The 57,671-nt window shown below is 44.8% G+C and carries 53 protein-coding genes, 1 tRNA gene and 1 other RNA gene (2 of these 55 running past the window's edge); 36 read left to right on the top strand and 19 right to left on the bottom strand.

Annotated elements, in window-relative coordinates:
- Positions 1-161, top strand: partial view of a hypothetical protein gene (locus HY811_04165; GenBank protein ID MBI4834000.1) — the end only. Its footprint begins 667 nt before the window's first position; 161 of the gene's 828 nt are visible here — the last part of the coding sequence; the start codon falls outside the window, past its left edge; its stop codon occupies positions 159-161.
- Between the two features lie 895 nt (positions 162-1,056).
- Here HY811_04165 and HY811_04170 read toward each other — a convergent pair.
- Positions 1,057-1,923, bottom strand: a complete 867-nt coding sequence (locus tag HY811_04170; protein ID MBI4834001.1) for a protein kinase — start codon at positions 1,921-1,923, stop codon at positions 1,057-1,059.
- 339 nt (positions 1,924-2,262) lie between these two features.
- Here HY811_04170 and HY811_04175 point away from each other — a divergent pair.
- The 8 genes from HY811_04175 to HY811_04210 all read left to right on the top strand — a co-directional run bounded on the left by HY811_04175 (position 2,263) and on the right by HY811_04210 (position 9,688).
- A tRNA-Phe gene (locus HY811_04175) sits at positions 2,263-2,334 on the top strand.
- An 88-nt stretch (positions 2,335-2,422) separates the two neighbouring features.
- A complete protein-coding gene (locus HY811_04180; GenBank protein MBI4834002.1) occupies positions 2,423-3,274 on the top strand; it encodes a transketolase in 852 nt (283 codons plus the stop codon).
- Positions 3,275-3,311: 37 nt separating this feature from the next.
- Positions 3,312-3,896 (top strand): HAD family phosphatase, encoded by a 585-nt coding sequence (locus HY811_04185; GenBank protein MBI4834003.1) that lies wholly within the window; start codon positions 3,312-3,314, stop codon positions 3,894-3,896.
- A complete protein-coding gene (locus HY811_04190; GenBank protein MBI4834004.1) occupies positions 3,893-4,432 on the top strand; it encodes an epoxyqueuosine reductase QueH in 540 nt (179 codons plus the stop codon). Before HY811_04185 ends, HY811_04190 begins: the two co-directional genes overlap by 4 nt.
- Before the next feature lie 2 nt (positions 4,433-4,434).
- Positions 4,435-5,673 (top strand): SpoIID/LytB domain-containing protein, encoded by a 1,239-nt coding sequence (locus HY811_04195; GenBank protein MBI4834005.1) that lies wholly within the window; start codon positions 4,435-4,437, stop codon positions 5,671-5,673.
- 48 nt (positions 5,674-5,721) lie between these two features.
- Positions 5,722-7,665 (top strand): glycosyltransferase, encoded by a 1,944-nt coding sequence (locus HY811_04200; GenBank protein MBI4834006.1) that lies wholly within the window; start codon positions 5,722-5,724, stop codon positions 7,663-7,665.
- Positions 7,662-8,840 carry a glycosyltransferase family 4 protein gene (locus HY811_04205; GenBank protein ID MBI4834007.1) on the top strand — a complete coding sequence of 393 codons (1,179 nt, stop codon included), beginning with the start codon at positions 7,662-7,664 and terminating at the stop codon, positions 8,838-8,840. Before HY811_04200 ends, HY811_04205 begins: the two co-directional genes overlap by 4 nt.
- On the top strand, positions 8,837-9,688 hold the full coding sequence (locus HY811_04210; protein ID MBI4834008.1) for a hypothetical protein: 852 nt from the start codon (positions 8,837-8,839) through the stop codon (positions 9,686-9,688). Before HY811_04205 ends, HY811_04210 begins: the two co-directional genes overlap by 4 nt.
- A 33-nt stretch (positions 9,689-9,721) precedes the next feature.
- Here HY811_04210 and HY811_04215 read toward each other — a convergent pair whose 3' ends face one another.
- The 5 genes from HY811_04215 to HY811_04235 are packed head-to-tail and all read right to left on the bottom strand — an operon-like array spanning position 9,722 to position 14,484.
- Complete coding sequence (locus HY811_04215) at positions 9,722-10,576, bottom strand: AAA family ATPase (GenBank protein ID MBI4834009.1); 855 nt, start codon at positions 10,574-10,576, stop codon at positions 9,722-9,724.
- Positions 10,577-10,579: 3 nt separating this feature from the next.
- Positions 10,580-11,350 carry a methyltransferase domain-containing protein gene (locus HY811_04220; protein ID MBI4834010.1) on the bottom strand — a complete coding sequence of 257 codons (771 nt, stop codon included), beginning with the start codon at positions 11,348-11,350 and terminating at the stop codon, positions 10,580-10,582.
- Positions 11,347-12,408, bottom strand: a complete 1,062-nt coding sequence (locus HY811_04225) for an undecaprenyl/decaprenyl-phosphate alpha-N-acetylglucosaminyl 1-phosphate transferase (GenBank protein MBI4834011.1) — start codon at positions 12,406-12,408, stop codon at positions 11,347-11,349. The genes HY811_04220 and HY811_04225 overlap by 4 nt, the downstream gene beginning before the upstream one ends.
- Positions 12,409-12,444: 36 nt before the next feature.
- On the bottom strand, positions 12,445-13,149 hold the full coding sequence (locus HY811_04230) for a WbqC family protein (protein MBI4834012.1): 705 nt from the start codon (positions 13,147-13,149) through the stop codon (positions 12,445-12,447).
- Positions 13,150-13,152: 3 nt separating this feature from the next.
- Positions 13,153-14,484: an excinuclease ABC subunit UvrC gene (locus tag HY811_04235; GenBank protein ID MBI4834013.1), complete on the bottom strand. Its 1,332-nt coding sequence runs from the start codon at positions 14,482-14,484 to the stop codon at positions 13,153-13,155.
- A gap of 77 nt (positions 14,485-14,561) precedes the next feature.
- Here HY811_04235 and HY811_04240 point away from each other — a divergent pair, with 77 nt between their 5' ends.
- The 3 genes from HY811_04240 to HY811_04250 are packed head-to-tail and all read left to right on the top strand — an operon-like array spanning position 14,562 to position 17,756.
- On the top strand, positions 14,562-15,203 hold the full coding sequence (locus HY811_04240) for a lysophospholipid acyltransferase family protein (GenBank protein ID MBI4834014.1): 642 nt from the start codon (positions 14,562-14,564) through the stop codon (positions 15,201-15,203).
- Positions 15,193-16,902 carry a hypothetical protein gene (locus HY811_04245; protein MBI4834015.1) on the top strand — a complete coding sequence of 570 codons (1,710 nt, stop codon included), beginning with the start codon at positions 15,193-15,195 and terminating at the stop codon, positions 16,900-16,902. Before HY811_04240 ends, HY811_04245 begins: the two co-directional genes overlap by 11 nt.
- 35 nt (positions 16,903-16,937) lie before the next feature.
- Complete coding sequence (locus HY811_04250; GenBank protein MBI4834016.1) at positions 16,938-17,756, top strand: hypothetical protein; 819 nt, start codon at positions 16,938-16,940, stop codon at positions 17,754-17,756.
- Positions 17,757-17,827: 71 nt separating this feature from the next.
- On the opposite strand, the gene HY811_04255 is transcribed toward HY811_04250, so the two are convergent.
- Together HY811_04255 and HY811_04260 are read right to left on the bottom strand one after the other, a co-directional pair.
- A complete protein-coding gene (locus HY811_04255; GenBank protein MBI4834017.1) occupies positions 17,828-18,856 on the bottom strand; it encodes a glycosyltransferase family 9 protein in 1,029 nt (342 codons plus the stop codon).
- Between the two features lie 149 nt (positions 18,857-19,005).
- The gene (locus HY811_04260) at positions 19,006-21,315 is read right to left on the bottom strand and encodes a radical SAM protein (GenBank protein MBI4834018.1); all 2,310 of its coding nucleotides are present in this window, start codon (positions 21,313-21,315) and stop codon (positions 19,006-19,008) included.
- Between the two features lie 159 nt (positions 21,316-21,474).
- Between HY811_04260 and HY811_04265 the strand changes: the two genes are divergently transcribed.
- Positions 21,475-22,155, top strand: a complete 681-nt coding sequence (locus HY811_04265) for a ubiquinone/menaquinone biosynthesis methyltransferase (protein ID MBI4834019.1) — start codon at positions 21,475-21,477, stop codon at positions 22,153-22,155.
- A 594-nt stretch (positions 22,156-22,749) separates the two neighbouring features.
- Here the strand turns inward: HY811_04265 and HY811_04270 are convergent.
- The 8 genes from HY811_04270 to HY811_04305 all read right to left on the bottom strand — a co-directional run bounded on the left by HY811_04270 (position 22,750) and on the right by HY811_04305 (position 28,836).
- Positions 22,750-23,418, bottom strand: a complete 669-nt coding sequence (locus tag HY811_04270; GenBank protein MBI4834020.1) for a DUF2950 family protein — start codon at positions 23,416-23,418, stop codon at positions 22,750-22,752.
- A 34-nt stretch (positions 23,419-23,452) separates the two neighbouring features.
- Positions 23,453-23,734: a hypothetical protein gene (locus tag HY811_04275; protein MBI4834021.1), complete on the bottom strand. Its 282-nt coding sequence runs from the start codon at positions 23,732-23,734 to the stop codon at positions 23,453-23,455.
- A 67-nt stretch (positions 23,735-23,801) separates the two neighbouring features.
- Positions 23,802-24,689 carry a type II secretion system protein GspG gene (locus HY811_04280; protein ID MBI4834022.1) on the bottom strand — a complete coding sequence of 296 codons (888 nt, stop codon included), beginning with the start codon at positions 24,687-24,689 and terminating at the stop codon, positions 23,802-23,804.
- 52 nt (positions 24,690-24,741) lie between these two features.
- On the bottom strand, positions 24,742-25,560 hold the full coding sequence (locus HY811_04285; protein MBI4834023.1) for a hypothetical protein: 819 nt from the start codon (positions 25,558-25,560) through the stop codon (positions 24,742-24,744).
- 33 nt (positions 25,561-25,593) lie between these two features.
- Positions 25,594-26,379, bottom strand: a complete 786-nt coding sequence (locus HY811_04290; protein MBI4834024.1) for a DUF2950 family protein — start codon at positions 26,377-26,379, stop codon at positions 25,594-25,596.
- Positions 26,380-26,395: 16 nt separating this feature from the next.
- The gene (locus tag HY811_04295) at positions 26,396-27,655 is read right to left on the bottom strand and encodes a hypothetical protein (GenBank protein MBI4834025.1); all 1,260 of its coding nucleotides are present in this window, start codon (positions 27,653-27,655) and stop codon (positions 26,396-26,398) included.
- Positions 27,656-27,728: 73 nt separating this feature from the next.
- Positions 27,729-28,283 carry a type II secretion system protein gene (locus HY811_04300; protein ID MBI4834026.1) on the bottom strand — a complete coding sequence of 185 codons (555 nt, stop codon included), beginning with the start codon at positions 28,281-28,283 and terminating at the stop codon, positions 27,729-27,731.
- Positions 28,284-28,395: 112 nt separating this feature from the next.
- Positions 28,396-28,836, bottom strand: coding sequence for a helix-turn-helix domain-containing protein (locus tag HY811_04305; GenBank protein ID MBI4834027.1), 441 nt, complete (start codon positions 28,834-28,836; stop codon positions 28,396-28,398).
- 287 nt (positions 28,837-29,123) lie between these two features.
- Between HY811_04305 and HY811_04310 the strand changes: the two genes are divergently transcribed.
- The 17 genes from HY811_04310 to HY811_04390 all read left to right on the top strand — a co-directional run bounded on the left by HY811_04310 (position 29,124) and on the right by HY811_04390 (position 45,378).
- Positions 29,124-29,900 (top strand): hypothetical protein, encoded by a 777-nt coding sequence (locus HY811_04310; GenBank protein ID MBI4834028.1) that lies wholly within the window; start codon positions 29,124-29,126, stop codon positions 29,898-29,900.
- A gap of 44 nt (positions 29,901-29,944) precedes the next feature.
- Positions 29,945-31,063, top strand: a complete 1,119-nt coding sequence (locus tag HY811_04315) for an aspartate-semialdehyde dehydrogenase (protein MBI4834029.1) — start codon at positions 29,945-29,947, stop codon at positions 31,061-31,063.
- A 59-nt stretch (positions 31,064-31,122) separates the two neighbouring features.
- Positions 31,123-31,575 (top strand): ribonuclease HI family protein, encoded by a 453-nt coding sequence (locus HY811_04320; GenBank protein MBI4834030.1) that lies wholly within the window; start codon positions 31,123-31,125, stop codon positions 31,573-31,575.
- A gap of 44 nt (positions 31,576-31,619) precedes the next feature.
- Positions 31,620-32,077, top strand: an RNA gene (rnpB, locus tag HY811_04325) — RNase P RNA component class A.
- Between the two features lie 149 nt (positions 32,078-32,226).
- Positions 32,227-32,769, top strand: coding sequence for a sigma-70 family RNA polymerase sigma factor (locus HY811_04330; GenBank protein ID MBI4834031.1), 543 nt, complete (start codon positions 32,227-32,229; stop codon positions 32,767-32,769).
- Positions 32,753-33,442: a zf-HC2 domain-containing protein gene (locus HY811_04335; protein ID MBI4834032.1), complete on the top strand. Its 690-nt coding sequence runs from the start codon at positions 32,753-32,755 to the stop codon at positions 33,440-33,442. Before HY811_04330 ends, HY811_04335 begins: the two co-directional genes overlap by 17 nt.
- Positions 33,443-33,444: 2 nt before the next feature.
- Positions 33,445-34,524 (top strand): PDZ domain-containing protein, encoded by a 1,080-nt coding sequence (locus tag HY811_04340; protein ID MBI4834033.1) that lies wholly within the window; start codon positions 33,445-33,447, stop codon positions 34,522-34,524.
- Positions 34,525-34,680: 156 nt separating this feature from the next.
- Entirely contained in the window at positions 34,681-35,847 is a 1,167-nt protein-coding gene (locus tag HY811_04345; GenBank protein MBI4834034.1) for a trypsin-like peptidase domain-containing protein, read from the top strand.
- A gap of 1,400 nt (positions 35,848-37,247) precedes the next feature.
- Positions 37,248-37,778, top strand: coding sequence for a tetratricopeptide repeat protein (locus HY811_04350; protein MBI4834035.1), 531 nt, complete (start codon positions 37,248-37,250; stop codon positions 37,776-37,778).
- 74 nt (positions 37,779-37,852) lie between these two features.
- Positions 37,853-38,917 (top strand): phosphoribosylformylglycinamidine cyclo-ligase, encoded by a 1,065-nt coding sequence (locus HY811_04355; GenBank protein MBI4834036.1) that lies wholly within the window; start codon positions 37,853-37,855, stop codon positions 38,915-38,917.
- 12 nt (positions 38,918-38,929) lie between these two features.
- The gene (locus HY811_04360; GenBank protein ID MBI4834037.1) at positions 38,930-39,763 is read left to right on the top strand and encodes a HEAT repeat domain-containing protein; all 834 of its coding nucleotides are present in this window, start codon (positions 38,930-38,932) and stop codon (positions 39,761-39,763) included.
- A gap of 8 nt (positions 39,764-39,771) precedes the next feature.
- Complete coding sequence (locus HY811_04365; GenBank protein ID MBI4834038.1) at positions 39,772-40,407, top strand: bifunctional 4-hydroxy-2-oxoglutarate aldolase/2-dehydro-3-deoxy-phosphogluconate aldolase; 636 nt, start codon at positions 39,772-39,774, stop codon at positions 40,405-40,407.
- Positions 40,408-40,567: 160 nt separating this feature from the next.
- Entirely contained in the window at positions 40,568-40,855 is a 288-nt protein-coding gene (gene groES, locus HY811_04370) for a co-chaperone GroES (GenBank protein MBI4834039.1), read from the top strand.
- 29 nt (positions 40,856-40,884) lie between these two features.
- Entirely contained in the window at positions 40,885-42,525 is a 1,641-nt protein-coding gene (gene groL / locus HY811_04375) for a chaperonin GroEL (protein ID MBI4834040.1), read from the top strand.
- A 151-nt stretch (positions 42,526-42,676) separates the two neighbouring features.
- Complete coding sequence (locus tag HY811_04380; protein MBI4834041.1) at positions 42,677-43,222, top strand: arginine decarboxylase, pyruvoyl-dependent; 546 nt, start codon at positions 42,677-42,679, stop codon at positions 43,220-43,222.
- Positions 43,223-43,227: 5 nt separating this feature from the next.
- Positions 43,228-44,097: an agmatinase gene (gene speB, locus HY811_04385; GenBank protein ID MBI4834042.1), complete on the top strand. Its 870-nt coding sequence runs from the start codon at positions 43,228-43,230 to the stop codon at positions 44,095-44,097.
- Positions 44,098-44,100: 3 nt separating this feature from the next.
- Entirely contained in the window at positions 44,101-45,378 is a 1,278-nt protein-coding gene (locus tag HY811_04390; protein MBI4834043.1) for a HEAT repeat domain-containing protein, read from the top strand.
- An 80-nt stretch (positions 45,379-45,458) separates the two neighbouring features.
- On the opposite strand, the gene HY811_04395 is transcribed toward HY811_04390, so the two are convergent.
- Positions 45,459-45,716, bottom strand: coding sequence for a hypothetical protein (locus HY811_04395; protein ID MBI4834044.1), 258 nt, complete (start codon positions 45,714-45,716; stop codon positions 45,459-45,461).
- Between the two features lie 136 nt (positions 45,717-45,852).
- Here HY811_04395 and uvrA point away from each other — a divergent pair, with 136 nt between their 5' ends.
- Genes uvrA through ybeY form a run of 3 tightly spaced genes read left to right on the top strand, consistent with a single transcriptional unit; the run spans position 45,853 to position 50,698 of the window.
- Positions 45,853-48,672 (top strand): excinuclease ABC subunit UvrA, encoded by a 2,820-nt coding sequence (gene uvrA, locus HY811_04400; protein ID MBI4834045.1) that lies wholly within the window; start codon positions 45,853-45,855, stop codon positions 48,670-48,672.
- 51 nt (positions 48,673-48,723) lie between these two features.
- Positions 48,724-50,259 carry an HDIG domain-containing protein gene (locus tag HY811_04405; GenBank protein MBI4834046.1) on the top strand — a complete coding sequence of 512 codons (1,536 nt, stop codon included), beginning with the start codon at positions 48,724-48,726 and terminating at the stop codon, positions 50,257-50,259.
- 7 nt (positions 50,260-50,266) lie between these two features.
- Complete coding sequence (ybeY, locus tag HY811_04410; GenBank protein MBI4834047.1) at positions 50,267-50,698, top strand: rRNA maturation RNase YbeY; 432 nt, start codon at positions 50,267-50,269, stop codon at positions 50,696-50,698.
- Here the strand turns inward: ybeY and HY811_04415 are convergent.
- Both HY811_04415 and mnmG read right to left on the bottom strand, forming a co-directional pair.
- A complete protein-coding gene (locus HY811_04415) occupies positions 50,682-51,194 on the bottom strand; it encodes a type II secretion system protein (GenBank protein MBI4834048.1) in 513 nt (170 codons plus the stop codon). The genes ybeY and HY811_04415 overlap by 17 nt on opposite strands.
- A gap of 73 nt (positions 51,195-51,267) precedes the next feature.
- The gene (gene mnmG / locus HY811_04420) at positions 51,268-53,079 is read right to left on the bottom strand and encodes a tRNA uridine-5-carboxymethylaminomethyl(34) synthesis enzyme MnmG (GenBank protein MBI4834049.1); all 1,812 of its coding nucleotides are present in this window, start codon (positions 53,077-53,079) and stop codon (positions 51,268-51,270) included.
- 113 nt (positions 53,080-53,192) lie between these two features.
- Between mnmG and HY811_04425 the strand changes: the two genes are divergently transcribed.
- The 3 genes from HY811_04425 to HY811_04435 all read left to right on the top strand — a co-directional run.
- Positions 53,193-55,460 carry a protein kinase gene (locus HY811_04425; GenBank protein MBI4834050.1) on the top strand — a complete coding sequence of 756 codons (2,268 nt, stop codon included), beginning with the start codon at positions 53,193-53,195 and terminating at the stop codon, positions 55,458-55,460.
- Between the two features lie 239 nt (positions 55,461-55,699).
- Positions 55,700-57,382, top strand: a complete 1,683-nt coding sequence (locus tag HY811_04430) for a carbohydrate binding domain-containing protein (GenBank protein MBI4834051.1) — start codon at positions 55,700-55,702, stop codon at positions 57,380-57,382.
- A gap of 121 nt (positions 57,383-57,503) precedes the next feature.
- Positions 57,504-57,671: the beginning of a protein kinase gene (locus HY811_04435; GenBank protein ID MBI4834052.1), read on the top strand. Its footprint extends 2,076 nt past the window's final position; the window shows 168 of its 2,244 coding nt (coding positions 1-168); its start codon is at positions 57,504-57,506; its stop codon lies off the right edge, out of view.

Below are 57,671 nucleotides of genomic sequence, written 5' to 3' on the forward strand. Positions count from 1 at the left end.
ATGCTTCGGATGGCTTGTATTTGAAGACTACTTATAAATATGATGTGTTCGGGAACCTTACGGAAGAAATCAATTACACCATAATCAATGAATCCGGGATAACCAAGGAAGTTCCTTTCCATAAATATGTCAACGAATACGAATACCTTGAAAAAGAATAAGAGGTGGGCGTGAAAGGGCGGTGACTATCACCGATTATGTCGGAATCCCGCTATAAACGGGGTAAGCTTGTCACCTGAGGCGACCCTGAATCTTAACCACAGACCCATCCTCTGGCGTGACAAATCAAATTAAATAGAGAATTAGTTCTCAATATATTAGAGATGATACCGCGATATATTCGATTTGTCAGGATTGGAAAAGTGAATTATGAGGGAAATCAAGCAGTTAGAGCAATGAATTATCAGGGGGGCTACCCCTACACCCTTGTACCAGTATTACTACACATAGCTAGCCTTACCCCTACACCTTGATAGCCTTGCCACTACACCTTGATAGCCTTACCCCTGCACCTTGATAACCTTACCCCTGCACCTCGATAGCCTTAGGGCTATACCCCTTAACCAATAGGGCCTCATACCGGTAGCCATACTCCTACACTTAGCTAGCCATATCCCTACACCTTGATAGCCATACTCCTACACCTTGATAACCTTACCACTACACCTCGATAGCCTTACCTCTGCACCTTGATAGCCTTACCTATACACCCCTGTCAAAAAATAAAAAGTGGAAATTTCAAACGGGTTTGAGGATAGATTTAGGATAATATTTCATCGGTGCAAAGCCTTCCGACCGAAGCGTCGGGACAGAGACGCACCCGCCTGCCGGCGAGGCAGGGAGGGATGGAGTTAGGAGGGTAATTCTTCACCGCCGAGACGCGAAGGACGCAGAGATTTGGTTTTAGGAAACGACTTGCTTGTAGTGAGGAACGAACTGTAGTGAGGTTTGTGATGAGGAACGAATCTAAACGAATTTGGGATTTGGAAACAGCTACTTCTATCCGATTTAAAATTGTTCTTTCTTATAATTAATATTTTTATTGTAAAGCTGAAACTATATTAATCGTAAAGCATTCCAAGCCTCAAGGGCTGTTTTAAACCTATATTCATTATGACGTCTTAGTAAAACAGAAATAAAATTGCCTAAAGGAGTCCCCGTTTTTTCAGCCTCAATTCTAGGAGCACCATCAATAATCATTTTATTTATTTGCTCGGGATTCATTGTTTCTTTAAGTGGTAAATCTCCCGTTAGTGAATATAATAAAACAAGTCCTAAGTGATATAAATCTGATTGTTCATTTGAATAGCCATATTGAGAAAGTAAAAGCTCCGGGGGAATAAAACATGGATGAGCTATTTGCGTTCTAGCAATTTGTGGAGACCATGGATCCGTAAATTCTTTGCTAATACCAAAGTCTGATATCTTAAAAATTGCTCCTCGTGATTTAGTTCCTTCAAACACAAGAGTATTGTATATAGTAATATCTCTATGTAATACCTTTTCCTTATGGATAAAATAGATGGCAAAAAGCAATTGCCTTGCGATTTCTCTTACTGTCACTTCATTAGCTTTTCCGCCAACAATTCTAATCCAATCGCATAAATTACCCCAAGCGCGTTCTAGTACGATATAAAAAAGATTATCACAAATAAAAGCGTCATATATTGTCACTACATTAGAGTGACGTAATTTGATAAACAATTTGGTTTCTTGTGCCCATTGAAGATGTACTTCTTCGAATTTCCGATTGGCTGGTTTAAACACCTTTAAAACCACGGAATTTCCAAATAGATCAGCACCCTCAAATACTAAGGCATAGCCACCTGAGTTAATAGGTTGTCCAATAGTATAAATCATGCCAGAACTGGTTGTGATTGTATTGCCTGGCGTTGGCCAAATAACTTTTTTTGTTTCGGTCATAAGTTACTTTCTTGTAATTTTGGGGGATACCTTCCTTGTATCCGTATAATCCGTCCAATTTGCGGTTAATTATATCTTGTTCCCGGTACTTGTCAAGAGATTAATCCGGAGAGGCAGGGCAGTGGCGGGAAGTGAAACGGTGCAGGGGCACATAAGGAGATGCCCTTCTTTCACCCGCATATAATTTTCTTGTGGTGTAGGGCTTAATCCTAACCACTGAAAATCACATTAAAGTTATCATGTAATGATTTTCTTGATTAGTTTTTATGGATTTGATAGTCTTTACCTTTAACTTTGAACCTTTAAACTTTTAAACTCTTAAACAACGATGTTTGACATGGGTAGGTAGCTCAGCGGTAGAGCAGTGGACTGAAAATCCACGTGTCGGCGGTTCGATCCCGCCCCTGCCCAAATTTGCTTAAAGATTACACCGCAAAGACGCAAAGATTATTAGGATTTTTACTCTGTGTGCTCTGTGGTGAAATTAAAGAAATCATAAATGTCTTCCATATCAGACGTTAAGATAAAAGAACTGGAATCGCGCGCCAAGGTCATCCGGCGCCATATCATCAATATGCTTTTCAAATCCGGCTCGGGACATCCGGGCGGCTCGCTTTCCGCGGTAGAGATAATGCTCAGCCTCTATTTCCATAAGATGAAGCATAATCCCAAAGAGCCTTCCTGGCCGGAACGCGACCGGTTCCTTATGTCCAAAGGCCATGGCGCTCCGGTTTGGTACGCGACACTTGCCGAAGCCGGTTATTTCCCGGTAAGCGAATTGGATTCTTTGCGCAAGCTCGGCAATATCCTTCAGGGGCATCCGGATATGAAGCGCACTCCCGGCGTGGAATGTTCCAGCGGCTCGCTGGGGCAGGGCTTATCAATCGCTTCCGGTTTTGCCATGGCCGGCAAGATGGACCTGTCTGCCGTAGCACAGGCAGGTAAGAAATCTTACAAGGTTTACGCGCTGGTCGGCGACGGCGAGGTGCAGGAAGGCCAGATATGGGAAGCGGCCATGTCTTCGGCTCATTATAAACTTGATAATCTTTGCGCCATCCAGGATTATAACGGTCTCCAGATAGACGGCGCCATCAAGGATGTGATGTCTCCTCTGCCACTGGCGGATAAATGGCTCGCTTTCGGATGGAACGTGCTGGAAATTGACGGCCATAATTTCCGGGAAATCATTGATGCCCTGGATAAAGCCGATACCGTAAAAGGAAAGCCGACAATTATCATTGCCCGGACCGTCAAGGGCAAGGGAGTTTCCTTCATGGAAAATAAATCCGAATGGCATGGCAAAACCCCGAGCAAAGAGCAGACGGAAAAAGCCCTGCAGGAACTTCAATAAACATATTCCCCCTTTGCTAAAGAGGGGATAATCTTCAATGATACAAGCGGTCATATTTGATTTCGACGGGACAATCACCAAGCCCTATCTTAACTTCCGTAATATAAAAAAAGATTTAGGCATGCCGGAGGATGAGATATATCTCCTTGAAAAGATGTATGAACTGCCTGAGCCGGAGAAAACGCGGGCATTCGGGATACTGGCAAGGCATGAGGCGGAAGCGGTTGCCAATTCGGAATTGAATGAGGGTGTCCATGAATTGCTGGATTTCCTTGCCAAGCGCAATATCAAGGCGGCTCTCTTGACCAGGAATTCAGCCAAGTCAATGAAAGAATCCTGCCAAAAGCACGGCATTTGTTTCGATTTGATTGTTACGCGGGAAGATGCCTCTGCCAAGCCAAAGCCGGACGGCATACTCCTGGCAAGCCGTAAGATGAAAATAGGGCTGGATAAAATAATCATGGTGGGGGACTACCTTTTTGATATCATGGCTGGCAAGAATGCCGGGGTTAAGACGGTCTTGATAACCAACGGGCATAAATATGACTGGGAAGTGAAGAGCGATTTTACCATAAAGAGTTTAATCGAGTTGAAAGATTTAATAGAAACGGGTTTAATATGAAACTGCTTTTGCATATCTGTTGCGTGGTGTGCGCCTGCGCCCTGGCGGATAAATTCAGGAAAGAGGGGACAGAGGTCACCGGATATTTTTATAATCCGAACATACATCCTTTCCAGGAATTCCTGAAGCGACTGAAAGCGGTTAAGACCTTTGCGGAACAGGAAAAGATAAAGGTATATTACGATGAAACCTACGGGCTGGATAGTTTTATGGGCGCGATAGGAACTTCGGCAAAGACGCATGATAAGGAAAGGTGCCCGAAATGCTACCGGATGAGATTGGAAGAAGCTGCACGAAAGGCGCATGAATTGGGGTGCGATGAATTTACTTCCACGCTTATCGTAAGTCCCCAGCAGAACCAGGAGATTATCAGGAAAACCGGGGAAGAAATGGCTAACCGGCATAATGTAAAATTCCGATATGAAGAGTTAACAGGGCATTATCTTTTAGGCAAGGAAACGGCTAAGAAACGGATGCTTTACCGCCAGCAGTATTGCGGCTGTATCTTCAGCGAGGCGGAAAGGTATTTGGGATAAAGATGAAACAGATTTACGCTTTACTAATAACTGTTTACTGCTTACTTTATATCTCTTGCGTGTCCGCCACGCCTTATTACCGTTATCAAACCAAAGCAATTACGATAAAAGGGCCGCCTGATATCCAGGTGCTATTGACAGCGACGGAAGGCGAGGGCAAGGTGTCCATTAGCACGACATCCGATTACAAGGTGTATCAATATACTTTTGAAAGGCAAAAGCATTTTTTGGGGGCGGTTATTGATGATAGGCGCGAGGTTACTAATGGCGCGGTGTATTCTAAAAACGGCAGTATCTATTTTGATAATCATGGTTTGAAATCAGACGATATTGTAATCAAGCCATATTCAGGATTGGTTACGATAGGCATCGGGAAAGAGAAGCGCTCGTATCGCGGGATGCTCAGGATTAAGGCGCTTGGTAACAGCAAGGTTTTGGTCGGCAACATACTGGATTTGGAATCTTACCTTTACGGCGTTATCGGGAGCGAGATGGATACGAGCTACCCGTCATTTGCGCTGGCCGCCCAGGCGATTGCCTCAAGGACGTTTGCCTTGTTTAAGATTAAAGAAACTTATTACCGCCTTGGCATGGGTAACAACAAGCCCGAGGCTGATTTTGATGTCACGGCTAATATTTATTCCCAGGTTTACCGGGGCGAGGAGCGCGCTGATTCCAGGGCGATAGAGGCGGTGAACACCACCCGCGGGGTGTACCTGGAATATAACGGCAAGATAATATATTCCATTTTCCACGATACCTGTGGCGGCGCCACCGAGCCGGGCGATGTGGTTTTTGGGTTAACCTTGATTCCACCATTGCATGGGGTGACCTGCGGATTTTGCTACCATTCCAAATTCAGCAATTGGAAAGCGTCATTCAGCGAACGGGAGATTATTGAAAAACTTAAAGCGGATGATGTCAAGCGGATAGATGAAATCATGGCTGCCAGGTCCGCGCCGGGAGGGCATATTACGTCTATTGGGCTTAAGGTGTCAAATGACTATACCAAGATAATGGACGCGCAGAAGTTCCGCATCGCGCTCGACCCGAATAGATTAAGAAGCACCAAGTTAAAGGTCGTCAAAGACGGTGACATGTTCGAGTTCACCGGCGAGGGCTGGGGGCACGCGGTCGGTTTATGCCAGGAAGGCGCCAACGGCATGGCGTTAAAAGATTTTAATACACTTCAAATATTAGAATATTATTACCCTGAATGCAGGGTGGTAAAGATATATTAAGCATTTCCTGTAATATTTTAATAACATTACGTTAAAATACAACAAGATATGATAACCGTTTCCGTCGTTTCCGGGAGAAGCCCAGATTATCTGAAAAGGTGTTTGCGCTCCCTGTCCGAAAACGGCCAGGGGCTGATTTCCGAAGTGGCAGTGATTGATAATATCGCTTCCTATGACGTTGCCGCTATCGTCAAGAAAAGTTATCCTTCCGCGCGTATTATCAGTAATGACAAACTTAAAGGGTTTGCGGAAAACCATAATCAGGTTTTAAGGAAACTCAATACGCCTTACGCGCTGGTGATTAATGATGATATAGAATTCGGGGCGGATTGCGTTAAGCGTCTGTATGATTTTATGGAAAGCCATCCTGATGCTGGTTTAGCCGGGCCGCTGTTACACGCCGGTTCATGGGATGGGAAAAGGCAAACTGCTGGCGGGTCGGTTAAGCCGATAGTTCCTGTCCATATCAAAACGATTGTTTGGAATTTGATGAAATTATTAAGGGTTGATGATTTGTTTGATAAATGGCGCGGGTATCAGCGTGGGCTGGATAAATCCGGTGCGTTTAACTTGGGATATATCAGCGGCGCGTGCTGCCTGATGCGTAAAAAAGCCCTGGATGAGGTTGGCACATATGATGATAAATTTTACATGTATCTGGAAGATGCTGATTTGGGTAAACGGATGATTGGAAAGGGATGGAAATGCTATCAGGTTCCTGATGCTGAAGTCGCGCATTACGAAGGGAAGTCGTTTTCGTTTAAAACATATAAATGGATTATCCAAAGTGCTGTTTATTATGCGGGTAAATATTATGGGATAATCAATCAGGTTACTACCTGGATTTTGGCAATAACATTGCGGATTGTTGCGTCTTTTATGCTGCCGCAGGATGTTTCAAAGTCGGATTTCTCAAGGAAGGTGTTAAATCCGAAACGCATTCTGGTATTAAAATTAGGCGGAATCGGAGATGTTTTATTGATCAGCCCAGCTCTGCGAAGCTTGAAACAGAGGTTTCCTGATGCCTCAATCAGTTTAATCGCCGAGCGGCATTCAGCGGAAATCATCAAGGGTTCGCCGTATATCGATGATTATATCCTGATGCCGCCGTTATACGATACGCCTTTGCGGATTGCCAGAGAATTATTCGGGCTGTTGGGATTGGCCTGGTATTTGGCATTTAATAAATATGATGTTTACATCGAATTCCAGAATCTTTATTCCAAGCGGGGGATTATTAAGCCATTGCTGATAGGTTATCTAAGCGGCGCCCATCGAAGGTTCGGGCTGGATGCGCATCATCGGGGTTTTTTCCTGACTGATAAAATCCATGACGATGAATTCCAGAACAGGCACAATATCCAAAAATATTTAGATGTGGTGAAAACGCTTGGCGCGGATGATACATACCAAACGCCGGAGATTGCTGTTTCCAGGAGTGACACGGGGTTTGCCGCTGAGTTTGCCAAGAAGCATGGAATTACGGAAAATGATTTCCTTATCGGCATTCACACGGGAGGTAATCCGTCTTATCCTGTGAGAACGAGCTGGCTGCCGGAGAGGTTTGCCGAGGTTGCTAATGTTCTTGCTGATAAATATCAAGCGAAGATATTGCTTACCTCCGGACCGTCTGATTTATCCATAGTCAGCCAAATAAAAGAGCGGCTGAATAAACTGCCGGTTATCCTTTCCGGAGCCTCAATAAAACAATTAGCTGCCGTTATTCAGCATTGTAAGATTTTTATAAGTAATGATGCCGGGCCAATGCATATTGCCGTGGCGATGAAGGTGCCGGCAATCGGAATATTCGGCCCAGGACATTGGCCGTCATACGGCTCGTATCCTCCGGAAGCAAAGTTTATAGCGCTATATAAAAAGATTGATTGCTGGCCGTGTAATGATTTAAAATGCATTTCCAGGGAGTGTATGAAGCTAATAACGGTTGATGATGTGCTTAACGCCGTTAATATGCTGATAAATAAAGTGAAATGATAGCTCGTAAGATAAAAGTTATTCAGGTGATAACGCGCCTGATTAAAGGCGGGGCGCAGAAGGTATGCCTTGACCTGGTTGAAGGCTTGCCCAAAGATATTTACGAGGTCTACCTGGTTTCAGGGAACGCCACCGGCAGTGAAGGTTCTTTGTGGGAGAGAGCCAAAGGCGTAAAGGATATAAAAATCAGGCTTGTCCCTGAAATGGAACGGGAGATTTCACCTTTGCATGATATAGTTGCCTTGCTAAAGTTATACCATCATTTTAAAGTAATTAAGCCTGATATTGTTCACAGCCATACTTCCAAAGCCGGTTTTATCGCCTGCCTGGCCGCGCGGATGGCTGATGTGCCGGTAATTATTTATTCCCCGCACGGCCATTTATTTGCCCCGCAGGCTAAGATACCAAGCGTTTCCGGAAGTTTCTGGCGGTTAAAATTATTTTATTCTTTAAGGAAATTTGCTTCTTCGCTGGCTACAAAGGTGATTGCCTTGAATCACGCGGATAAGGATGAACAGGTGAAATTAGGTTTAGCTGGCGAGGGAAAATATGAAGTTGTATATAACGGAGTTGATATACCCGATGATGGATTGCTGGTTAATGTTTCTAATCAACTAAGGGATGATAAACCTTATCCGGTGCTGGTTACAGTGGGGCGCTTGACCCCGGAAAAAGGGCAGGTGTATTTATTGGACGCGGTTAAAGAACTGAAGGTTGATTATCCGGATATAAGGCTGGTGATTATCGGAGATGGCTCGCTAAAGCGCCAATTAAAGAGGCATACTGAAATCCTGGGCATTGAGGGAAATGTCAGTTTTCCCGGGATTCAGGATGAAATCGGCCCGTATCTTAAAGATTCCGATATATTTGTTTTGCCGTCGCTTTATGAAGCATTTGGGATTGTCCTCTTAGAGGCAATGGCGAATATGAAGCCGGTTGTTGCCAGCCGGGTTAACGGGATTCCTGAAGTGGTGGAAGAGGGCGTTTCCGGCATTTTGGTGCCTCCTGCTAAAAGCACTGAATTAGCTGAAGCGATAAAAAAGCTTGCTTTTGATAATGAACTTGCGCAAAGAATAGGTGAAGAAGGTTATAAGAGGGTGAAGATGTTATTTACCAGGGAAAAGATGATAATAAAGTTTGATAAGCTTTATCAGCAATTATTGGAAAATTTATGAAGATAATGATTTTTACTCCTGATGAGCACTTTCACGCTCCTATTATCTTGCGGGAAATAGGGCTTAAAAATACCTGCCCGAACCCGTCCGAACGGCTCGTCCGGGCGGATGACCCGGTCAGGCGGGACGGCGATGAAATTATGGTCGTGACAACCCCAAAGCTGGGGAAAAAAGGGTTTCTTCTCGGCTTAGCGCACCTGGTAAAGCAGTCAGGCATTGATTATTTGGTTTCCATGGCCGTAATCAAGCTGTCTTATTTCTTTCTGGGGATAGCGGAGAAAATAATGATGACACCGTTTTCCGAAAGGAAGTTTATATCGGTTAAAGAGGCTATTAATAACAACAATTTAAAGAAAATCTGGTTTAAGAATATTAATAGCCGCAAGGCAGAGTCATTTATTAAGGACTATAATCCCGATATTATTCTTGTCATCTTTTTCAATCAGATAGTCGGTAAGCGGATAATGGAAATCCCGCGCTCTGGGATTATTAATATACATCCTTCGTATCTGCCTTCGTATCGCGGAATCAGCCCGTGTTTCTGGGTTTTGGCTAATAATGAACCGACAACGGGGATTACCGCGCATTATTTATCTTCAGGGATTGATGTTGGTAACATAACCTGGCAGGAGAAAATAGCGATAGAGCCGGACGATACTTTTTTCAGCCTTTACCGCCGGTGCGCCCGGAAAGGCGCGGAAAATATTTTTAAGGTGTTGGGAAAGGTTAAAAGCGGGGAAAAAGGAATCGTTCAGGATGAAAGGAACGCAACTTATTTTTCCGATATCACTTCGAATGCCGTGCGCCGATTCCGCAGGAACAGGCGTAAATTTGGCTGGTTAATGTGACAAATTATATCAAGAAGAAAGTCGCAATGATACTTAGGACGAAATGCCTTCTGTTTCTTTTATCACATCCTGGATAATATCGGCATCTATCTGCGAAAGGTTTTTACCGTATGCGGCCAACAGCGCGATATTGCAGATATGGTTTATGCGTCTGGGGATGCCGCCTGAGCCTTCGAATATCAAATGAGATGCTTGTTCAGTGAAAAGTGATTCCGGCTTGCCGGGCGCACACCGGTTTATCTCGCAGCCGGCGACCTTTAAGCGGTGTTCGATGTATTTCTTGGTTTCCTCCTCATTCAGGCGCTCTAAATGGCATCGTATTGCAATCCTTTGCGCTAATTGCTTGATGTTATCCACATTGCGGGTCAATTCCGGCTGGCCGGCCAGTAACAGTGAAAGCAAGAACCTGTCATGCAGTTGGAAATTCAAAAGCAGCCGGATTGATTCCATGATGGTTTTATCCTCAATGATATGCGCTTCGTCTATGATTAACACCGTGCTTTTTCCGTCCGACCAGTTATTGCGCAGGGTTTCCTCTATCTTTTCCACCAGGAAATCAGCCATTATTTCCGATTTCTTTTCCGGTAGGTTGGGCACTCCCAGGTGATAAGCGATAGAGCGGAGTAGTTCAACATGCGATAATTGGGGGTTTGAGATATAGGCGATTTTATAATTGCCTGCCTGGGTAAGTTCCTTTATGAGCGTCTGGATGACCAGTGTTTTGCCGCACCCAAAGATGCCGCTCAACATCGCCGCGCCTAATTGTTCCTGCATCGCGTACATCAGGCGGTTGAGAGATTCTTCATGCTGCGCCGAATAATAGAAAAACCTTGGGTCAGGCGTATTCTGGAACGGCTTTTCTTTTAATCCCCAATATTTTTCGTACATATCTTATTTCCTGGCAATCAGGTAAAAGTGCGTATAAAAGCTTCTTAAAGGTATAACATAGGAAAATATTTTTAATAGGACAAGAAAAAAGCGGGATAACAATGATAACCCCTGGTTGGTCGTATGGCGGTAATGTATTTCCACTTCGTTTAACCCGGCAGCACGCAATTTATTTTTAATCAGTTCAGGATTTATTCCGCTGGTCTGGGTGTTATGGAATTCGGCAATCTCCTCTTGAGGCGTGCCGAATCCAGCCTTGCCATGGTACCGCAGGCGGTAATATAGATGGTAAAAGCGGTTGAAGAAATAATTTGGGTCGTGGTCCGTATATAAAAATCCGTTGGCTTTTAAAAGGGGAGTGGCTTTTCCCAATGTCATCACGGGGTCGAAAAGGTGATGCAGTGTTCCGTATAGCGTGACGCAATCAAAGGCATTCTTTTTAAACGGCAAATAATCGGCATCCGCCACGACCAGGTTTAATTCAGGATTTCGCTCTTTTACCTGTCGGAGAAGATTTATCGAAGAATCCATGCCTATTACGAACCGGAAATAGTCCTTGCCGAGTTTCAGCACATTGCCCGTGCCGCATCCGATATCCAGCAGTTTATCGCCTCCTGTTTTTCGGCTTATCCCCGCAAGTAGGGCTTTGATTTGTTCCTGGCGGCTGGGTTCAAAAATGCTGGGGTTTTGTTCGTATTCGCGGATATCTTTTTTATCGTAGACAAGGCGATTGGCTTTTCGGACTTCTTTGCATGATACGTTGCTGAATTTCATTTGGGTTCACGGGTCGGTGCAATCCGGCTTACGATTATAAAGACAATCAGGACGATTAAGACGAACTGGAATAGAAGCAGGATAGCTTCCCATTTGCGCGTATTGCGCAGGATGAATGCCCCGCAGGATACGCAGAATGATATCAGCCAGACGAGGATGACGGTTTGTTTGTGCGATAATCCCAATGCTTTTAAACGGTGGGAAAAATGGTCTTGGGCGGAGTATGTTATGATTTCTTTTATGCCATGGGTTATTCCCTGGCGGTAACGCCTGTAGATTACGTAAACCAGGTCAAGCAGGGGCAAGCCCAGAATGATAATGGGGACGAAAGAGGCTTTGAACGGATTAGTTGACCATCCGCCCATAATGCCGAGCGCGGCTAATGTGAAGCCGAGGAAAAAACTTCCGGAATCGCCCATAAAAATCTTGGCCGGATAAAAATTATGCCGTAGGAACCCAAGATTGGCGCCGATTAACCCTACGGATATTAAACCCCATGTCCACTGTCCGGTTTGGATTGCTATCGCCAGGTAAGCCATGCTTGCGATCAATGCCAGTCCGCTTGCCAGTCCGTCCATATTATCCATGGCGTTGAAAGCGCTTGTCACCCCGACCAGCCAGGTCATGGTGATTATGAGATTAATTAGGTATGGAAAAGGAAAATTTACCATGATACCCGCTTGTGACAGGATATAAGTGATGACAAACAATATTATCAATTTGATTGCGGCGGGGACTCCTCCGCGGCTTGCCGTTAAATCGTCCATCGCCCCGACAAACATGGTCATTAACGCCCCGATTATAATTGCCCATCTCTGGGGGCCGAGTGTTCCGAACGGCAAGATATACTGGCTTAAAAAAAGGCTTAATGAAAAACCCAGGAAAATTGCCAGCCCTCCCAGCCGCGGGGTGGGGGTCTGGTGCAGTTTGCCTTCGGCCGGATTATCGATTATCCCTAAAGATTTGGCAAACGATTTAATGATGAATCCGAATAAATAACTTATGATTGCGGCGGCGGCGAAAACAGCTAAGTAATTTAATATCCACTCTTTAATCATATTGTAGAATAGTTACAGGTGCGCCCTGAAGCAGAATTAACTGCCGAAGGGTTTCCCGTTTAGGATATTCAGGCTTTCCGGTCCGCAATTAAACAGGAGGTCAATTACGGATAGCTCCTCTATAAACGGCTCGTATACCTGTTTATATACCGGGTGCCGGAATTCCTGGTAAATACATTTGATGTTATTATCGGTAAACTTATCGGGGTCGATGTAGTCCTTTCCGTGCTTGCCGTGTATATAGGCGTCAGCCCCGATTCTTTTGCACATGTCGATAATTAAATCAGTTCCCTTACCCTGCGCACCGATAGATGAAGAGCGGGTAAACTCTGCTTTTATCCCAAGCGCGTTGACAAGGTATTTGATAATGGCCTCCGAAAGCTCAGGTAGCTTTTCCCACCTGGTTTCGTAAATTTTACGGAAGAATTCCTTGTGCTCCTTGAAATATGGTGCTTTTTGGTAAGCCAGTGAAATCGCCCGCCAGTGCTGGTGCTGCCACGGTTTGGAATTATCTATCATCGTATCCGTGATGTTCTGGGTGTATTTCCCTTTGGATAACACCGGAACGGTCAGCCACTGCCATCCTTCGCTGGTCCTGATTTTATTCCGGTTAATCCAGCCGAATGGCCCTCGCTTGACATATTGGACGTTGTCAACGATAACGAACTTATCACAAAGGCTTGCCTTATGGAAAAAGCCTATGTAGGGCAGGTAATTCGGCTGGTGTCCGCTGATAATCATAGTTTACTTATATGTTCTTTTCTCTCTCAAATAATGGTGGTATTTCTGCGCAAAACGATGCGCCTCATCGCGTATATATTGCAATAACTTAAATCCCGCCGCGTATTTAGTCAATAATTTAGGCGTTATTACTTTGGGCGCTTTATCATTCGTCACGATGTGGTCGCCTTTGTGTTTGGAAAGCCCGACAATCAATGGGGGTGATATCTTTTCCTCGGCGAATACTTTTTCCGTAATGCTTAGATGCCCCTTGCCGCCGTCAATCAGCAGGATATCCGGCAATTCATTTTCCGTGTCAAATAATCGCCGCCTGATGACTTCCCGCATCCGGGCGTAATCGTCGGCTTCGCCTTCGGCAACTGTTTTAATCTTGTATTTCCGATAGCCGTTCTTAAAGGGTTCGGCGTCGATAAAAGTCACCAACGCCCCGACCGCCTCGTTTCCCTTGATATCGGAAATATCTATCCCCTCTATCTTCCTGGGCGGCTTATCCAGCCCCAAAAGCGATTGCAGGTTCTTCAAGCGTTCGGAAGGGTTGATTGCCGCCAAAGCGCCTTCGTAAAATTCTCCCATTCTGCCTTCGGTGGTGATTCCTTTCAGGGCGTTTATCCGGTCACGGTATTCGGCGGCATGTTCGAAATCCCTTAGCGCGCTTGCCTCTTCCATCTTTTTGGACAGGCGGCGCAGGACTTTTTTCTTATTTCCGCTTAAGAATTCATCTAGAAGTGAAATGATGTCTTTGTAATCTTTCTTTGATATCTTCCCGATGCACGGCGCGACACACCGGTTGATGTGGTATAAAAGGCACGGCTTTTGTATCGGGTTTTTCTCTTTTATGGATAGTTTGCAGGTGCGGAATTTGAATATTTTCTGGAGAGAGTTTAAGCCGCTGCGCAAATCTCCCGTGCTGATAAACGGCCCGTAGTAATCGATATCCTTATTGCCGCGCTGGCGGGTGATGATTACCCTGGGGAAATCATCCGAGCGGCTTCGTCGTGAGCGCTCAGTCGAACGGCAGACGCCTATCAGCGGAAAGCTTTTATCATCCTTAAGCTGGATATTGTATTTCGGCTTGATATCGCGAACCAGATGCGCCTCTAAAAGCAGGGCGTCCACTTCGGAATCGGTTGCCAGGTAATCAATGGATTTCACCTGTCTCATCAGAGCGGCGGTTTTCGGGTCGCTCTGCGCCGCGGAGTGGTAGTAATTGCTTACCCGCTGCCTGATATTGCGCGCCTTGCCCACGTAAATCACGCGCTTGCGGCGGTCTTTCATGAGGTATACCCCCGGCTGTTCGGGCAGTTCGCCGGTTTTCTTTGCCGCTTTTGATTTCATAAAAATAGTATAACATTTTATTATCAGCGAGACAAGATAACTTGATTTTAATGCCAAAGTTTTATAGAATCAGTCACATGCGCGAAAGACTGATTTCTTTCCTGGCATTCTGGCTTATCCGGGGAATTTCCCTGACCATAAGTTTCAAGACTATCAATCGGTCTGTGCGTGAGCAATGCGACCGGGAAAATAAACCTTTCATCTATGCCTTCTGGCACGGCAGGCAGTTTTTGCTTCTCGGTTGGAATAAGGACAGGAACCTGATGGTCATGACCAGCCTTTCCAAAGACGGGCGCTTGCAGGATAATATCTTAACAAGCCTCGGTTTCCGGACGGTGGCCGGTTCATCTTCCCGCGGGGCGGTGCGCGGCTTGGTCGGCATGATACGCGGGATAAAGGCCAATCACAATGCCGTGGTCTCGGTGGATGGCCCGCGCGGCCCTTTGCACCGGGTGAAAGAAGGCGTGATTTATTTAGCCGCCAAGACGGGAAGCGTTATAATTCCCTTGACTTCACGCGCCAAATGCCGCCATATCTTCGAGCATGCCTGGGATAAATACGAATTGCCCTTGCCTTTTACCCCGGCTTTAGTTATAATGGGCGAGGCTATCAGGGTGCCGACTGATGCGGATGGCACCGTGATAGAAGCCAAGCGGCTGGAGTTGGAAAACGCGCTTAACGAGATAACAAAAAAAGCGGACAGCTATTATGAGATTTAAAATATACGTTCCGGGATTTCCGACGAAACTGTTCGAATGGTATGTCGCCTCCGACCAGTCGAGCTTATTCCTGCGCGCCGAGCTTAATAATCGCGAGGATAAAATCATCCGCACCGCCGACCTTAATTTCGAGCGTGACCGGAAAACCCGGACCATCTTCTATATGCCGCTCCCTTCGGAAAGCCGGCTCTTCGCCAAGCGGTATAAAATCCATAGTTTTGCCGAAAGGATAAAATCATTTTTCTCTACCTCCAAGGCGCAGTATGAATTCGAGATGTACCGCTACCTCAGGAACAAAGGACTGCCGGTCGCCCAGCCGGTGGCATACCTGGAAAAGCGCAAGTGGAACGTGCTTAAGGAATCTTATCTTTTCCTGACCGAGCTTCCTAGGGTGACCGACCTCAAGCAGTTTATACTGGATAAATATTCTCCGCCCCAGGGCGGATTGCAATTGGATGATGAATTGCGCCAGGAAAAGAAGCATATCCTTAAAAGGCTGGCGGAAATCGTGCGGAGCCTCCACGGGGCGAATTTCTGGCACCGGGATTTGCATGTAGGCAATGTCTTGGTTCAAACACCGGAAATGGAGCCTTTGAAATTATACCTCACAGATTTCCACCAAGGCCGTAGGACCTGGATGTATTCCAAGCGGAAGGTAGATAATGTCGCCCAGCTTTGTTATTCTTTAAGATTAATTCTTCCGATGAGCGATATCGTCCGCTTCATAAATTATTACCGCTCGCTCGATGTCAGGAAGGAAACCGTCAGGCCATTTATCAGGGAGGTTTTGGAGATTGTCGAGAAAATCCGTTTCCGCCACTGGCAGAGCCGCGCTAGGCGCTGCCTTAAGAATTCATCATTGTTTGCCGTGGAGTCCCAAAGCGGATACAAGGTTTACCACCGCCGTTCGTTCGCGCTTAACCGGATAGGTGAGCTGATTAAGGCGCATAAGGAGCTTTCCAAAACGCCCGATAAGCTTTTTAAATCCACGCCTAAGAGGAAAATTTCCTTTCTGCCGCTTCCGGCTACCCAGACAGAAGCCGAAAAATGCTATGTTAAGGAATATTCTTATTCGTTTTGGAATATGATAGCCAGTCTTTTCCGCCAGCACCCGGCGAAGGCCGACTGGTTTTCCCATCAAGGTTTTAACGTGCGTGGGATGTTTGTCCCGGAGGCGCTCGCCATGGTAGAGGAAAAGCTCGGCATATTCACCACGCGGGCGTTTATTATCACCAAGGAAGTCTGCAATTCGCTTCCTTCCGGCCAATATGCGACGGCGCGTTTTTCAGGCGGAGTGGAAAGGGATGATAAAAAGAGGTATCTCAAGGAGTTTGCCAATGAGGTTTGCCATCTCCACCAGCGCGGGATTTTTCACGCCGACCTTAAGGCGAATAATATCCTGGTGATTGACGAGCCATCCGGTGAAAGGGACGGGGCTTTCCGCAGATTTTGCTTCCTGGATTTGGACCGGGTTAAATTCAAGCTGGAGACAAGCCGTAAAGAACGGGTTAAGAATCTTGCCCAGTTGAATGCCGCCACGGCAAGCGTATTAACGAGAGCCGACCGACTGCGCTTTTTCCGGCATTACCTGGCGGGCTTCGAGCCGATTAACCCGATTAAACAGCGCGAGCTTATCAAAGATATTATGAAGGAAACGATTAAGCGGCATCACTTCTGGCCGGAAGCAGTGAAAATATAAAAACAGGAAGTATTCTAAATCACCCTGATTGAATTATGGATAAACCAGAAAGAGCAATAGAATTATTTAAATTGCATCAGAAAATAGTAAGTTTTGTTGATAATAATATTGTTAAGTTTCCTGATAATCCTGGATTGAAAGATGCTTGTTGCATTCTATTGTTTTCTAAAAGCACAAAAACATTTAGGGCAATTCAGTGTCTATGTAATCCTGTTGATATGGGATATGGGGAGGATGCAATAATCCTTGTCAGGAGCTTATTAGAGAACTTAATGAGTCTTGCTTATATTGTGAAGCCACAAAATGAAGAAGAACAAAACCGCAGAGCTGAGCTATTTAAAAACTGGTTAATATTAGATTTATATAATTTTAAGAAGGAATTAAAAGAATGCAGTTCTATGAAAACTCGACTAAATCAAGAAATAGAACAAATAGATCCAGCAGGTGATAGATATTGCGAAGCAGATAGATTATTTAATGAAGAGATAAAGAAACTAAAACAAAATGGTTATAAAACGAATAAATACTCATGGTCTGGGCTTAGCTTAAAATGGATGGCGGAGGAAGTTGGATTATTAGAACTTTATTATAAAATTGTCTATTGGCATTATAGCCAGTTAGTTCATCCGCATCCAGGGTGTATTGATTCTTATATAACACAATTACCGGATAGTAATATTAATATTTGCGATATGCCGGACTCTAGCTGGATAGAAGACGCCTTGTTTTCCAGCTTTGATTGCTACCGGCAAATAGCAAGATTGATTAATGACACTTTCAGTTTCAATCTTGGTGGTAAACTTGATGAAATAGAAAACGAATTCAAGAGTTTAGTTGAGAAGTTAATCTGTTAAAATTCTGGACGCGTCCTATTCATAAAGGAAGCTATCAAGCGCCAACACTTCTGACCGTAAAAAAATAAGTACTATAACACTTCAACGCATTTGTCAATGACTTCGCTTACCGTTATCTTGGTCATGCATTGCCGGTCCTCGCAGCCTTTAAGATAACACGGAACGCATTCTAGTTCCTTATGCTGGACGACGCGCGCCTGGGCATTCAAAGGTCCCACATAATATGTATCCGTCGGCCCGAAAAGTCCGACCAGCGGTTTATCCAATGCGGATGCAAGATGCATCAAACCCGAATCAACCCCGACAAATAACGATGCATCCCGCAACACATAACATAAATCATTCAGGCTGACTTTTCCCGTGATATCAAGAATCCGGTTTGCCTTATTGCCGCCTTTTTCCTTCACCAGCCTGATTATCCGTTCGTTTGCCTCGATATTCTCTTTCCCTCCGACTAAAACAGAATCAAGATTATACTTTTCCTTGAGTGTGATAATAAGCTGGGCGAATTTATCGTCCTCCCACGCCTTGACCGTGCGCCTTAAGGATGTGCCGGGCGAAATCACCGCGTATTTCCCGGCTAATGTGAATCCGGCGATGCTCTTTAAGTCTTTAGGCGGCAGTTTAAACAAACCCACGTAATCTTCTTTCTCAATCTTAAGCTCCAGATGTTTCATTATCTTGAGATTATTGCGCCAGCTGTGGTGTCCTTCTATTTTCTCTTTGATATCGAGCGATAAATCCCAGGGGAATGACTTAAACCCGGCTTTGTATCCGGACTTGCTGAATGCGGTCAGTATCATGCATTCGGATGACGCGGAAAGTGATATCAATAAATCATAGCGGTTGGTCCTAATTTCGCCCATTAGTTTAAAGAATCCGCTCGTGGTGAATCCCCTCGGTATGAATCCGCCCTGGCGCGGGATGACTTTATCGACATACGGAATAAAGGCGAATAGTTCTGCCAGATACGGCCGGATGACGGAGTGTATCTGGGCTTGCGGATAATTATCCCGCAGTGCCTTTAAAAGCGGCAGTGAAAACACCAGGTCACCTATCTGGTTAAGGTGGATTACGCATATCTTCTTCGCTTCTATCATAGTTAATAGTCATCCCACACTTTCGTTTTGGGACTCCCTATAAAATCGGGCATCCCCGAATCCCGCCCCAGCAGGATGAGCGGGGCTAAGGCACGAAGACACGAATTTAAACGATTCCTTAGTGCCTTAGAGTTTTAGTGGCAAATCTCTCATAAGAAAAAGTTATCGTTTTGGAGCGCTACTATCTCATCGGCATTTCTCGATGAGTTGATAAAATCTTCTATCCACCAGTTAACCTTATGGTAAAAACAGCCGACTTCCCTGCATTCGCTTTCCGCGTTAAAAGCCTCGATTGAATGGCCGAGCGTTTTCATCGTCCGCTTAAAAGCCGCCTCTGTGGAATACCCGTCGGCAGGGGCTATCCGGGCTTTTTTCACCCCGCGGAAGGCAGGGCAGTGGAAAACCCCGGATGGGGTAACGACTGTCCGGAAAAACTGCTGGTGGCACTTCGCCGGCTGTTGCTTTAAGGCGTCCGTTTCGTTATCCAGAATCGCCGTCAGGTTCACGCTTTCCAGCACTTTTAGCCTATTCCCGGCCGCTTTTCTCGCCTTCTCTAAACTATTCCTCAACCTTATCCTCAACCTATCTTCCTTTATCTTATTAACTTTGTGAAGCAAAGATTCCCTTTGCGTTCCCTTAAGCCTGACCAGGCACGGCTTAAAGGAGATATAGTCAAATAGATTCTCGCGGGCGAGTTTTGTCGCTTCGGCCATTTCATTGATATTAGGAGTAAGCTCTTTCCCGGCGCCTTCCCAGACAATCACAAAGGAATATCCGAGCGAGATAAGCGGATTGGCTCTTTTAAGCTCCTTTGCCTTGGCTAATATTTCTTTCAGCGTCACACTGATTCTTGGATTATGTGATGACTTAAAGGTGTTTTCGTTTGCTGCGTCTATGGAAAGCCTGACCCAATCCTTTTTCTTTAGGAGCCCGGAGGTTTTGATGACCTTATCCAACCGTGTCCCGTTGGTGACGATTCCCAGTTGCATCCCTTTACCTTTTATATAGCGGACGATAGCCTCAAAATCCCTGTGGAGCGTCGGTTCGCCTCCGCCCAGTAGTATCACGGATAAAAGCCCTTTGGATTTTAATCTATCAATGGTTTTCTTTATCGTATCAAAGGAAAGCATCTTGCCGCTGTTTATTATTCCTGAATCCACGCAAAACGGGCAGGCGAAGTTGCATGCCGAGGTCAGGTCGAGATTGATTGATATCGGGCCGGTTCCGGAAGGCATCTTGTTTTTATCCGGGTATTTGCGCCAGTTGATATAGCCCTTGAGCGATTTCACGGTGGATTCCTGCTTCAGCTTTGCGGCGAAGTCGTGTTCCTTGTTCTTCATGATTCTAGGCTTATCTGTCATTGCGAGCGACCCCGCCTTGACGGGGGAGCGTGGCAATCCCAAAAATTGAGATTGCGGAGCTTGTTCCGTCCCGATAGCTATCGGGATGAGATTGCTTCGTCCCGATAAAATCGGGACTCGCAATGACAGACGAGGAATCCCATTCCTCGCAATGACGCTTTTAGGTGTTTTGTGTTCCTTGTAGGCATCATAAATCTTTTTTAGTAACTGCATATTATTCAGAATATGTCCGTAACCGATAGCCGCTTCTGATTTATTCCTGAACGAACGGATAAAATCTTTAATGGATGTTTCCAATGGGTCTGTTATTTTAATCCTTTTATTATTATATTTGTAATAGATAGTGTAGCTTTTAGGTTCTATGGTGCGCTTTATCATCCGGCCGTTAAATCCGAAGGAAAGATCCCTTGGCTGTGTCTCCTTGGTCTTAAGGTTTACAATCGCCAGGCATTCGGTCGCAGAGGTTTTATATTTAAAGCTTACGGATATACTGCTCTTCGCGATTGTATCAAAAGATATCTGTGATATTTCACCTTTCCCCAGCGTGTAGTAAAGGATGCTTAAAGGATGGGGGAGCGATTCCGGAATCATACTCTCGCCCTTCATCGAAGGGTTCATGTTCATAAGGAACCGATGGGTTTCCTTTGGGATGATTTTCCCTGAGAGCTTTTCGTACAAGGCAATCGTAAAAGGCAGTTGTGAGTTCATGGCAAGCGTGAGCCTTTTACGGCGTGCTTGGTTTATGAGTGTTTCGGCTTTCCCGGAGATATCTCCGGCCGGCAGGTCCCAGATAAACGGCTTTTCGCAGAATACACTCAATCCCGAATCAATGGATTTCCTGAGGTATTCGTAATGCGTGTGGTAGGGCGAAGCGATGACTATGGCGTTCGGCGATGTCTCCTTGACCATCTTTGCAAAATCGGTAAAGGGAATCGCATTTATCTTGAATTGTTTCAGGTTTAAAGCGGCTTTTTGGGCGCTTTTGGTATTTGTTCCCAGGAGGGAGACAACCTGAACGCCGTTCTTATGGAAGTATTTGGCGATATATTCGCCTATGCCCGTATGATTCTTCCTCGCGCCGATGATTGATACTTTCATTTATTTTATTATATCGGAAACAGGCGATTAAGGCAAGAAGTGTATAATATAATAATTCTGACATTTCCCTGCCAATTATTTCCTCTGTGAACTCTGTGGTTTATATTGTATGCGTATTTTTTATTGGCTTATCTTTCCTTTTAAGTTAATAATAATCGTATGAACCTGTTACTGAAGAGCTTTTATGAAAGAATCAGCCGGAGATACGAACTGGTCAACCACGTCCTTACCTTAGGTGCTGATATCCTCTGGCGCAAGCGCGCGCTGAGATTCCTGGATGGGGGAGCGGTTATTTTGGACCTGTGCACCGGCACGGGTGATATGGCGAGACTGATTAAAAAGAAATTACCCGGGGCCAAAGTAATCGGAGCGGACTTCTCACTGCCCATGCTCCTAAAGGCTAAAGAAAAACGAGGAGATGGTGTTAATTGGGCCGGTTCATACGCGCAATATTTGCCATTTAGCGACAATACGTTTGATGCGGTTACGGTCACCTTTGCCGCGAGGAATCTCAAGGTCAACGAACAAGTTTTAATAGAATGTTTTAAGGAAATCCGGCGGGTCTTAAAGCCGGGCGGGGTGTTTATCAATCTGGAAACCTCTCAGCCAGCCAACCGTTTATTAAGATGGCTTTTTTCTATGTATATAAAGGTATTAATCAAGCCGGTAGGGGGCGTTATTTCCGGCTATTCTCCGGCATATCAATATCTGGCAAGCACGATATCAAGGTTCTATTCCGCGCCGGAGCTGGCAGAAGTGATGAGGCATGCCGGTTTTAAGGAAGTGGATTATCAGCCTGTCTGGGGAGGTATCGCCGCAATCCATCAGGCGAGGAAATAAGGGATTTTACCACAGAGTACACAGAGAATATTAATAAGATAATTTAGGACGAAAAAAGCCACAGAAAACCCTGAAACGCAATATAGGGCACTTCCAGCCGGTTTTAACGGAGACTGAATTTTAAGATTCCCCCTTATAAATCATTGAGTTATGACCAAACAGGGGGGGACTACCCTAGTCCCCCTGGGGGTAGTCGGTATAATCTATGCATCTAAGCGGTAAAATCTGTGTGGTTAAACGGCATGGATAGTGGGGTAAAATGATATAGATGGTGGTGTAAATCGGTATAGATGGTGGGGTAAAACGGTATAGAATATATACCTAAATGGCAATCTTTGTACGGGTAAAAGATATGGATGGTGTGGTAAAAGGGTATAAATGGTGGGGTAAAAGGGTATTCTCTGTGTATCCAGATGATTAGGATAGTGGGGTAAATCGGCAGAGAGTGGGGTGTAAACGGGGTGAATACATTTTAAACAGTGACTTGTACGAGACTAATTATTATTTTTATCTCGTCAAAGTCTCCCGCCTACTGGCGAGGCTCGTCTCGATTCATCGGGGCGGCGTCCAGTCCCTGTTAATCATCATCCTTGGTTAATTCCCTGTTGGCATCCAATATTTCCCTCCCGGCCCTTTGACCGTAGTCGGGTCTTTGCCGGGCCATTTGAGGACTATCTTAGCATCATCACTCCCGCAATCCGTGGCATAAATAATACCTTTTTCATTAATGATAAATATTGAATAACAATATGGGGTTCCGTATTTCTCAGGATAAGCGGTAAAAGCAAACTTGGAGCTATTGGCTGCTTTAATCTTATTGTCTCCGACCTGATTCTGATTGTATAGATTTCCTTCTTCATCAAAAAGCATTGCTTGATAATAATATCCATAGAGCGGTTTAGGTTTAATTGCGGCTTGTGCCCAGTTTTCCAAGATGGGGTAGTTGCCGAATACAGCATCAAAGGCAGGCTTATAATCTGCCTCGGCTAAATAAAGAGTAATGAAAGCGGCAGGTTCATTTCTCCTTAATATCCTGTATAACCCAGAAATATCATAAGTCCAGTAATCATTTAAGCCGTTATTTTCCGGGTCAACCTGTCTCCAAGTGGCTTCTGCGGCATAAATTGATTTCAGCATTCCCGGTACTGTTAGTTCACCGGCAATAATACAATGGCGGCGTGGAGTGATAATAACAATTATAGCGGCAGTGATTATAAGTAGCATAATGGTTAATAACAAAATAACAATTCCTTTTTTGTTCATCTCTGCGTCCTCTGTGCCTCTACCTCAACGCACTTTATTTATATAGTAAAATTGCAATAAAGTAAAACAGTATAAAAGCAGGCAAAAACATTAAACCGCCAAAGAGGATAAAATCAATATCTGATGGTTTAATTAAACCTCGTTTACGAATAATAATAAACACACTTATTGATAAATGAAATGCTACGGTGATGATGCTAAAGAAAAGAATAACTCTTCCATCTAAAATAAGAGAGGAACAAAACAATAGAAATAAATCTATAAGTAAGCCTAAAATAATTGCATCTTTTAGCGTTACTTTTTTATCTTTTCCCATATAGATTAATCTGTGTAATCAGTCCCGCCTCCGCTAACGCTTCGGGGACGTCGCTACTGCTCCGTGGCTACTTTCGCTCCACCACCTTATCCACTTCCTCCATCGCCTTTTTGACCTTGTCATAAGTCGCCTGGTTAATCACGCCTTTCTGGTAATATTTTTCCAGCAGTTTATTGTATTCCGCTATCATCTCCGGCCGGCGGTATAATCCGAAAGAACCCATGACATAACAGGTGACCACATTTATCTGGCTGACACCCAGTGATAATAAAATCAAGAGGATTCCTCCGGCGGCTTTTACCGCGGCTTTGGCTCCTTTTATCGGCGTTTTCGAAAGGGACTTGTTGTCCGGCCCTTTGGATTTTGCGAATAAGACAATAAATAAGATGAGCAACGAGAAGAATATTATCTGGACAGACCACATTTCTATCATCAGCCATTTATATTTCTGGTAAAAGAGCATCGTCCCGGCGGAATAGATATAGATGCCTTCATCCACCTTAACGGAGTAATTCCTGCCGGTATCCAGCGTGGCGGGGGAGTCCGCGAATAGTTTCTCGTCAAGTCCGGTCCGGTTTTCGTAGATAAAGGGCTCAAACCAGGGGGAAAGGATGCCCGCACCGTATGCGACCATTTCCCTTGATGAGCCGGAACGTCTTTCATTATATTCTTTGGGTAGTTTTCCCATGGGTTCTGGTAAATCATACCTGTCCCCGGCGAGTTTAGCCCTGAATTCCGTTAAGGCGGCAAGCCCTTCGTTGTTATCCGGATACTTGCCGTTTCTGGAGAGGTAAACTTTAAGTTCCTGGGTAATAGTTTGCAGGTGTTCTCGCATGGTTCTGAAATGCCCATTATACCAGCCCGGTTCATAGGAATATTTAGGTTGGCTGCAGAACATCCCGCCGAAGGCTAAAAGCAGGCAGGTACAGGCAAACCAGATGTGGCGCATATTCATATAAATTCTCCTTTCCGACAACAGGATTTAACGGATTAAACAGGAGTTTAAATCAGTTGAATCCGTGTAATCCCGTTGTTATAACGATGGCCGAACCGCGCCATTTATCCAGAAATTCTTCCTTAGTCAATCTATATTTTCCGGCCAAGGGGTCGGCTATAAACGCCTTATTATTTTCCGCCTTTAAGACGACTATCACATGGTCAACTACGGCGTTCCATTTGACATCCACTATGCAGGGCATATTTAATTTCTGCAGGGTTTCCCAGTCTGTTGAAATCAGGTCGACCTTTAATCCTTTATCGCGGCACTTTTGGGCGACGGCCATTGCCAGCGGGCACATTTCCACTCCCAATCCGTAGCGGGTGTGGGATAAATACGCCATTTCCTTTTCGGTCGCATCAATCCCGAAGTGTTTAAGGAAAGTCACCGCGCTGGATGCGCCGCAGGAGTAGCCGGTGGATTGCAGGCAGACGCCGTCCTTATTGATTCTGAACCTGGCGGGATTAATGCCGTTATCCATGAAAATCCAGTTGACCCGCGCTATCCCGAAGATAAAGACCATTAACGCGATAAAAGCCATTTCATACGGCAGGAATTTAGTTGTCACCTTTTTGATAGCCAGCCCGAAGAAGAAGGTGGCGAAAGGAATCCAGCCGATGATTTCCGTCAGGGGGCTGAGCCACAAAGGGATAAGGCGGTATTCCAGCGTCGGGTAGAAGCGGAAGACGCTGTAAAGGATTAATGCCGCGAGGGAAAGTGAGGCGAAGGTAATCCAGTATTTATTCTCCATCCTGCCGACATAGCGCCAGCCGGCATAGAATCCGGCGAGGGAGAGAAGAATCAACAATATAAAATAAATATATTCCATATTAATACCTCTCACCACAGAGAACACAGAGAGTTATTTTCCTGCGTTAACCTGAGCCTGATTTTTATCGTCTTTCTTAAATAATACATAACCGGTTGAGATAATTATTATGATTAATACCAATACGCCCCAAAAGGTTAAAGGGGAATTATTATTCCTTGAGTAATATGAGCCGTTTTCCATATTATGCCAGTAACGGGCGTTGGGGGTTATAGTGGTTGTCGGGTCTTTCCCCGGCCAATAGCGGATTATTTTATCTTGCTCGCTTCCGCAATCAGCCGCATAGACAATTCCATCCTCGCACATGATATATGTTAAATCTCCGCTTGACCCGTAAGCGGCCGGATAAGCGACGAAGGCGTATTTTAATGGATTAGATGATTTAATCCCATGCAGTGTATTGCGATTATAAGGGGTTCCGTTTTCATCTGCCAGCATTGCCTGAACGTAATAGCCTGCTTTTGGTCCAAGCGTAGTGCTGATGCTCTCCCAGTTTTCGGTTGTTCCTCTTCCAAAGGTGTTATCTTTATGCCAGCCCGCATCGGATTTGGCAAGGTCTATTGTTATGTATGCTGCTGGCATGCCGTCTTTTAACATCCGATACATGCCTGAGACATCGTATGTCCAATAATCGTTAATTCCATTATCATCAGGGTCGGTTTGTTTCCATATGTCTTGGGCGGCACGGATTGCCTTCAACGCGCTGATAGCGGATGTTTCGTTGGCGGCTTTCCTGGAAGAATAGTTGTTGGGAATCGCGATAGCTATAATAAGTAGCACTATGCATATAATTATAATAATCCATAATATGCGTTTCATAAAGGAGGCTCCTATATTAATTATGTTTCCCTTCGTTATTATGCAATGACATTAACTTCGCCTTCTTCAGGCTCACGAGGAATCCGAAGATAAAGACGACAAAGGCGCCGATAATGCTGACGATTCCCCATTGCTCTTTGGTTTCCGGAAGAAGGTCTTCAATCCATTCAAGCCACCTTTCTATGGTTTTGCCAATCATGGTTAAGTCGTAACCCATGAAAGATATCAAGAGGAAAATAGCGCTGAAACCCAGCGGCAGTTTCCTACGGTAAACCATGAAGAAATAGAAGAATACCAGCGCCGATAGGGTAAGGCTTATCCTTAAAGGCGATATCGCAATAGGGACGAGCGCTGATTTATTTAAGACAAGCTTGGCAGGGAAATCGAGCGTGATTAATACGGCGCTTATCGGCAGGGCGTATTGTATCCAGTGAAGTATCTTCCCTTCTTTCCAGTGCGGCTTAAGCTCGGCGATAATCACGGCAAAGGCGATTAAGAACGTTGCCAGGAAACAGAGGTAAAAAGTCGAGCTGACAATCCAGGTCATGGTTGCCAGATGGATAAACGCCATTGAGCTGAGTATCAAAGAGAAAGCAAGATGCGTCTTTTCCCTGAATCCGGAAGATTCGCCTTTCTTGTTTGAGATGCCTAAGAGGGCAATCGGTATAATTCCGGCTGTTGACCAGATGATGAACATGAGCATTTCGTTATTAAATCCCTGCCGGATACCCAGCGCGATGATATTGCCGAATAAATAGAGGAAGACCATCCCGATAACCATGAAGCGGTAAAAGATGGGCGAGAGGGAAAGATTCAGGTATTTTACAATTAAAAATATCTTTGTGGCGGAGAGACCGATTGCCAGCATGCTCAAGAAGAGTCCCGCCCACAAGCCCTGGAACTGGAAGACCGGATTTATTAATGTAACGTCCGCCAGGAAAAAACCTTCGATAATCAGGAGGATAATGCCGTCGCGGAAGACCTGCTTTTTAACCATAATGTAAATTGCCGTGACGATAAGGATTACTTCATATACGTTTACGATGGATAAATATATTAATATGTCGGCAAGGCTTCTTGCTCCTTGTTGGAAAGGGGAGAGGACGAGATAACAGCCGATAATCATCAAGAGTGCGCTGATGAGATAGAACGGGTTATTGAACATCAAGAGTTCCTTTAAGGATTTCTTGGGTTCTTTGGGCTTATCCGATTCATCGGACCGTGGTATTTCAGGTATGTTTTCCGGATATTCGGGATTAATATTTTCTTCTTCCATATGATACCTCTCTTTCTTTAGTGATAGGCATCCCTGCCCCGCATTAAACAGGGCAGGGAATAACTATTTCCGGTTATTTCTTGTAATCGCTTGCTTTGTCTGTCAGATACTTGTCGGCTTCCTCCCATTCCGGAGAGCCTTTTTTTACCTCTTTCACGCTTCCGCCGAAATAGAGGATATTGATGGTATCGTCCCCGTGGTTTCCGGGCAAATCCGCCGCTATCGGCTTGGTCCCGATTGTTCCGGCGCTGACATCGTAATTGGGTCCCCTGTAATGGCATAAACCGAAACTTCCTTCCCCGCCTTTTACCGGGCAGACATAAAACAGATGCTTATTTATTTCGTCCTTTAAAGCCGATTCGTCAGGAGAGGGGAGAGTTCTCAAAACCTCCCAGAATGCCGGGCCTCGGTAGTTGTCGCCCTGCGGATAAGCGCCTTTGCTGATGTCATTGACGTAGGTAACCAGCGCCGTGAATAAATGTTTCTGCAGGTTTTGAGTGCAGGCGGCTTTCCTGGCTTTGATTGTGCCGGTCGATATCGCAGGCAGAAGCACCACCGCCAAAATAGCGATAATGGCAATAACCACCAGGAGTTCTATCAGGGTAAAGCCTTTGTTATCCCTTTTCATAGCTCTTTCCTCCTTTCTTTAGAGCCAGTTAGCTATTTCGACTCAGCGAGGCGAAAGAGCGTTACTGGGTCTTAGTCCCCCTACGATATGTCGGGGGATAGTTCATAATTAGTTATTTCTTCTTTATCAGTTTATTCAGTTTCGCGGTATCCGAAAATATCTGGATAAAACCGCACTTTGGGCAGCTTTTGGCTTCTATATTGACATTGCTTTCTAAGAATGTAAAGAATTTAGTCTTTATAGGTTTAAAATAGACCTTGCCTGTCCCGGCAATCCTGCCCGGGATTAAGACCGAATGCCCGCAGGCAACGCATTTAGTCCCGTATTTTTCGGCTTCTTTCTCTCCGGTGAATTTGGTGACCATGAGCTCGAGGTCTTCCTGCTTAAAGCGGGTGGAATCGCCCACCTTAAAGTAGGTGAGCTTGCCGTCTTTCATCCAGCGGAAGATGGTCTGCTCGCTCACGTCCAGGTAATCGCATGCCTCGCGGATGGAATACCAGTCCCGGCTTTCAGTCCTTTCCGGCGGGGCAGGGGTCTTTGTTTTCTCTACCATACAAACTCCTTTCAATTTTAAACACGAATCACACTAAAGGACGAATGACACGAATTATTCGTGCTATTCGTGTTCGAATTTTCTCTTGAATTACTCATATAGTTTATTACTATCTTTTACTGACTTCTACTATAAGTATAACACATGTCAGTGTTTTGTCAAGTAAAATATTATTTTTATGGAAAGATTTTTAGCCACTGATTTCACAGATTTCCTTTGCACCTTTGCGGTGATGAACGATTGTTTTACTTGAATACAGTGTCTTATTCGGGTAGAATCGGCTGATAATGAGAACCATAAATATCGGTTTGTTTGGGGTGTTCCTGTGCCTGTCCGTTTGCGGATTGTACGCGGCGGAGAACTACCGTGATATCTTTTCTTATTCCAGGCATAAGTTCGACGAAGATTCCGCCGGCGTTTCCGCGCTTGACCGGAGCGCGGTGATTGAAAATAGTTTCTTCTTAAAGGCCGCCTACTCGGCTTCCGTGGTTATCAAGAGCTTCCAGGATGTCCGGGACGGATGGAAGAACAATATCCTTTCGACCGGGACAATTTACAAGCCCGATAAGGATAGCCAGTTAGAAGTTACTTACGGCTACGGGGAAGATTCCGATGACAACCGGGCGAATTATTTCCTCCTGGATATAACCGAGGGTGAGCAAAAAGAGCTGATAGGGCTGGGCGCCCAGCATAATAAGTATTCAAAATATAATTACACCGCCCTATATCTCTCCATGAAATACGAGATAAATATAAAAGCAGCCGTGCGTGGCAGGTATTACTTGAGCTACGATTCCGAGCACCATTATGATTACCGCGTCTGGGCGGAGCTGGAATACACGGCTTATAAAAAGATTTATCTTAACGCCGGTTTTGCCATCGGCGACCGTTTTTATACCGAGGAATACGGCCCGGTAAGCCGGGGCGATTATTATTCGGTTTCAGGAGGGGCGGGGCTTAAATTAAGCGAGAATATGTCCGTAAGGTTTAATTACGAATATATCTCGCGCGAGGCAGAATTCCGGGACGCTAAAAACACCGTATTGCTGGACTGGAAGTTTTAACGGTTGGCTAAGGAAAAGTATAGATATAACCGATTATTAGACATATGGAACGCAAATACAATATTGCCGTGGTCGGCGCGACCGGCGCGGTGGGACTGGAAATACTGAAGATTCTTGCCGAGCGCCGTTTCCCGGTCAAGAGCTTACATCTATATGCCTCGGAGAGGTCGGCAGGAAGAATACTAACGTTTAAGAGTTTAAAGTTCAAGGTTCAAGAGTTAAAGAGGGATTCGTTTAAAGAGGTTGATTTTGCCTTCTTTTCACCCGGCAGCGCGGTTAGCAAAAAATGGGTGCCAATAGCCCAAAAGAGCGGGGCGGTGGTAATCGATAACACCAGCGCCTTCCGTATGGATAAGAATGTTCCGCTGGTCGTTCCGGAGGTCAATGCCCATACGCTTAAGAGCCATAAAGGCATTATTGCTAATCCGAACTGCGCGACCATCCAGTTGGTGGTTGCCTTAAAACCCTTGCATGATTACGCCCGGATTAAAAGGATAGTGGTGACCACGTTCCAATCCGTTTCCGGGGCGGGCCTGCGCGCCTTGAGTGAAATGGAGCAAGAGGCAAGGCTTTACCTCAAATCCCAAACCACAAATTCCAATTTCCAATTTCACCGGCGAATCTTTCCCCACCAGATTGCCTTTAACATAATTCCCCAGATACCGCAATCGGATGCTTTTGAACCAACCGGATATACCGGGGAAGAAACCAAGGTAATCAATGAAACCAAAAAGATAATGGGGGATTATTCCATAAAAGTCACTTCAACCTGCGTGCGCATGCCGGTTTACCGTTGCCACAGCGAATCGGTGAATATAGAAACCGCCAAGCCCTTATCCGTATCAAAGGCGCGTGAACTCTTGCGCAAGGCACCCGGTGTAAGGCTTATGGATGATGTATCCAAAGAACTTTACCCGACTCCCGCGGAGCTTGCCGGATGCGATGCGGTTTATGTCGGGCGCATCCGGAAAGACGCTACGGTAAAAAACGGCCTGAATCTGTGGGTGGTATCGGATAACATCAGGAAAGGCGCCGCTCTTAATGCCGTTCAGATTGCGGAGATTCTCACCGCCGAGGCGCCCCATTCCTGCCGTCAGGGACTCCCTATCATTCGGGTGTCCCCGAATTCCGCTTCGCGGGAGGAGCGGGGCAAAGGACGCTGAGAAAGAAATAAATCATTTTTGCCTTGATTCCTGGCTAAATATTTGATAAAATTCATATTATGAATAAGCTGCTGGAGATTTATGTAGACGGTGCGTCAAGGGGAAATCCGGGGCCGTCGGGCGTCGGCATCTTTATCAAAGACGATAAAGGCAAGGAGCTGGTAAAAAGAGGGGAGTTTATCGGCGAGTGCACCAATAATGTCGCGGAATACGAGGCGCTTAAGCGGGCTTTGAAGCTTGTGCTTAAGGATAAGGCGCTTAAGGCGGATACGCTTGTCTTACGGGTCCATACGGATAGCGAACTGGTGGTCAAGCAGCTGACCGGTTGTTATAAGATAAAAAGCCAGAATTTGATGTCCCTGGTGATAGAGGCCAGGAACCTGATGAAAAAGTTTAAGGCAATAGAGTTTAAACAGATTCCGCGCAAGGACAATAAAATCGCGGATACATTGGCCAATAAATCGATGAACCTTAAGGATGATGTCGACGATTTAAAGGTGACTGTTCTTTGACAATAAGGCGTGTGTGTCTCAGGCATGGCTGGGTTGTAACTAAAGCTTTCAGGTATGTAACCGCTCTATCCGACTACGCGTCGGATAAGGGAGGAAAGTCCGGGCTCCGGAGGGCAGGGTGACTCATAACGAGAGCCGTCCCGCACTCATTTGTAGTAAGAGGTTGTTTGGAGTTTAAGTGATTTATGGCGAGTAGTATATTCTTAAATAAATAATCGCTTCTTTTTACAAATAAGTGCGGGATAAGGGTGAAAAGGTGAGGTAAGAGCTCACCGCTCTGACGGTAACGTCGGGGGCATGGTAAACCCCACCCGGAGAAAGGCCAAACTCCTCGTCCCGCTTTGCGGGATCGGGGATGGCGGGAAAGAGGGCCGGCCCGGTCCTGTATTCTGCGCTTCGGCGCAGGGTTAAACCGCAGGTAGGCCGTTGGAACCCCGATGCGAATCGGGGCAAAGACAAATGGTTACGTAAAACAGAACCCGGCTTATTCCCGAAGGCCCAATACCAACTCCAGCCATGCTTGAGCCATACTTTTTCCAACATTTCACCATCTATATCCGTATATAATATCAGAAAACCCTTTATTAGAATGATGGAATATGCTAAACTCTTATTCGATATCAAAAAGTATTTCCGATAATAAGAGTTGCTATGCCATCAGAAGACAAAGAACTTATCCAGGAGTGCCGGCAGGGGAATAAAGGTTCCTTCCGCCTGCTGGTAGAGCGCTACGAGAAAGCCGGTTACGCCCTGGCGTATAATATGCTTTACGATTATGACCTGGCGCGGGATATTTCACAGGAGGCGTGGATAAAAGTGTATACAAACATCCGGAAGTTTGATTTAAACCGTAAGTTTTATCCGTGGTTCGCGCAGATTGTCAATAACCTGTGCATTGATTACCTGCGAAAACATAAAATAAGAACGAAACCGCTTGAGGAGTTTGACGCGATAAAAAGCGATAAGCCGGTTGATGCCGCGGATATTAATGAAAGGCAGGAAATGGTTCGAAGGCTTCTTCAGAAGCTTCCGGAGAAATACCGGGAAGTTCTGGTCCTGAGCGATATCGAAAGCCTGCCTTCCAAGGAAATAGCCGGCATAATTAAATGTAACGATGCAACGGTGAGGTGGCGGATTCACGAGGCGCGCCAGTTATTTAAGAAGGTGTGGGAAGAATATGAAAGAATGCAATAAGATAAAAGAGCTTTTACCGCTTTATGTGAGCCGGGATATTACGGCTTATGAGGTGGAAACCGTGGAAAACCACCTTGCCCTTTGCGGTGAATGCAAGCGCGAGGCGGAAAAATACCAATCCATAAAATCCGAATTGGGCGGTTTAAAGGAAGTCAGCCGTCCGCCGGAATTCTGGATTGGCTACGAGCGTTCACTTTATGATAAGATAGAAACTATTGGAAGCGCAAAGCCCGCCTGGCAGTTTGCGCTCTTGAGGACTGCGGCGGTGTTGCTCATCGGCATCTTGACTGGATATTTCGTTGCGCCGTTTATAGGCTTAAAATCTCCGCAGGAGACTGTTGAGGAGCCGGGAATCGGCATTGTTAAAGCGGAAGATCCCTCGGTTAAAATAATAGCCAACGAAACACTCGGTCTAAAGCTTTATCCGGTCAGCGAAGCCTTAGGCGCGCATCTCAATATAAATCCGAATTGCGGAATGGTGGTATCCGATTTTATCGGGGAATGTCCGGCGCAGGGATGCGGGTTAATGAAGGGCGATATCATTACGGGAATTAACGGAGAGCCTTTATCAGGCAACTTGGTTCTGCCTTCCGGCAGCAGGATTAACCTGCATATTATCAGGCAGGGCAAGGTTATTAATATCGCAGTCGATTTATTGGAGAAAAGGAGGTAGTTATGAAAAAACTGGCAGGATTTATCATAGTTTTAATGCTGGGGTTTGGAATGGGAATGATAGTGAATTCACTTTATGCCGATGATGGCAAAGAGGAAGCAAAACCTGAACAGGAAGAATTGCAGGTAAAGATAAAGAATTTTATCAAAGACCTCGGAGCGGATGAATCCAAGGTGCGCGATAACGCCACCAAGGAGCTTAAGGATATAGGCGAACCGGCGATTCCGTTCTTGAAAGAGGCTTTAGGAAGCGATGACCCGGAAGTCGTCTGGCGTTCTAAAATTATCCTTAAAGCCATTGAACGCAACAAGCAGAAAGCGGCCAATAAAGAAGAGCCGCAGGAAGATGATAAAGTGCAGGTTTGGCCCAAACTTCCCAAATCATCCAATAATATTCAAATTATCATTCAGGGCAGCCAGCCGTATGAATCATTCAGCCTTTCAAGCGACCAATCGGGCCGGGTTACCGTAACCATCAAGAAAAAGGATAAAGAAGGCGAGGAAAAAGTGGAAACTTACGCCGCGGATTCCATGGAAGAATTTATCAAGCAATATCCCGAACTCGCGGAGAAATACGGATTGAATAAAGAAGAGAAGACGGAAATCCCCGGCATGGACGAAGATGAACTTCTGGAGGATTTCGGCAAGTCATGGGGCAATGAATTCGACCGCGTCCGCAAGCAGATGGAACAAATGGATGAGATGATGAAGAAAATGTTCGAAGGGCAGGGTTTGGATGATTGGCCGGATTTGCCCAGGTTAACGCGCCCCAAGAAATCACCGGAAGAGAAATCCGAACCAAAGCTGGAACTGGGCATGGTCGTTTCCGCGATAGAGCCGGCGCTTAAGGAACAGCTGAGCATCAAGGAAGAAGGCGGCATTCTCGTTCGTGAGGTAAAAAAAGACAGCCTTGCGGAAAAGATGGGATTTAAGCAGTGGGATTTGGTCTTGAAAGTGAATGACGAGGATATCAACAGCATCTGGACATTCCGCAGGCAGATGATGGAAAAACTGGATAAGGGTGAGGTGGAAATTACCGTTATCCGCAAAGCCGAAAAACAGGTGCTGAAGTATAAGAAGTGACTGAAAAGTCATCCCGAATTTATTTCGGGATCCAGTGTAGATTCTGAACCCCGCCTGCCCAGAATAGATGCTGAAATAAATTCAGCATGACAGTTTCGGGGTTCAGAATGACATGTTTCGCGCTCATAGGAGGGGAATCGAGAAAGGAGGATTTGTATGCGTAGTGAAACGAAGTCCCGATGCATATCGGGAAATAGAAAATGGGTGATGGGACTAACGCTTTTTATCGGGATTATTGCCGGGATAATTATCGCCAAATATTACGAGCTTTCCGTAATGCAGGCGGATGAAGAAGCCGACAAGAGGCATGCCAAACTCCAAAAAGAACTGCGGGATACTAATGATCCTATTCAGCTTTTTGCCAAGGTGGCTGAAGTAGTAAAGCCATCGGTTGTTAATATCAGCACTCTTAAAAATATCAACCTGGTTTATGAGGATTTCCCGTTCTTCAGTTCTCCACGCCAGCAACAGCAAATCGGTTCCGGCGTAATCGTGGATGCGGATGGCTATATCCTGACCAATTACCATGTGGTCGGCGGCGCGGATGAGATAAAAGTAATCCTGGCTGATAAAAGGGAATTTAAGGGAAAGGTTATCGGCGGCGATGAGATGACCGACCTAGCTGTGGTTAGAATCAAGGCGAAAAACCTGATACCGGCGGCCATGGGAGATTCCGATTCAACGAAAATCGGTGAATGGGTCGTGGCTATCGGCAATCCTTTTGGGCTGGATAATACCGTGACATCAGGCATTATCAGCGCCCGGCGTGAGGCTTTTAATGTTAGCGGAAAAGGAAATGATTTTATCCAGACTGATGCGGCAATTAATCCTGGTAATTCAGGCGGTCCGCTGGTCAATCTCAAAGGAGAAGTTATCGGCATTAATTCTTCAATCCTTACCAGAAGCGGTGGATACCAGGGAATCGGTTTTGCCATACCTTCCAACCAGGCTAAGATAATCATGGCCAGGCTCATCGAATCAGGGAAAATCCAGCGTCCGTATCTGGGCGTTTACCTGAGTGAAATAAACGAATCACTGGCGCGCCATTATGGATTAAGCGGATTACAGGTATTGCTTAAGGAATTGAAAATAAAAGAGCCGGTTGGTGCTTTTATCATGGGGATAGAAAAGAAATCACCATCTGAAAAAGCGGGCTTGCTGGAAGGCGATGTGGTGGTAATTTATAACAAGGAAAAGATAACGAATCCCGGTGAATTAGTCGCGCTTATCGGCAAATCCAAGATAGGGGATACGGTTGAAGTTACGGTTGTTCGCGATGGCAAGGAACAGTCCTTTAAAGTAACGGTGGGGGAGCGGGAATAAGCGAATATCAGAACATCAGATTATCAGTGGAGTCGGATGGGAGTTGGCATGGAGTTGGGACACGCTGCCTAATCTCAAATAAATCAACATAATACAAACGATTTATTCGTCTAAGCCGTTCGTTTTTGCGGGAAATACGGGTATTTTCATCTCTTATAGCTGGATAGATTCTCGTATCATCCCTTATTGTTCCATATAAGTTCGAGATTAAGAATTCTAAAAATGCCAGAATGTATTAAACTAATCCCGGCAACAGGGCAGTTTTGGGAAGCTTATAAATTTCGCACCCTCCTAGACAGATAAAAACACCCCCCTCTACCCATCCCCCCTATACCCCCAGGGGTATCCCTCTCTGGGGTATACCGAGAACGAAAAGGGAGTATATAGAATTTCTATTTAAGGGGAATAAAACTAATTATTCGGGTAAGAGCCGGTATCACTACCCCCTCTACCCACCTCCCCTATACCCCCCTCCCTAACCCCATTCTGGGGGAGTAGAAAAACTGGGATAGAGGGTGCGAAGGTAAAACGAACATATTGATTAAAAAAGTCCACAGCACCAAAAGCTTACTTTTGTGTGCACTTGACTGCCCCAAAAACCATGTTTTTTGGGCATTTTGTAAGGTGCGAAGCCTACCTTTAGGGGCGGATTTAGCTCATCCGTTTAATCCACTTATTGATTCTAAATATATTGAGAATGGGAGCGAATATACCTGTCTCGCTGGCAAGGCGGGTGGGTTTTTATACCCATGGTTCCCTTTTTCAGTTGACAAAGTTCCCTTTTTGGGTTGACATAATCAGTGTGTATTTATGTGTGTTTATTTAGCCGTCAGTTTTTCCATTATCGCTGGATGAGCGAGTCGCCTTTTATCCTGCCGCGGTATGTCTTCATTATTTTCCCTGCATAAAATGCCGTCTTTTTAGCAAGCAGGTTATTATCCTTCTTTCCGAGCGGCTTAAACCTGCAGGGCGTTTGTCAGGATTTACCCACGCACCACCATGGGGTGCGGGATTTCGCTCACAAAACCCCGTAATCCAAAGATACCATCCCGCCCCGATGTACATCGGGACGGGGTGGAGCTTCACTACAAATACGAGCAGTCCGCGGTGCGGGTCATCGCCAAAGACTATGCTTTGAAATTCATCACCCGGATATTCTGAAGCCCCCCGACGTTCGTCGTGGGGCTCCCTATCAATCCCCGGCCTGGGGCGGGAAGTAAAGCTGAGCGGGGTCTATTATCAAAGGCGCGGAATTCCTTATTAAGGAAAAATAATCAGGAAAACGGTAACGCATATTCTGACTATATGACTTAACCTCCGGCAGTTCAAGGCAGCTATACCACAAACTATTAGTAAAATCTTGATTTATTGCCTCGCCTTGGGTATACTTTAAGCCCATAATGAAGAAATCAACCAAACTCACTGCCGTGGCGCTTTCCATATTCCCCGGACTGGGCCAAATCCTGACCGGCCGATACATGCGAGGGTTTATCCTTTTTTTCTCCTTCCTCCTCTTTATGGATTTCGCGCTGGTAATCATCCCTTGCCTCTGGAGCGATTATTATGTAAGGGATATTTCACGTGCTCTGGTTATTTCATCCGTTCTTATCTGGTGTTATAATATTATGGATATCCTGCGGATTGTCTGGTGGCTCGAAAGGGCTTCGCTTACTGAGAAAAAAGCCCCGTTTTTCCAAAAGACAATCGCCTATTACCTGCAGAATAACTTCCCCGAAGCGCGCAAGGAACTTAAAAATATACTGCGCCTGGACCGTGATGACGCGGATGCGCTCTTTTACCTGGGGGCGATAGCGCATCGGGAAGGGAAGTATCCGGCGGCGATTCGGTTCTTCCATTATTGCCTCCAATTAGACCAGACGGAAAAATGGAGATGGGAAATTTCCCAACTAATCGCCGGGCAAGGACAGTAATTGTATTAATATATTTGAAAAGTGCTGAGTTATTTGATTACTTATTGCTTAAGCTCTAAAAGAAATAATTTTATATGGCAGAACAATTGACTTACAAAAGCTCCGGGGTGGATACCCAAGCCAAGGACGGCGTGATTGACCGTATCTTCAAGATGATGCGCCGGACTTATGATCCGCGGGTGATAGAATTACCTTGGGGTTTTTCCGGATTGTTTTCGCTCCAGTCCAAGCACCAGCTTTTCAGGAAGGCGTATAAGAATCCGGTCCTGGTTGCCTGCACAGATGGAGTGGGCACCAAGCTCAAGATTGCCGTGATGATGGATAAGCACGATACGGTCGGGATTGACCTGGTTGCCATGAGCATTAACGATTTGATTGTCTGCGGGGCGGAACCGCTTTTCTTCCTGGATTACCTGGCAGTCGGGAAAGTAGAGGAGAATGTTATTGTTGATTTGGTCAAGGGCATTGTCACCGGATGCGAGCAGTCCGGTTGCGCCCTTTTAGGGGGCGAAACAGCCGAGATGCCCGGATTTTATCCGCCCGGCGAATATGATATGGCCGGATTTGCCGTCGGCATGGCGGAAAAGAGCCGCATCATTACCGGGAAGGGCATAAAAGCGGGAGACATAGTAATTGGATTAGCTTCAAACGGCATCCACAGTAACGGTTATTCTCTGGTCAGGAAAGTGTTTTTTGACAAGGCACATATGAAGGTTTCAACCCATATCGACGAGTTTGGCTCCACTTTAGGCGAGGAACTTTTGAGGCCGACCAGGATTTATGCCAGGGCGATGCGTGATTTACACCGCTTTTACCGGGTGAAGAACGCCATTAAAGGCATCGCGCATATCACCGGAGGCGGAATAATGGAAAATGTCCCGCGCGTCCTGCCAAAGGGCGTTTCGATTGAAATAGAAAAAAGCAAATGGAAAGTCCCGCCGGTATTTTCCGTAATCCAGAAAACAGGTAATGTTCCCGAACAGGAAATGTTCAGGGTTTTTAATATGGGAATCGGCCTTATAATCATCGTGGATTCTTATTTCGCCGGGGCGATATTGAAACGTCTGGTGAAAAGCGGAGAAAAGCCTTTTGCCATCGGGCAGGTCAAAAAAGGCAATCAGCAGGTCATCATAAAATAGGAGAATATAAAAATGAGCCGTAAAATTATTATGTGTTTGATGTCATTGGGCTTGGCTTTTGCGTTTTTAGGTTTCGGCTGCGCTTCTTCATCCAAGCTGAATGATTGCATCATGGAAATAAACCGCTTGCGTACGCAGACCGATTATTTCAATAAGGAAAACCAGGAATTAAAGGCAAAGATGAAGGATTTTGAAGGTAACATAGAAAGGCTGAAGTTTGATTTGGGGCTTGTCCGGAAAGAAGTGATGGATATGAAAAGTGGTGGTCCCCAGCCGACCCAGCCCGAACAGGTTGATAAACTGATAAAGGAATTGGCCAATCCGGAATCCGATATCGCATTGGTAAGCGAAAAACTACGCGAATACGGGAAACAATCCGTAATCGCCTTGGTCCAGAGATTGAAGGATACGGATATTGATTTTTTAAGGCGGGTGGAAATGTCTTTAGAGCGGATGGCTCCTTCGGATGCTGTGCCGCTTCTTCTGGATGCTTTAAGGCAGCCGGAAATCCGTAATTCTGCCGCCAGGGTATTGGGGCGGCTTAACGACCGCTCGGCTGTTTTACCGCTTGCCGAATATCTTAAAAAAGGCGAGGATTCAGATTTTGTGTTTACAGTGGCCGAATCGCTGGTTAAACTGAAAGACCGGCGGGGGATACCGGTCTTGATAGAAAACCTGAAAAGCGATAATTCTGCCAGGCGCGCTTTGTCTTTTGACGCTCTTTCCAAATCCACCGGGCAGACTTTTAATTATAAGCCGTATCTTTCCGAAGAGGAGCGGATTATGGCCGTGCAGAAATGGGAAGAGTGGTGGGCTAAAGAAGGCGATAAGTTCGATTTTAAATAATAATGCCTATGGCCGAGAATGATTGCTTCCGCGTAATATTGCGGCAAAAAATAGTTTCGATCGTCAGGGCAAGCCATCCGGAAGATGCCGAAAACACCGTTCGGGCGATAGCCAAAGGCGGCATTAAGGCAATAGAAATTTCCCTGAATACACCTGGTGCTTTGAAGGCCATTGGAAATATCTTAGCCGATAAAAAGCGCGATTTTTTTATCGGAGTCGGTACGGTGCTTGAGCTTTCCGTTTGCAAGCAATTATTGAGGATGGGAGTGGATTTTTTGGTTTCGCCTGTGGCGGATGAGAAGATTATCCGGCTTTGCAAGAAACACAAGAAAGTTATGATTCCCGGTGCCTTTACCCCAACTGAAATATTGAATGCCCAACGTTTGGGAGCTGATTTAGTAAAAATATTCCCGGTTTCTTCAGTCGGAGCTCTTTATATAAAAGACCTCAAAACACCATTCCCTGATATTCATCTGGTTGCGACCGGGCAAGTGAATAGTGAAAATATTAATGAGTATTTTGAGGCGGGCGCTTCTGCCGCAGCAATCGGTGGGGCGATTGCCAACCCAAAGGCAATTAGCGAGGGTAATTTTGCTTCCATTACACGCCGTGCCGAACACTTCCTGAAATTATCGGAAAAGTGAAATTTTACTTGAAATTCCCAGCGGGATTTGCTATGATATAAAATTCTTGTTTTAGGATATTTTGGAATTATTATTTATGGTTAGGACTATAGTCCTAACCATTGAAAATCACATTGGTTATTGTGTAATAATTTTCTTATTATTAGAAGGAGGAAAGGATATGAAGCTGAAACCGTTAGGAGACAAGGTTTTGGTGCAACGAGTTGAGGGAGAGACCAAAACCAAGGGCGGCATAGTATTGCCGGATACTGCCAAGGAAAAGCCGAAAGAGGGTAAAGTGATTGCCGTAGGCGAAGGGAAACTGCTTGATAGCGGCAGCCGTTCAAAACCCAATGTCAAGGTGGGGGACCGTGTAGTTTTCGCGTCTTTCGCCGGAAGCGAAGTGAAAGTGGAAGAAAAAGAATATCTTATAATGCCCGAGGAAGATATCCTCGCAGTGATTGAATAATTAATTTAGCTAAAAGGAGGAAGTATAGTATGGGAGCAAAAAGGATTCTTTACGACCAGGACGCTCGCGAAGCAATCAAGGAAGGCGTGGTTGCTTTATCAAAAGCCGTTAAGGTTACTCTGGGCCCGAGAGGGCGAAACGTAATTCTGGAAAAGAAATTCGGCGCGCCGACCATAACCAAAGACGGCGTAACCGTGGCAAAAGAAATTGAACTTAAGGATCCGTATGAAAACATGGGGGCCCAAATGGTTAAGGAAGTTGCCTCCAAAACCAGTGATATCGCCGGAGACGGGACAACCACTGCCACATTGTTAGCCGAAGCAATTTTCCTGGAAGGGCTTAAAAATGTTGCGGCCGGTGCCAATCCGATGGAACTGAAAAACGGCATCGAAAAAGCCGTCGAGACCATTGTCGATGAGCTTAAAAAGATGAGCGTTAAGGTTAAAGGCAAGGAAGAAATCGCACAGGTCGGTTCGATTGCCGCCAATTCCGATACCGAAATAGGCAACATGATTGCCGAAGCTATGGAAAAAGTTGGCAAGGACGGCGTTATTACCGTTGAAGAAGGAAAAGGCCTGAAGACCGATGTAGAATGGGTGGAAGGTATGCAGTTCGACCGCGGTTACATTTCTCCTTATTTTGTCACCGATACGCAGAATATGGAAGCTGTCCTAGACGACGTCTATATTTTGATTTACGAGAAAAAGATTTCAGCCGTAAAAGACCTGGTTCCCTTGCTGGAAAAAACAGCAAAGACCGGAAGGCCTCTCTTAATAGTTGCCGAAGAGATTGAAGGCGAAGCCTTGGCTACTTTGGTGGTTAATAAGCTCAGAGGCACATTGAGAATTTGTGCGGTAAAAGCACCCGGTTACGGCGACAGGCGTAAATCCATGCTGGAAGATATTGCGGTTCTGACCGGTGGACAGGCTATTTTTGAAGACCTCGGCATAGAGTTGGAAAAGCTGGAGCTTAATCAACTCGGCCGTGCAAAGAAGGTTACGGTCGATAAGGATAACACCACGATTATCGAAGGCGCGGGAGATACCAAAGCCATTCAGGGGAGAATCAACCAGATCAGGAAAGAAATGGAAACAACCACTTCCGATTATGACAAGGAAAAACTTCAGGAAAGGCTTGCCAAACTTACCGGTGGAGTTGCCCAGATTAATGTCGGTGCGGCTACCGAAGTCGAGATGAAAGAACGTAAAGCCCGCATTGAAGATGCTCTACATGCCACCAAGGCAGCGGTTGAAGAAGGCATTCTGCCTGGCGGCGGAGTAGCCCTTTTGAGGAGCATTGCCGCTCTTGATAAAATCAAGGCGAAAGGCGATGTGGCAACTGGCGTGGATATTATTCGACGTTCGCTGGAAGCCCCGATAAAGCAGATTGCCGATAACGCCGGAATTAACGGCGCGGTGGTTTGCCAGAAAGTCAGGGAAGAAAAAGGCAATTTCGGGTTTGATGCCGGAAAGCTGGAGTATACCGATATGGTGAAATCAGGGATTATTGATCCGACTAAGGTTGTCCGTTCGGCTTTGCAGTACGCTTCAAGCGTTGCTTCGCTGCTCCTGACGACCGAAGCGGTAATCGGTGAAATTCCTGAGAAAAAGGAAAAGATGCCTCCGATGCCTCCGGGAGGCGGCGGGTACGGCGGAGAAGATATGTATTAAGGATATTTGCCTAAACTAAAATCAGAGGGGCGTGCCGAAAGTCGCGCCCCTCTTTTCATTTGCAAGATTATTTGTTAAATTATATTTTTTTATTGCATTCCATTCTGAAATATTGTAATCTTTAGATTAAATTTAAAAAGGAATATTAGAAATGTCATTTACGCCGAGAGAAATTTTTCTGACCAAAGGAGTCGGACGCCATAAGGAGGAATTAGCCAGCTTTGAAGAATCCTTGCGAGATGCCGGTATTGCCCATCTTAATCTCGTCCATGTCTCAAGCATTTTTCCCCCGTATTGCATACTCGTCTCTCGCGAAAGGGGATTGAAGAAGCTTAAACCGGGGCAGATTACTTTTTGCGTGCTGGCGCGCAATTCAACCAATGAGAATAGGCGCCTGATTGCCACGTCAATAGGCCTGGCGATTCCTACAGACCGCAGCCAGCATGGATATCTTTCCGAACACCATAGTTTCGGAGAGACCGATGACCAGTCAGGAGATTATGCGGAAGATTTGGCCGCTTCAATGCTGGCCACCATTTTAGGATTGCAATTTGACCCCGATGCGAACTGGGATAAGAAAAAAGAGATTTGGAAGATAAGCGGTGAAATCGTAAAAACCACCAATATAACCCAATCCGCAATCGGCGCAAAAGGTCTCTGGACAACCTCAATTGCCGTTGCTGTGTTTATTCCTTAGAGCTGATGAAATCTTCAGACCTGTTGCCTCAATTCCGACAAGGCGAAAAATCAAAGTTCATTATTTTGCCGGTGCCGTACGAAAAAACCACTTCTTATAAAAAGGGGGCGGCTAAGGGGCCTGAGGCGATTATTTCCGCGTTGAACCAGGTGGAGTTTTACGATGAGGAGTTAATGACAGAAACGTGGCGTTTTGGGGTTCACACTATTCCGTTAAAGAAGATAAAATCAGCTTTGCCATTTAGTGCGCCACCGGAGAAATTTCTACCAAAGCTTTCCGGATATATTGAAAACTTTGTCCGGAACAGCCGTGTTATCGTCGGATTAGGCGGGGAGCATTCTATCAGTTACGGTTTGGTGAAGCCGTATTGTGACAAATACAAGGACCTTTCGGTTTTGCATTTTGACGCGCATTCTGATTTGCGTGATGAATACAACGGCACTCCCTATAGCCACGCATCCGTAATGAGGCGCATTTCTGAATTATCTCCGGTTACCCAGGTCGGTATTAGAAGTATCAGTGAAGGTGACTACAAGATAATCAATAAAGGCAATATCCGGACTTTCTTTGCGCACCAAATGCGCGGCAAGGATATTAAAAAGATAGCTAAACAGATTGATAAGACTCTTTCCGGGAATGTCTATATTACGATTGACCTTGATGTCTTTGACCCAGCATATATGCCCGGGGTAGGGACGCCTGAGCCGGGTGGTTTATCATGGTATGAAATCCTTGATATCTTAAAGACGATTTGCCATACTCACACGATTGTTGGGTTTGATGTTGTGGAACTTTGTCCGTTAAAAGGAAATAATATATCCGAGTTCACCGCGGCAAAACTTGTTTACAGGATGATTGGTTACCTGACGACTTGATTTATGCGTATCAAATATATTGTTTTATCGTTACTTATTTGCGTTATTTTCCCGCTTGCTATAGTAACACAGGAAGATTTTTTTGGTGATGCTTTTTACGTCAATAACGGTAGCATGGTGACCAGCCCGGAGTTTTATAACATTAAACAGTTATGGGTTGAAATCGGCAAATTGAACCCGGATATAGTAACTAAGAATAAGTTGAAAGAGTATCAGCGTCAATTGGAAGGTTATATTGAAGACCTGGAAAAACAGTGCCTTTGCGGCAGGTGGACGAAACAGTTTTTATTGTACGAAATGGATTATCTATGTTCTGAATTGATCAGAAAAAAAGATAATATTGAGACAAAAACCTTACCCGAGGAAGAACGTGCTATAACGTTTTGGAAAGAATTGGAATTTTGTAATGAAGGTGGGGTTACCTTGCTGACGTTGAAGGAATATGATACTTGGCTAGGGACTTTGCTGGCAAATCGTTTTCGCCGGACGTTTAAGAATATGGCCGGCATGTCATTTAAGAAACGCCTTGAGGCGCTTAAAATAACGGCCGATCAATATAAGGATAAAATCATTAAAGCCTTTGATAAAGTTGCCGAATATCAAAATTTATCCGCAGCAACATTCCATAACGTTATTATAGGAAAGAGCAAGGATGAATTGAAAAATATAATGTTCCGCTCCGGGAATGAGTGGGTTGAACACAACTCCCGTAAAGGCAGAGAATTTTTTGAGACAGACCTGATTGAAATTAAATCCATAGACGATATTAAAGTAGTGTTAACTGACCGCAGACATGTTATTTTGGAAGGAGGCTCTTTTGTTACCGGATGGGAGATTTTACCGAATATTCCGGAAACCCTTGGACAAGAAATTGACAAGCTGATTGAGTTGTTAAATAACGATGATTGGGAAACCAGGGAAAATGCCACGAAAGAACTCATCGGGATAGGAGATTCCGTTGTCAATCCATTGAAGGAATCATTAAACAGCCGAGAACCGGAAGTCCGGATGCGTGCCAGTATGATTATTAAGAAAATAGAACAGGCGAAAGATCCGCTTCTTCAGATACGTACTGTTATTGAATCATACATGAGCCAACATCAGGCAATTCCGCTAAAGGAATTACTTCAAATAGGTGATATTAACCAGATTGCGAAGGTATTAGGGCCGATGCTTAGCGAAAGCCAAAATGAAATGATATCTGAAGAAGAAGCAATGTCTGTAGAGTTATTATATAAGTTATACGAAGAGGTAATGGGTGAGGTTGAGCAGAACCGCTAAAGTAATTTTAACCTTAATTAGTTTTATCCGGTAAAGTTATTGCATATCAAAAGACCCGCGTATTAATGCTGTTCGGGTAATCATACCTTTTTTTCACCAGCCGGTTTTGCTGCCGGGGCTGGTTGGGCAGGGGTAGCGGTGCCTTCTTCTTTCTTGGCGCCGGTTAGTGCAGCCAGTTTTTTCCCGTTCATAATCCTTATTTTACGCTGAGCCCGCTTGAGGTTTTTATGGAATGACCTTAATTCTTCAGGTTTGGATTTATCTTTGTTTTTCTTGGATTCACTAATTTTACTTTTCAAAACTTTAACTTTTTCCTGCAGAATTTCTAATTTTACCATAATCCTCCTTTAGTGCGTTATTTAAAGGTTATCATTTAATCTTATTTAAATATAACTGTCAAGTTTTATTGGACATATATCGTCTGTTGTGGTATAATAACGATTTTTAATACCCACAAAAATTCTGCCTATAGCTATGAGAAATAATTTGATATCCGTACGCGGAGCGAAAGAACATAACCTAAAAAACATCAATATGGATATCCCGCGTGATAAGCTGGTTGTGGTAACCGGTGTGTCCGGTTCCGGAAAATCTTCTTTGGTTTTTGATACTATCTATGCGGAGGGGCAGCGCCGGTATATTGAAAGCCTTTCTGCTTATGCACGCCAATTTCTTGAGCAGATGACCAAACCGGATGTGGAGCATATCGAAGGGTTGCCCCCGACTATTTCTATTGAACAGCGTTCATGGGTGGGAACGCCGCGTTCTATCGTCGCGACAACCACAGAAATATATGATTATTTAAGAGTTCTTTTCGCCCGTATCGGCCAGGCTCATTGCTACAAATGCCAAAGGGAAATAACCATACAATCATCCCAACAAATAGTTGATCAGATTATGAAACTCCCGTCAGGAGCAAGGGTTATCCTTTTGTCGCCTGTGGTTAGGGGCAGGAAAGGAATCCACCGCGATGTTTTTGACCGCATAAAAAGAGAAGGGTTCGTCCGTGTCCGGGTGGATGGCAAGTTGCTGGAAATGGCAACAGTAAAGAAGCTTAATCTTCCCAAGAATAAAAAACATAATATAGAAATATTGGTTGACAGGATTGTTCTTGACGAAAATATCCGTAACCGCTTAAGCGATTCGGTTGAAACCGCCTTGCGGTTAGGAGAGGGGTTGATAATTGTAAGTCGTGAAAATAACGGGCATTGGGAAGATACTGTTTACAGCGAACATTATGCTTGCCCTGAATGCGGTGTTAATATTGCCGAACTTTCTCCCAGAATGTTTTCGTTTAATTCACCGTACGGCGCCTGTTTGGTTTGTAATGGGTTAGGGACAAAAATAGAATTAGATGTTGAATTGATCGTTCCGCAGCCTGGTCTTTCTCTGAAAGAAGGAGCGGTTGAACCTTTTCGCAGGTTAGGACACCGCATGGCAATATATTACTATTCGGTGCTCCGGGACTTTGCCCGTTCCTTTGAAGTGAGTTACGAAATGCCTTTTTATAAAATACCGGAATCAAAGCGCAAGATTCTTCTTTACGGTTCTAAGCCGGAAGATGAGGAACGCTACGGCGCCTCGTTTGAAGGTATCGTGCCCATGTTGGAACGGCGTTTTCATAATACAACCAGCGATTATGTGAAAAGGCGTATTATGGATTACATGAGTGAGTTGCCATGCCCGTCATGTAACGGGGCAAGGCTTAGACCTGAGCCTTTGGCTGTCAGGATAGGAGGTAAGAACATCCACGAAATAATTAAAATGACTATTGAGTCTGCTTACGATTTCTTCTGTAAATTAAGCCTTAATGGCGAAGAAGCATTAATTGCAAAAGGATTAATGAAAGAAATAAAAGGCCGTTTAAACTTCCTGATAGATGTCGGCTTGTCTTATCTTACTCTAGACCGCAAAAGCAGCACGTTAGCCGGAGGAGAATCGCAGCGTATCCGCTTGGCTTCTCAGGTTGGTTCCGGATTAGTCGGCGTATGTTACGTTCTTGATGAGCCGACTATCGGTTTGCACCAGAGCGATAATGAGCGTTTGCTGGGCACTCTTAAAAGGTTGCGTGATTTAGGCAATACGGTCATAGTGGTGGAACATGATGAAGATACTATCAGAACCGCTGATTATCTTTTTGATATAGGCCCTGGGGCAGGTAAGCACGGTGGTGAAATTATTTCCCAGGGTACGTTTGAAGAAGTAATTAAGCAGAACAAAACTCTTACAAGCCAGTATTTGACGGGCACTCTTAAAATTCAATTCCCTAAAGAGCGCCGCCCGATAAAAGAAGATAATATGTTGCAGATAATCGGAGCGCGGGAAAATAATCTTAAGAATATAAATGTGAATATTCCGTTGGGATGCTTTTGCTGCGTTACCGGAGTTTCCGGTTCAGGGAAAAGCACTTTGATTGAGGAGGTGTTGTATAAAGGATTACGCCGTAAGCTTTATAAAACCCGCGAAAAGGCAGGAGTTCATAGTGAGATTATCGGCACGGAAAACATCAACCACGTTATCGTTATAGATCAGTCCCCGATTGGCCGGACCCCTCGTTCGAATCCAGCGACTTATACCGGAGTATTTGATGAGATAAGGAAATTATTTGCCCAGACCAAAGAAGCTAAAATGCGCGGATATCAGTCAGGAAGGTTCAGCTTTAATCTTAAAGGCGGTCGTTGTGCTTCCTGTGAAGGGCAGGGGACTAAAGTGATTGAAATGCACTTCCTGCCTGATGTTCATATTGTCTGCGCCGAATGCAAAGGCAATCGTTATAATAGGGAAACACTTGAAATAAAATATAAAGGGAAAAATATTGCAGAGGTGTTGGATATGGAAATAACCAGTGCCCTTGATTTCTTCCAGAATATTCCTTCAATATACCAGATTCTTAAAACGCTTGATGATGTCGGATTGGGATATATGACCCTGGGACAATCATCCATTACGTTATCCGGTGGTGAAGCGCAGCGGATAAAACTGGCTTCCGAATTGACCAGTGTATCAAACAGCCAGACACTTTACCTTTTAGATGAACCTACTACCGGCTTGCACTTTTCGGATATATCCAAGCTGCTTAAAGTCCTTAACGAATTGGTTAACCGTGGTAATACTGTTTTAGTGATTGAACACAATCCCCATGTTATAAAGATGGCCGATTATTTGATAGATCTCGGCCCGGGCGGGGGAGACCATGGTGGGAAAGTGGTGGCAACAGGAACTCCCGAAGAAGTGGCCGCTAATCCCCATTCGATTACGGGTAAAGTAATTAAAAAGTATTTAGGGTCCAATTAAAATTGACACCGATTGGATAAGGTGGTTAACTCATGATTTAAGGAGTAAAAAATGGCTTTTTTTTCCAAGCGTAAATTGAGAAGGGTCCAAACTGACCGTGTCAAGTCTGCCTCGGGGCAGGAAAATGGTTTTGGAAGCACAAGACCTCTTACCAATATCCTGCTTGGCGTTTTGGCGGTGGTGATAATCATCGCTGTTCTGGGGATTAACCATGCCGAAGATGTTGCATCGCTTATCACCATCATATTTGTCACGTCTATGGTGGTGTTTATCATGGGTTGTTATCTTTTTACACTGGAAGCGCATTTGTTTTCCTATTTAACCAGGATATTTTCGTTTAGTTTGTTGTCACTTTCTTTATTTGTATTTATTACGTTGTTTCAGCAATTTGGTTGGAAATTGGACTATTATCATTTTTTACCGATTACTTTACTTACCATGATTATCACTGTGGGGTACTCACGGGAACTGGCGATTATCAATGTTTTCTTCCAGGCTTTTCTTCTTTGGGCAATCAATCATCCTGTATTTGATGTCTTAATGCTTCACTGCCCGGCTTCAATAATAGCATCGCTTGGTTTAGTCAATATCAGGAACAGGTCGAAAATCATCAGATTAGGCATCGCTTCCGGGATTATTCTTTTTATCATGATTATTGTAAAAGGAATTATTGATAATAAACTTCCATCGGATATATTTTCCGTGCTGTTCTGGTCTTCGGAGACGATTGAAAATGCTTTGAGGGGGCTAGGGAACGGGGTGATTTCCGGCTTTATACTTTTAGGTATTCTTCCCGCTCTGGAAAAGATTTTCGGGGTGGTGACCAACCTTTCGCTTTTAGAGCTGGCTGATTTAAACCAGCCGCTCTTGAAGCGGCTGGCCCTTGAAGCGCCCGGAACTTACCACCATTCTTTAAGGGTTGGTGACCTGGCGCAGGCCGCGGCAGAGGCAATCGATGCTGATGCTATGCTTGCCAGGGTCGGCGCGTATTACCACGATGTCGGTAAACTCAATAAACCGGAATATTTTGTGGAAAATGAAGCCGGAACTAATAGCAAACACAAAGACCTTTCGCCGACCATGAGCACCTTGATTATTACCGCTCATGTTAAAGATGGATTGGAAATGGCGAGAGAAGGAAAGTTGCCAAAGAAAATCCAGGCTTTTGTGTCACAGCATCATGGCACCTCCGTCATGAAATATTTCTATCGAGAGGCATTAGAAAAGGTTGGAAGTAATGGTAATGATGACGAAGCGGCCGAGAAAAATGGTTCGGATAAAGAAACGGTGGATGCGGAATCATTCCGTTATCCAGGCCCTAAACCGCAGTTTAAAGAAGTGGGTATTGTCCTTTTGGCCGATGGCGTTGAGGCGACATCCCGGACCATCCGTAATATTACGCCGGGGAAACTGAAAAGCATGGTCCATGATATTGTGATGGCGCGCTTGGCAGAAGGGCAGTTGGACCAGAGCGACCTTACCATGAGGGATTTTAAGAAAATAGAGGATACTTTTATCAAAGTTTTGGCGGGCATTTTCCACGCTCGCATTGAATATCCTAAAGCGCAGCCCGGCGAGTCTTCTTAGCACAGCCATGATAAAAATCCATATAGCCAACCGGCAGGGATATCTTACTGTGAATCGTTCCCTGATAGTAAAAATATATAAATCCGTCCTTAAGGGAAAACAGAGTGGGAATGTTTCGGTTAGCCTTGTTATAACCGATAACAGGACAATCCGCGAAACAAATAGGTTGTTTCTTAGGCATAATCGTATTACCGATGTTATGAGTTTCCCGTTATCAGATGATTCGGACAATTTGCTCGGAGAGATTTTTGTCTCAGCCCAAAAGGCTCTCCAGGAATCACGTAAAAGAAAAATACCGGCTCAACAGGAATTGTTACGCTACTGTGTTCACGGTCTTTTACATTTATTAGGCTATGATGATACTACTCTTTCTAAAAAGAAGATAATGTGGGAAAAACAGGAAGCATTAATTAACTTATACTTCAATCCCAGTTGTTGACCTTAGTCTTCAGGGAAATCTGTATCGGGTCTGTTACTTCCTCGGGTGTATGAGCGTCTTTGCTCCATAGATCATATCTTGTGATGTTACGGGCCTCAGGTGGCGGTGGATTCCTGCTTGAGTAATTGTGCTGTTGGTTATTTCGGTAATAATAAGGATATCCCAAATGACTCATCCACTCGCCGTTACTTCCGATTTCATGCGACTTAAAAGGGTAATACTCTTTTTTAGGAGGGTCGCTTAATGGGTCGCCTTTTAATTCCGATACGAAAACATTCGAGGAAAAGCTGGATTTGTCTTGGGGATAGCGGGAATGGTCGGCATAATAGGATTCTAAAGACTTTGCCATTTCCAAGATTTTAGCGTTTGAGGTTTTTTCTTTTGAACCGTTTATTAAGGGAGGAAGATTGATCATTAAGGCAGCCGCTAAGATGCATATTATGGCTATGACCACCAATATTTCAATCAAAGTAAATCCGTTTTGTTTCTTTATCATAAGAGTCCTTTTCTATATAAATATAACACAAAGCTTTTGTTTTGTCACCTAAATTTTGGATAACCAGTGATTTTTATTTATTTCTTGCCTTCAGGTGAATCATCAGGACCGATATATCTGCAGGGGTTATGCCGGCAATACGGCCGGCCTGTCCTAATGAAATCGGGCGGAATTTTTCCAGCTTGTTCTTTGCTTCTTTGCTTAAATGTGAGATTGTCAGGTAGTTAATGTCAGCAGGAAGTTTCAGGCCTTCCATCTTCTTGGCGCGTTCTATCTGAACTATTTGCCGTTTAAGATAGCCCTCGTATTTGACTTCTATTTCCACCTGTCCTTTTGCCTCTTTGGAAATATCAAGTTTCTTCAAAGCGGGCGACAGCTTTTCCAATTCACTATAAGGCATCCTGGGGTTTTTCAGGAACTGGTATAATGTTTTCCCTTTATATTTATTTTTCTTGAGGAATTCAATCCCTTTTTGAATCTCTGATTCTTTTTTATCCAGAGCATATTTTTGTTTCTTATTAATCAAACCAAATTCATATCCGTATTTCATCAGTCGCCTATCCGCATTATCGCTTCGCAGCATCAGGCGGTATTCAGCGCGTGAAGTAAACATCCGGTATGGTTCGGTTGGGCCGAGCGTAATCAGGTCGTCAATTAAAACTCCGATATATGCCTCGTCGCGCCTCAGGATAAACGGCGGCTTATTCTTTAGTTTTAGAACTGCATTTATCCCTGCCATTATTCCCTGTGCCCCGGCTTCCTCATATCCGGAAGTTCCGTTTATCTGACCGGCTAAAAATAGGTTTTCTATTTGCCTTGTTTCAAGATTAGGTTTTATCTGGTAGGGGAGCACGAAATCATATTCTATCGCATATCCGTAACGCAGGAATTTTGCCTTTTCTAAGCCATTAATGGAATGAACCATGTCTTCCTGCACATCCTTGGGTAGGCTCGTTGAAATTCCATTGCAGTATATCCATTCCGTATCTTTTCCTTCCGGTTCCAGGAATACCTGGTGCTGGGGAGCTTCGGCAAAGCGTACCACTTTATCTTCTATGGAAGGGCAGTAGCGCGGGCCTACGGCCTTAATTTGTCCTGTATATAACGGTGCACGCTTCAGGTTTGAATTGATAATCTTATGCGTTTGAGCATTTGTATGGGTAATGTAACACGGAACCTGTTCCTGTGAGATTTTCTCCGTTGAATAGGAAAAAGGCATCGGGCTTTTATCGCCCGGTTGGGGAATTAACCGGCTGAAATCAATGCTTCCTGCGTCCAAGCGCGGGGGCGTGCCGGTTTTTAATCTGCCTATTTCCAGTCCGAGCTTTCTTAAACTGCCTGATATATTTTCAGCCGAAAGTTCATTTATCCTTCCACCGATTGATTTTTCCGGTCCGATGTGGATAAGCCCTTTCATAAAAGTGCCGGTGGTGATAATCACCATATCTCCCTGATAAACTTTTCCTTTATGCCCTTTAACCCCGACTGCTTTATTCCCTTCAGTGATTATTTCATCTATGATATCCTCTGTTAATGTAAGGTTGGATTGCTTCTCCAGAACATTTCTCATGTAATATGAATAAGACTGTTTATCGCATTGGGCGCGGGGGGATTGAACAGCCGGACCTTTGCCGGTATTAAGCACCCGGAATTGTATTCCGGTAGCATCCGTGGCGCGTGCCATTTCTCCTCCTAAGGCGTCAATCTCCCGGACTAATTGTCCTTTGGCAAGCCCGCCGATGGCGGGATTACAGGACATCTGTGCGATTGTTTCCAGCTTGATTGTGAGGAGAAGCGTCTTAGCGCCCATCCGTGCGGAAGACAAGGCCGCCTCGCATCCGGCATGCCCAGCGCCGACCATAATTACTTCATATTTCCGGTCCATTGGTGTAAGATTATATCATATCCGCAATAATAAATCAATTTCTACCGCTTTTCCGCGGCTAGCCGTTTAATTAATAATTGACAATATAAATATGCTAAACTATAATCTTTCCTATGCTTGACGCCAAATTAAAAATTCGTGAGTTCAAGTCGCTGGATGAATTCCGCACCTGGTGGGAAGGAACTGAGGTTGCTCATTTCTGCCGGGATTATCCGGAAGAGGTTGCTTCGCTCAAGGAACATCCTGATATAAAACTTTGGCTAACCGTTCTGGAAAATATTCCGAAGCCACTGCCGGTCGATTTTAAGACTTTCGGGAAATATACCATCGAAAAAAAATTAGGGCAGGGCGGGATGGGGGTTGTTTATTTAGCCTATGACCAGATTTTAAAACAAGCGGTTGCCCTTAAAATCATGGCATTGAAAAGCGAATCTGAAATGGAACGTTTTCTGCGTGAGGTGCGGGCTGCCGCCAGGCTGAAACATCCTAATATTGTCCAAGTTTATGAAGTCGGTACCGAGGGACAATACCATTATTTTACAATGGAGTATATCGAAGGGCATTCCCTGAGTGCTTTGATTCAGAATGAGCCTCTAACGCCGAAAAAGACGGCAGAGATCATCCGGGATATCGCCATCGCTCTCGATTACGCCCATCACGAAGGCATTATTCACCGCGACCTTAAACCGGCTAATATTTTGGTGACTGCGGATCAGCGGGTTTACCTGATGGATTTCGGGTTAGCGAAAGAGATGGCTGGGTTGGAAAAAGCCTTGACCTTAAGCGGGACGATTATGGGCACACCGGACTATATGTCACCGGAACAGATAAGAGGCGAGAAGAAAAACATAGATGCCCGGAGTGATATCTTCTCTCTGGGGGCAACATTTTATCATGCCCTGACCGGGCAAACGCCTTTTCTAGGCCGGGGACTTTATCAGGTATTGGAAAGGGTGATTAACTCTGAGCCATTGCCTCTCCGGAGATTAGTGCGGAATCTCCCGCGTGACATGGAAATCATTTGCCTGAAATGCCTGGAAAAAGAGCCGGAACGGCGGTATCAGACGGCTCAAGCTTTAGCCGATGACCTAACCGCTTATCTTAAGGGCGATAACATTTCTATCCGTCCTGACGGATTGTTTACAAAACTGCTCCGGAAAACAAGGCGGCATAAAATAGCGGCTTTTTCCCTTTTGGGCGCCGTTGCGGCTATCATAATAGTAATTATTGTTACCTTCGCTATTGCCTCCGTTAATACCAGGCGACAGATAGCAGAATTGCGTAATAATGCTTTAAGGGCTTACCAGTTGAATAATTTTCCGGAAGCTTTGATGTTGGCTAATCAGGTCCTTACCCATTCTCCGAAATATGCTAAAATGATTGAGCTTCGTAATGAATGCCAGATTGCTTTAGATAAAGACAAACAAGAAAGGCAACAACGGGAAATCGAACGAAAGCAAGCTGAGCAGGAACAAATCAATAAGCAACAGGCGGAAGAACTCCGTGCTGAGGCCAAAACTATTTTAGACGGCGTGGTTGATGACTTGCCGCCGGACCAGAAAATAGAAGTGGCGAAAGAAGCGCTTGTCAAAGATCCGTCTTTCGGACAGGCATGGCTGTTTATCGGCAGGACTTATAAGGCGATGGGCAAAGAAGACAACGCTTTAGACTCGTTCCGCAAGGCGATAGAAGTGGAGCCGTCTTTGTTTTCGGCCTACTATGAAAAGGGGTTGATACTGGCTGCCAAAGGCCTTCGCAAGGATGCGATAGCCGATTTCAGCAAGGCTATTGAATATAACCCAAAATATGACCAGGCGTTTTATAAGCGGGGGACACTTTATTACGCCCAAGGTGATTTCGACCTTGCTATCAGTGATTTCCAAACCACCATTCTGCTGAATCCGGAATTCGGCGATGCTTATAATGATATCGGCAGTGCTTACCTGTCGATGGATGATGTGGATACGGCACTGATCAAATATAGTAATGCCATTACATTGTTTTCCGGCTTGTTAAAATCGTACCAGGATAAAACCGCGGAATTAGTTAAAGCCGGAAAGATAAGCGAGGCTATGTCCGAACATAATCCTAAGGAAGATGAAATAATCGCCATATTGGCAATACTTTATACCAATCGGGGGGTTGCCTATCAGCAGAAAAAACAATATGATACGGCGCTGAATGACTTCACGGATGCCATCAAAATATATGGCCGATATCCCGCTTCATACTATAGCCGGGCTTTTGCTTATGCCGAAATGGGTGATATTAGCCAAGCGGTTGCCGATGCCGAGACGCTTATCAAACTATTCCCGAACAGCGCCGAAGCCATCAGTATTATCACTTCATTAAATCAATGGAAAAAACAGTTAAATAAGTAGTTTTTACTGTCAACTAATCAACTATTGGAATATTTCTTTGTTACCTTGATATCTCCCTGATGAAACAACCCGCTCATCCATCGCATCGGGATTCCGATGCGGTTCTTCCGGAATATCTTCACTCGACAGATATAACCTTGCCTGTTCTGCAAAAAACAACACTTAATAAAATATTATTTTTTAGCATATTTTGCAATAATCATAGTCTAATCTATATAAGAATGATAAGGAGACAAATTATGAAAACTATTTTTTTATGGATGGCCTGCTTGATAATTGCCCTCATTAATATTGCCCATGCCGTTCCTGTTGCGCCTAATGAGACAGGCTACACGGCTGAAGTATTGAGCGTGACTGCTGATAAGCAAAACAATAATGATGTCCTCAAAATAAAGCTGAAAATCATCTCCCTTACAGCCCAGCCGGATGTGAAACCTCCTCAAGAGGAAATGGAAGCGGTTTTATACTTGAAAAGCTTTAAGCCTGCCGATATCCCGGAGCTTAAAGCGGACGATATTGTTAATGTCGTGATAAGCCGATGGGGTGATGAGCGCGGACAATCCTACCACATTATGGGGTTAAAATTAATCGGGAATAAATACCGGATGTTAATCAAACAATTGGGTGATAAGGATTTCGAAAAACGACAACAGGCCCAAAACGAGCTTGTTAAGTTCGGAAAATCTATAGAGCCAATACTCAAAGAATATATCAACGATCCTGATACGGAAATAAAATCACGCGTCAACGCCATTCTGGAGGAATTCAAATGGCAGGGATGGGGACCGGAGAATAAAGGACTGCGCTGCCTGGTGGCCAGCGATAAGACATCATATACTATGGATGAGCCTGTTAATATTACCTGTAAAATTGCTAATCTTTTAAATAAACCGCAAAACCTCAATGCAAACAGCTTACATATAATGGGATTGAATACAAAAGCATTTGTAAGGTTCAGTTTGAATGATAAAAATGGAAAAGAGTTTCAATTTAAAGGCGAAGGATATGAGGATAATAAAACTCATGTATTAGAAATTGCCGCCCTTGAAACCAAAGCCATCTTCACGACTGAACTTAAAAAATGGTTTGATATCACCGCAGCAGGGGAATATACGTTCAAAGCGGAATTCATGCTTGACTATACTAATGTCCAGGTGGCATCCAACCCATTAGCGATAATTCTCGCCGAAAAGAAAGCGATTGACGAAGAAGGCATAAATAAACTCATCAAACAATTAGGCGATAACGAATGGGAGATAAGAGAAAAGGCGACACGAGAACTAATTGTGGTTTGCGGGCAGATAGGGGAGTCGTCAATCGCTATTCTTAAATCACTCCTTGAAAAGGCGGATGACCCGGAGGTAAAGATGAGATTAAAACTTGTCTTATCTGAACTGAACGGCTGTTTTGGAAATCTCCTTGCCAATCCTTCTTTTGAGGATGAATTAAAGGGTTGGAAAATAGTAGATAACTGGAATAACTCTAAAATTAAACTGGTGAAAGCGGAAAAAGGGGAAGCGCCTGACGGAGATTATTATATTGAAATGTGGCATGACCCGGCAATGGGGGATAAAGCCTGGTCTTCCAGTTGGTCATCCTGCGGGCAGGAAATCAGAAGCAAGTTAAAACCCGATACTTTTTATGAGATTAAATTCAGCTATAAAACAGGCCATAATTTTGGGTTCAGGGTTACTATTTCCGACGAAGCCATGGTAATGCACAGCACTGACATTATTGCTATCGGCAAATTGTTGCCGGATGGTAAATGGCATGAGGTAACCGGCACTGTTAAATTTACGAAGGAACAATTGGAATACGAGCCGTTTTTTACTTTTATTTATGACTATTCTACTCCCGGCACGATTTGGTTTGATAAATTGAGTTTTAAAAAGGCTCTTGTTCCGGTAGAAGAGAAAAAGTGAACCCAGCTGGGGTGGTTCTAAATAGGGAAGAATAATTGAACTAATTAACTAAGCAACGGTTGAATTATGCCCTCTACCCTAATTATTGACAATATACTGCGGAGTTTTTATACTCATCAATATGGTCGATACCAAATTAAAAATACGGGAATTTAAATCTCTGGATGACTTCCGTTTATGGTGGGAGGGAGATGAAGTAACCCAGTTCTGCCAGCGCCATCCGGAAAAGGTTGCCCGCTTGAAATCACACCGCTGGGTGGCTCCCTGGATAACCAGGCATACCCAGTCC

The sequence above is a fragment of the Planctomycetota bacterium genome, from assembly GCA_016207825.1.
Taxonomy (GTDB): domain Bacteria; phylum Planctomycetota; class MHYJ01; order JACQXL01; family JACQZI01; genus JACQZI01.

Bases quoted from the DNA above. Each gene is read 5' to 3' on its own strand.
- HY811_04360 (MBI4834037.1), top strand. From the start codon at position 38,930: ATGAGCCGTAAAATTATTATGTGTTTGATGTCATTGGGCTTGGCTTTT.
- HY811_04345 (MBI4834034.1), top strand. From the start codon at position 34,681: ATGCGTAGTGAAACGAAGTCCCGATGCATATCGGGAAATAGAAAATGG.
- HY811_04195 (MBI4834005.1), top strand. From the start codon at position 4,435: ATGAAACAGATTTACGCTTTACTAATAACTGTTTACTGCTTACTTTAT.
- HY811_04270 (MBI4834020.1), bottom strand. From the start codon at position 23,418: ATGAACAAAAAAGGAATTGTTATTTTGTTATTAACCATTATGCTACTT.
- HY811_04340 (MBI4834033.1), top strand. From the start codon at position 33,445: ATGAAAAAACTGGCAGGATTTATCATAGTTTTAATGCTGGGGTTTGGA.
- speB (MBI4834042.1), top strand. From the start codon at position 43,228: ATGAAATCTTCAGACCTGTTGCCTCAATTCCGACAAGGCGAAAAATCA.
- HY811_04180 (MBI4834002.1), top strand. From the start codon at position 2,423: ATGTCTTCCATATCAGACGTTAAGATAAAAGAACTGGAATCGCGCGCC.
- HY811_04390 (MBI4834043.1), top strand. From the start codon at position 44,101: ATGCGTATCAAATATATTGTTTTATCGTTACTTATTTGCGTTATTTTC.
- HY811_04205 (MBI4834007.1), top strand. From the start codon at position 7,662: ATGATAGCTCGTAAGATAAAAGTTATTCAGGTGATAACGCGCCTGATT.
- HY811_04380 (MBI4834041.1), top strand. From the start codon at position 42,677: ATGTCATTTACGCCGAGAGAAATTTTTCTGACCAAAGGAGTCGGACGC.
- HY811_04425 (MBI4834050.1), top strand. From the start codon at position 53,193: ATGCTTGACGCCAAATTAAAAATTCGTGAGTTCAAGTCGCTGGATGAA.
- HY811_04320 (MBI4834030.1), top strand. From the start codon at position 31,123: ATGAATAAGCTGCTGGAGATTTATGTAGACGGTGCGTCAAGGGGAAAT.
- HY811_04245 (MBI4834015.1), top strand. From the start codon at position 15,193: ATGAGATTTAAAATATACGTTCCGGGATTTCCGACGAAACTGTTCGAA.
- HY811_04275 (MBI4834021.1), bottom strand. From the start codon at position 23,734: ATGGGAAAAGATAAAAAAGTAACGCTAAAAGATGCAATTATTTTAGGC.
- HY811_04430 (MBI4834051.1), top strand. From the start codon at position 55,700: ATGAAAACTATTTTTTTATGGATGGCCTGCTTGATAATTGCCCTCATT.
- HY811_04415 (MBI4834048.1), bottom strand. From the start codon at position 51,194: ATGATAAAGAAACAAAACGGATTTACTTTGATTGAAATATTGGTGGTC.
- HY811_04305 (MBI4834027.1), bottom strand. From the start codon at position 28,836: ATGGTAGAGAAAACAAAGACCCCTGCCCCGCCGGAAAGGACTGAAAGC.
- HY811_04215 (MBI4834009.1), bottom strand. From the start codon at position 10,576: ATGTACGAAAAATATTGGGGATTAAAAGAAAAGCCGTTCCAGAATACG.
- groL (MBI4834040.1), top strand. From the start codon at position 40,885: ATGGGAGCAAAAAGGATTCTTTACGACCAGGACGCTCGCGAAGCAATC.
- HY811_04300 (MBI4834026.1), bottom strand. From the start codon at position 28,283: ATGAAAAGGGATAACAAAGGCTTTACCCTGATAGAACTCCTGGTGGTT.
- HY811_04315 (MBI4834029.1), top strand. From the start codon at position 29,945: ATGGAACGCAAATACAATATTGCCGTGGTCGGCGCGACCGGCGCGGTG.
- HY811_04280 (MBI4834022.1), bottom strand. From the start codon at position 24,689: ATGAATATGCGCCACATCTGGTTTGCCTGTACCTGCCTGCTTTTAGCC.
- HY811_04250 (MBI4834016.1), top strand. From the start codon at position 16,938: ATGGATAAACCAGAAAGAGCAATAGAATTATTTAAATTGCATCAGAAA.
- HY811_04185 (MBI4834003.1), top strand. From the start codon at position 3,312: ATGATACAAGCGGTCATATTTGATTTCGACGGGACAATCACCAAGCCC.
- HY811_04355 (MBI4834036.1), top strand. From the start codon at position 37,853: ATGGCAGAACAATTGACTTACAAAAGCTCCGGGGTGGATACCCAAGCC.
- HY811_04290 (MBI4834024.1), bottom strand. From the start codon at position 26,379: ATGAAACGCATATTATGGATTATTATAATTATATGCATAGTGCTACTT.
- HY811_04295 (MBI4834025.1), bottom strand. From the start codon at position 27,655: ATGGAAGAAGAAAATATTAATCCCGAATATCCGGAAAACATACCTGAA.
- HY811_04210 (MBI4834008.1), top strand. From the start codon at position 8,837: ATGAAGATAATGATTTTTACTCCTGATGAGCACTTTCACGCTCCTATT.
- mnmG (MBI4834049.1), bottom strand. From the start codon at position 53,079: ATGGACCGGAAATATGAAGTAATTATGGTCGGCGCTGGGCATGCCGGA.
- HY811_04220 (MBI4834010.1), bottom strand. From the start codon at position 11,350: ATGAAATTCAGCAACGTATCATGCAAAGAAGTCCGAAAAGCCAATCGC.
- HY811_04265 (MBI4834019.1), top strand. From the start codon at position 21,475: ATGAACCTGTTACTGAAGAGCTTTTATGAAAGAATCAGCCGGAGATAC.
- HY811_04240 (MBI4834014.1), top strand. From the start codon at position 14,562: ATGCGCGAAAGACTGATTTCTTTCCTGGCATTCTGGCTTATCCGGGGA.
- groES (MBI4834039.1), top strand. From the start codon at position 40,568: ATGAAGCTGAAACCGTTAGGAGACAAGGTTTTGGTGCAACGAGTTGAG.
- uvrA (MBI4834045.1), top strand. From the start codon at position 45,853: ATGAGAAATAATTTGATATCCGTACGCGGAGCGAAAGAACATAACCTA.
- HY811_04260 (MBI4834018.1), bottom strand. From the start codon at position 21,315: ATGAAAGTATCAATCATCGGCGCGAGGAAGAATCATACGGGCATAGGC.
- HY811_04170 (MBI4834001.1), bottom strand. From the start codon at position 1,923: ATGACCGAAACAAAAAAAGTTATTTGGCCAACGCCAGGCAATACAATC.
- HY811_04335 (MBI4834032.1), top strand. From the start codon at position 32,753: ATGAAAGAATGCAATAAGATAAAAGAGCTTTTACCGCTTTATGTGAGC.
- HY811_04405 (MBI4834046.1), top strand. From the start codon at position 48,724: ATGGCTTTTTTTTCCAAGCGTAAATTGAGAAGGGTCCAAACTGACCGT.
- HY811_04365 (MBI4834038.1), top strand. From the start codon at position 39,772: ATGGCCGAGAATGATTGCTTCCGCGTAATATTGCGGCAAAAAATAGTT.
- HY811_04350 (MBI4834035.1), top strand. From the start codon at position 37,248: ATGAAGAAATCAACCAAACTCACTGCCGTGGCGCTTTCCATATTCCCC.
- HY811_04190 (MBI4834004.1), top strand. From the start codon at position 3,893: ATGAAACTGCTTTTGCATATCTGTTGCGTGGTGTGCGCCTGCGCCCTG.
- HY811_04285 (MBI4834023.1), bottom strand. From the start codon at position 25,560: ATGGAATATATTTATTTTATATTGTTGATTCTTCTCTCCCTCGCCGGA.
- HY811_04225 (MBI4834011.1), bottom strand. From the start codon at position 12,408: ATGATTAAAGAGTGGATATTAAATTACTTAGCTGTTTTCGCCGCCGCC.
- HY811_04395 (MBI4834044.1), bottom strand. From the start codon at position 45,716: ATGGTAAAATTAGAAATTCTGCAGGAAAAAGTTAAAGTTTTGAAAAGT.
- HY811_04330 (MBI4834031.1), top strand. From the start codon at position 32,227: ATGCCATCAGAAGACAAAGAACTTATCCAGGAGTGCCGGCAGGGGAAT.
- HY811_04230 (MBI4834012.1), bottom strand. From the start codon at position 13,149: ATGATTATCAGCGGACACCAGCCGAATTACCTGCCCTACATAGGCTTT.
- ybeY (MBI4834047.1), top strand. From the start codon at position 50,267: ATGATAAAAATCCATATAGCCAACCGGCAGGGATATCTTACTGTGAAT.
- HY811_04235 (MBI4834013.1), bottom strand. From the start codon at position 14,484: ATGAAATCAAAAGCGGCAAAGAAAACCGGCGAACTGCCCGAACAGCCG.
- HY811_04310 (MBI4834028.1), top strand. From the start codon at position 29,124: ATGAGAACCATAAATATCGGTTTGTTTGGGGTGTTCCTGTGCCTGTCC.
- HY811_04255 (MBI4834017.1), bottom strand. From the start codon at position 18,856: ATGATAGAAGCGAAGAAGATATGCGTAATCCACCTTAACCAGATAGGT.
- HY811_04200 (MBI4834006.1), top strand. From the start codon at position 5,722: ATGATAACCGTTTCCGTCGTTTCCGGGAGAAGCCCAGATTATCTGAAA.